At 69.6% G+C, this 44,326-nt stretch carries 40 protein-coding genes and 1 tRNA gene; 20 read left to right on the top strand and 21 right to left on the bottom strand.

Annotated features, from left to right (window positions below):
* Positions 1 to 39: 39 nt before the first annotated feature.
* Together FOY91_RS08740 and FOY91_RS08735 are read left to right on the top strand one after the other, a co-directional pair.
* A complete protein-coding gene (locus FOY91_RS08740; protein WP_145150151.1) occupies positions 40 to 477 on the top strand; it encodes a hypothetical protein in 438 nt (145 codons plus the stop codon).
* Positions 474 to 1,274, top strand: coding sequence for a DUF72 domain-containing protein (locus tag FOY91_RS08735; protein WP_145150148.1), 801 nt, complete (start codon positions 474 to 476; stop codon positions 1,272 to 1,274). The genes FOY91_RS08740 and FOY91_RS08735 overlap by 4 nt, the downstream gene beginning before the upstream one ends.
* Here the strand turns inward: FOY91_RS08735 and FOY91_RS08730 are convergent.
* From FOY91_RS08730 to FOY91_RS08715, 4 genes are read right to left on the bottom strand one after another with little or no spacing between them, the layout of a single operon-like run.
* Positions 1,271 to 2,278, bottom strand: coding sequence for a glycosyltransferase family 4 protein (locus tag FOY91_RS08730; RefSeq protein ID WP_145150146.1), 1,008 nt, complete (start codon positions 2,276 to 2,278; stop codon positions 1,271 to 1,273). The genes FOY91_RS08735 and FOY91_RS08730 overlap by 4 nt on opposite strands.
* A gap of 9 nt (positions 2,279 to 2,287) precedes the next feature.
* On the bottom strand, positions 2,288 to 3,901 hold the full coding sequence (locus FOY91_RS08725) for an alpha-amylase family glycosyl hydrolase (protein WP_145150144.1): 1,614 nt from the start codon (positions 3,899 to 3,901) through the stop codon (positions 2,288 to 2,290).
* Complete coding sequence (locus FOY91_RS08720; protein WP_145150162.1) at positions 3,898 to 5,019, bottom strand: glycoside hydrolase family 130 protein; 1,122 nt, start codon at positions 5,017 to 5,019, stop codon at positions 3,898 to 3,900. Before FOY91_RS08720 ends, FOY91_RS08725 begins: the two co-directional genes overlap by 4 nt.
* A gap of 49 nt (positions 5,020 to 5,068) precedes the next feature.
* Positions 5,069 to 5,620: an NADPH-dependent FMN reductase gene (locus tag FOY91_RS08715; protein ID WP_145150141.1), complete on the bottom strand. Its 552-nt coding sequence runs from the start codon at positions 5,618 to 5,620 to the stop codon at positions 5,069 to 5,071.
* A 110-nt stretch (positions 5,621 to 5,730) separates the two neighbouring features.
* Here FOY91_RS08715 and FOY91_RS08710 point away from each other — a divergent pair, with 110 nt between their 5' ends.
* The gene (locus FOY91_RS08710; protein ID WP_145150139.1) at positions 5,731 to 7,440 is read left to right on the top strand and encodes an alkaline phosphatase family protein; all 1,710 of its coding nucleotides are present in this window, start codon (positions 5,731 to 5,733) and stop codon (positions 7,438 to 7,440) included.
* A 398-nt stretch (positions 7,441 to 7,838) separates the two neighbouring features.
* On the opposite strand, the gene thiD is transcribed toward FOY91_RS08710, so the two are convergent.
* Genes thiD through FOY91_RS08695 form a run of 3 tightly spaced genes read right to left on the bottom strand, consistent with a single transcriptional unit; the run spans position 7,839 to position 11,941 of the window.
* Positions 7,839 to 8,735, bottom strand: a complete 897-nt coding sequence (thiD, locus tag FOY91_RS08705; protein WP_145150160.1) for a bifunctional hydroxymethylpyrimidine kinase/phosphomethylpyrimidine kinase — start codon at positions 8,733 to 8,735, stop codon at positions 7,839 to 7,841.
* Between the two features lie 2 nt (positions 8,736 to 8,737).
* Positions 8,738 to 10,075 (bottom strand): phosphoglucosamine mutase, encoded by a 1,338-nt coding sequence (gene glmM / locus FOY91_RS08700; RefSeq protein WP_145150137.1) that lies wholly within the window; start codon positions 10,073 to 10,075, stop codon positions 8,738 to 8,740.
* Positions 10,076 to 10,108: 33 nt separating this feature from the next.
* Complete coding sequence (locus tag FOY91_RS08695; RefSeq protein WP_145150135.1) at positions 10,109 to 11,941, bottom strand: peptide MFS transporter; 1,833 nt, start codon at positions 11,939 to 11,941, stop codon at positions 10,109 to 10,111.
* Positions 11,942 to 12,083: 142 nt separating this feature from the next.
* Here FOY91_RS08695 and FOY91_RS08690 point away from each other — a divergent pair, with 142 nt between their 5' ends.
* Genes FOY91_RS08690 through FOY91_RS08680 form a run of 3 tightly spaced genes read left to right on the top strand, consistent with a single transcriptional unit; the run spans position 12,084 to position 14,052 of the window.
* Positions 12,084 to 12,662 carry a nitroreductase family protein gene (locus FOY91_RS08690; RefSeq protein WP_145150133.1) on the top strand — a complete coding sequence of 193 codons (579 nt, stop codon included), beginning with the start codon at positions 12,084 to 12,086 and terminating at the stop codon, positions 12,660 to 12,662.
* A gap of 46 nt (positions 12,663 to 12,708) precedes the next feature.
* Positions 12,709 to 13,059: a GntR family transcriptional regulator gene (locus FOY91_RS08685; RefSeq protein ID WP_145150131.1), complete on the top strand. Its 351-nt coding sequence runs from the start codon at positions 12,709 to 12,711 to the stop codon at positions 13,057 to 13,059.
* Between the two features lie 42 nt (positions 13,060 to 13,101).
* The gene (locus FOY91_RS08680) at positions 13,102 to 14,052 is read left to right on the top strand and encodes an L-threonylcarbamoyladenylate synthase (protein ID WP_145150129.1); all 951 of its coding nucleotides are present in this window, start codon (positions 13,102 to 13,104) and stop codon (positions 14,050 to 14,052) included.
* Positions 14,053 to 14,137: 85 nt separating this feature from the next.
* On the opposite strand, the gene msrA is transcribed toward FOY91_RS08680, so the two are convergent.
* Positions 14,138 to 14,680, bottom strand: coding sequence for a peptide-methionine (S)-S-oxide reductase MsrA (msrA, locus tag FOY91_RS08675; RefSeq protein ID WP_145150127.1), 543 nt, complete (start codon positions 14,678 to 14,680; stop codon positions 14,138 to 14,140).
* Between the two features lie 122 nt (positions 14,681 to 14,802).
* On the opposite strand from msrA, the gene FOY91_RS08670 reads away from it, so the two are divergent.
* The 4 genes from FOY91_RS08670 to FOY91_RS08655 all read left to right on the top strand — a co-directional run bounded on the left by FOY91_RS08670 (position 14,803) and on the right by FOY91_RS08655 (position 22,554).
* A complete protein-coding gene (locus FOY91_RS08670; protein ID WP_145150125.1) occupies positions 14,803 to 15,558 on the top strand; it encodes a 3'-5' exonuclease in 756 nt (251 codons plus the stop codon).
* Positions 15,559 to 15,682: 124 nt separating this feature from the next.
* A complete protein-coding gene (locus tag FOY91_RS08665) occupies positions 15,683 to 16,456 on the top strand; it encodes an ImuA family protein (protein ID WP_238995312.1) in 774 nt (257 codons plus the stop codon).
* 1,420 nt (positions 16,457 to 17,876) lie between these two features.
* On the top strand, positions 17,877 to 19,241 hold the full coding sequence (locus FOY91_RS08660; protein WP_145150123.1) for a Y-family DNA polymerase: 1,365 nt from the start codon (positions 17,877 to 17,879) through the stop codon (positions 19,239 to 19,241).
* A gap of 49 nt (positions 19,242 to 19,290) precedes the next feature.
* Positions 19,291 to 22,554 (top strand): error-prone DNA polymerase, encoded by a 3,264-nt coding sequence (locus FOY91_RS08655; RefSeq protein ID WP_145150121.1) that lies wholly within the window; start codon positions 19,291 to 19,293, stop codon positions 22,552 to 22,554.
* Between the two features lie 81 nt (positions 22,555 to 22,635).
* On the opposite strand, the gene FOY91_RS08650 is transcribed toward FOY91_RS08655, so the two are convergent.
* The gene (locus FOY91_RS08650) at positions 22,636 to 24,729 is read right to left on the bottom strand and encodes a transglycosylase domain-containing protein (protein ID WP_238995311.1); all 2,094 of its coding nucleotides are present in this window, start codon (positions 24,727 to 24,729) and stop codon (positions 22,636 to 22,638) included.
* A gap of 147 nt (positions 24,730 to 24,876) precedes the next feature.
* Between FOY91_RS08650 and FOY91_RS08645 the strand changes: the two genes are divergently transcribed.
* The 3 genes from FOY91_RS08645 to FOY91_RS08635 all read left to right on the top strand — a co-directional run bounded on the left by FOY91_RS08645 (position 24,877) and on the right by FOY91_RS08635 (position 26,341).
* Complete coding sequence (locus FOY91_RS08645; RefSeq protein WP_145150117.1) at positions 24,877 to 25,827, top strand: DUF808 domain-containing protein; 951 nt, start codon at positions 24,877 to 24,879, stop codon at positions 25,825 to 25,827.
* A 52-nt stretch (positions 25,828 to 25,879) separates the two neighbouring features.
* Positions 25,880 to 25,956: transfer RNA gene (locus FOY91_RS08640), tRNA-Pro, on the top strand.
* A 118-nt stretch (positions 25,957 to 26,074) separates the two neighbouring features.
* Positions 26,075 to 26,341 (top strand): hypothetical protein, encoded by a 267-nt coding sequence (locus tag FOY91_RS08635; RefSeq protein WP_145150115.1) that lies wholly within the window; start codon positions 26,075 to 26,077, stop codon positions 26,339 to 26,341.
* Positions 26,342 to 26,391: 50 nt separating this feature from the next.
* Here the strand turns inward: FOY91_RS08635 and typA are convergent, their stop codons facing one another.
* Complete coding sequence (gene typA / locus FOY91_RS08630; RefSeq protein WP_145150113.1) at positions 26,392 to 28,233, bottom strand: translational GTPase TypA; 1,842 nt, start codon at positions 28,231 to 28,233, stop codon at positions 26,392 to 26,394.
* Between typA and FOY91_RS08625 the strand changes: the two genes are divergently transcribed.
* Both FOY91_RS08625 and FOY91_RS08620 read left to right on the top strand, forming a co-directional pair.
* Positions 28,208 to 28,966 (top strand): CHAP domain-containing protein, encoded by a 759-nt coding sequence (locus FOY91_RS08625; RefSeq protein ID WP_238995310.1) that lies wholly within the window; start codon positions 28,208 to 28,210, stop codon positions 28,964 to 28,966. The two genes, typA and FOY91_RS08625, sit on opposite strands and share 26 nt — an antisense overlap.
* Positions 28,967 to 29,058: 92 nt before the next feature.
* The gene (locus FOY91_RS08620) at positions 29,059 to 29,994 is read left to right on the top strand and encodes a right-handed parallel beta-helix repeat-containing protein (RefSeq protein ID WP_145150111.1); all 936 of its coding nucleotides are present in this window, start codon (positions 29,059 to 29,061) and stop codon (positions 29,992 to 29,994) included.
* A 16-nt stretch (positions 29,995 to 30,010) separates the two neighbouring features.
* Here the strand turns inward: FOY91_RS08620 and mltG are convergent, their stop codons facing one another.
* From mltG to FOY91_RS08605, 3 genes are all read right to left on the bottom strand, one after another.
* Positions 30,011 to 31,009, bottom strand: coding sequence for an endolytic transglycosylase MltG (gene mltG / locus FOY91_RS08615; protein WP_145150109.1), 999 nt, complete (start codon positions 31,007 to 31,009; stop codon positions 30,011 to 30,013).
* A 4-nt stretch (positions 31,010 to 31,013) separates the two neighbouring features.
* The gene (gene fabF, locus FOY91_RS08610; protein ID WP_145150107.1) at positions 31,014 to 32,270 is read right to left on the bottom strand and encodes a beta-ketoacyl-ACP synthase II; all 1,257 of its coding nucleotides are present in this window, start codon (positions 32,268 to 32,270) and stop codon (positions 31,014 to 31,016) included.
* A gap of 131 nt (positions 32,271 to 32,401) precedes the next feature.
* Complete coding sequence (locus FOY91_RS08605; protein WP_145150105.1) at positions 32,402 to 32,638, bottom strand: acyl carrier protein; 237 nt, start codon at positions 32,636 to 32,638, stop codon at positions 32,402 to 32,404.
* 133 nt (positions 32,639 to 32,771) lie between these two features.
* Between FOY91_RS08605 and FOY91_RS08600 the strand changes: the two genes are divergently transcribed.
* The gene (locus FOY91_RS08600; RefSeq protein WP_162527179.1) at positions 32,772 to 33,722 is read left to right on the top strand and encodes a phosphatase PAP2 family protein; all 951 of its coding nucleotides are present in this window, start codon (positions 32,772 to 32,774) and stop codon (positions 33,720 to 33,722) included.
* Between the two features lie 10 nt (positions 33,723 to 33,732).
* On the opposite strand, the gene fabG is transcribed toward FOY91_RS08600, so the two are convergent.
* Both fabG and fabD read right to left on the bottom strand, forming a co-directional pair.
* The gene (fabG, locus tag FOY91_RS08595; protein ID WP_145150101.1) at positions 33,733 to 34,470 is read right to left on the bottom strand and encodes a 3-oxoacyl-[acyl-carrier-protein] reductase; all 738 of its coding nucleotides are present in this window, start codon (positions 34,468 to 34,470) and stop codon (positions 33,733 to 33,735) included.
* Positions 34,471 to 34,617: 147 nt separating this feature from the next.
* Positions 34,618 to 35,553 carry an ACP S-malonyltransferase gene (gene fabD, locus FOY91_RS08590; RefSeq protein WP_145150099.1) on the bottom strand — a complete coding sequence of 312 codons (936 nt, stop codon included), beginning with the start codon at positions 35,551 to 35,553 and terminating at the stop codon, positions 34,618 to 34,620.
* A gap of 133 nt (positions 35,554 to 35,686) precedes the next feature.
* Here fabD and FOY91_RS08585 point away from each other — a divergent pair, with 133 nt between their 5' ends.
* Positions 35,687 to 37,651 (top strand): M61 family metallopeptidase, encoded by a 1,965-nt coding sequence (locus tag FOY91_RS08585; RefSeq protein WP_238995309.1) that lies wholly within the window; start codon positions 35,687 to 35,689, stop codon positions 37,649 to 37,651.
* 85 nt (positions 37,652 to 37,736) lie between these two features.
* Here FOY91_RS08585 and FOY91_RS08580 read toward each other — a convergent pair whose 3' ends face one another.
* Positions 37,737 to 38,009 carry a hypothetical protein gene (locus FOY91_RS08580; RefSeq protein WP_145150097.1) on the bottom strand — a complete coding sequence of 91 codons (273 nt, stop codon included), beginning with the start codon at positions 38,007 to 38,009 and terminating at the stop codon, positions 37,737 to 37,739.
* 158 nt (positions 38,010 to 38,167) lie between these two features.
* Here FOY91_RS08580 and rpsF point away from each other — a divergent pair, with 158 nt between their 5' ends.
* Genes rpsF through rplI form a run of 3 tightly spaced genes read left to right on the top strand, consistent with a single transcriptional unit; the run spans position 38,168 to position 39,487 of the window.
* Positions 38,168 to 38,638, top strand: coding sequence for a 30S ribosomal protein S6 (rpsF, locus tag FOY91_RS08575; RefSeq protein ID WP_145150095.1), 471 nt, complete (start codon positions 38,168 to 38,170; stop codon positions 38,636 to 38,638).
* Between the two features lie 15 nt (positions 38,639 to 38,653).
* Positions 38,654 to 38,878: a 30S ribosomal protein S18 gene (gene rpsR / locus FOY91_RS08570; RefSeq protein WP_025292255.1), complete on the top strand. Its 225-nt coding sequence runs from the start codon at positions 38,654 to 38,656 to the stop codon at positions 38,876 to 38,878.
* 12 nt (positions 38,879 to 38,890) lie between these two features.
* Positions 38,891 to 39,487, top strand: a complete 597-nt coding sequence (rplI, locus tag FOY91_RS08565) for a 50S ribosomal protein L9 (RefSeq protein WP_145150092.1) — start codon at positions 38,891 to 38,893, stop codon at positions 39,485 to 39,487.
* A 124-nt stretch (positions 39,488 to 39,611) separates the two neighbouring features.
* On the opposite strand, the gene dinB is transcribed toward rplI, so the two are convergent.
* The 5 genes from dinB to FOY91_RS08540 form a co-directional block, all read right to left on the bottom strand.
* Positions 39,612 to 40,712 carry a DNA polymerase IV gene (dinB, locus tag FOY91_RS08560; RefSeq protein ID WP_145150090.1) on the bottom strand — a complete coding sequence of 367 codons (1,101 nt, stop codon included), beginning with the start codon at positions 40,710 to 40,712 and terminating at the stop codon, positions 39,612 to 39,614.
* A gap of 46 nt (positions 40,713 to 40,758) precedes the next feature.
* Positions 40,759 to 41,994: a UbiH/UbiF/VisC/COQ6 family ubiquinone biosynthesis hydroxylase gene (locus tag FOY91_RS08555; RefSeq protein WP_145150088.1), complete on the bottom strand. Its 1,236-nt coding sequence runs from the start codon at positions 41,992 to 41,994 to the stop codon at positions 40,759 to 40,761.
* Between the two features lie 43 nt (positions 41,995 to 42,037).
* Positions 42,038 to 43,006, bottom strand: a complete 969-nt coding sequence (locus FOY91_RS08550; RefSeq protein ID WP_203234530.1) for a zinc transporter ZntB — start codon at positions 43,004 to 43,006, stop codon at positions 42,038 to 42,040.
* A complete protein-coding gene (locus FOY91_RS08545) occupies positions 43,003 to 43,722 on the bottom strand; it encodes a precorrin-2 dehydrogenase/sirohydrochlorin ferrochelatase family protein (protein WP_145150086.1) in 720 nt (239 codons plus the stop codon). Before FOY91_RS08545 ends, FOY91_RS08550 begins: the two co-directional genes overlap by 4 nt.
* Before the next feature lie 86 nt (positions 43,723 to 43,808).
* Positions 43,809 to 44,326 (bottom strand): UTP--glucose-1-phosphate uridylyltransferase (locus FOY91_RS08540; protein WP_275265945.1); only part of this gene is annotated, 518 nt, incomplete at its 5' end.

Here is a 44,326-nt window from a genome sequence, read left to right as displayed (position 1 = left end):
GCTTGACCTGCCCCCGCCCCGCCCGGTAGCGCCGTGGCCATGAACGACAGCAAGTCCCGCGCGCTGCTGACGACGGCATTGCACCCCTCATCCTCCCCCAACGAGCGGCTGATGGCGCTCGCCGCGTTCAACCGGATGATGGAGAAGGCCGGCCTGCACGCCAGCGACATCGCGATCGTCGATGTCTCGGGCAACGGTCCGCGCGGCGACGAGGGCATGGCGCAGGCCCGCGAGGCGGCGCGGCGCGAGGCGGAGATCGCGGCGTTGGCCCGGCGGGTGAAGGCGCAGGAAAAGGCGCTGCGGGAGGCGGGGCGCGAGGCGGTGGCACTGCGCAAGGCGATCACCGCACTGGAGGCCACACTGGCGCGACGCGAGGATGCGCGCGACGAGGACGCCTGCCAGATCGCCGCGCTGGAGGCCGATCTGGCCGCACGCGACCGGCGGATCGCAGCACTGGAAGTGGAGGGCGGGCGATGAGCGCAATCAGGGTCGGTATCGGCGGCTGGACCTACGAGCCGTGGCGCGGCACCTTCTATCCCGCCGATCTGCCCAAGACGAAGGAGATGGCCTTCGCGATCGCCCACATGACGGCGATCGAGATCAACGCCACCTATTACGGATCGCAGAAGCCCGCGACGTTCGCCCGGTGGGGCGAGGCGGCGCCCGATGGCTTCGTCTTCGCGGTGAAGGGATCACGCTACGTTACGGGGCGCAAGGTGCTCGCCGAGGCCGGGGAGTCGATCGCGAAGTTCGTCGGACAGGGCATCGTGGAACTGGGCGACCGGCTCGGCCCGATCCTGTGGCAATTCCTGCCTACCAAACGGTTCGACGCCGATGATTTTGCCGCCTTTCTTGCGCTGCTGCCCGCCGCGCACGGGGGCGTGCGGCTGCGACATGCGGTGCAGGTACGGCACGAGAGCTTCGTGGATCCCGTCTTCGTGGGGCTGGCACGGGCGGCGGGGGTCGCGATCGTGTTCGCGGACCATGCCGATTATCCCGCGCTCGCCGATCCGTCGGGCGATTTCATCTACGCTCGGCTGGAAGAAGCCCGCGAGGAGGAACCGACCGGCTATGACGCGGCGGCACTCGATCGCTGGGCCTCGGTGGCGCAGGCGTGGGCGGCAGGGTCCGCCCCGGCCGGCCTGCCCTATGCCACCGATCCCCCCGGCCACGCCGCGCCGCGCGATGTCTTCGTCTTCGTGATAAACGGGGCGAAGGTGCGCGCGCCGGCGGCCGCGATGGCCCTGCAGAAAATCCTCAAAACAGAGGCTTAGCCAAGTATCTCTTTATAAAGCGCGAGGTAGCGATCGGCCATCCGCTCGACGGTGAAGCGATCGAGCACCGCCTGACGGCACGCCGCACGGTCGATCTCGCCCAGTCGCGCGACCGCCGCCACCGCCTCGTCCACATTGTCGACGAGAAACCCCGTGACACCGTGATCGATCAGCTCCGGCATCGAACCGCGCCGCGTCGCGATCACTGGCGTGCCCGAGGCGAGCGCCTCGACCACGGACAGGCCGAACGGCTCGTCGAAGTTGATGAGGTGGAGCAGTGCCGCCGCCTGCCCCAGCGCGGCCACCCGATCCGCCCCACCCACCGGCCCGCGATAGACCACGCGATCCCCGTCGATCGCTGGGGCGACGCACCGCTCGTGATAGCCTTCGTCCTGCACGATACCGGCCATCATCAGGCGACGGTCGGTGCGCGCCGCTGTCTCGATCGCCTCGGCGGCGCCCTTGTCCGGGTGGATCCGGCCGAAGAACAGCAGGTCGTCGGTTCCTACGGGATCGAAGGCGAAATCCCCGGCCGGGATGCCGTGGTGGATGGTGGCGGCATAGCGCAGCGCCGGATGCCGATCTGAATCGCTGATCGCGACATAATGCACGCGATCCTGATAGGGTGCGTACATCGGCAGGATGCGGTCCGAGCCGAAGCCGTGGATCGTCGTCACCATCGGTGTGTCGACCAGCCCGGAGAAGGCGTGGGCGGGGAAATCAGCCTGGTTGTGGATCAGGTCGAACTCGCCGGCACGCTCGAACAGATGGGCGAGGTGGGCATATTCCCACACCTTCGCGTCGATCGACGGATCCTCGGAATAGGGGGCCGGCACAACCCCGGCCAGCGTGCCGGCGGTGATCGAATCCTGCGTGGCGAACAGCGTCACGTCCACCCCGCGCGCGACCAGTGCCTCGGTCAGCAGGCTCGTCACCAGCTCCCACGGGCCATAGTGGCGGGGGGGCGTGGGCCAGGAGATCGGCGCCAGCATCGCGATAAGCATGGGTATGTCCTATTTGTCGATCAGGATGACGCCCCCGTCGGGCGCCAGCAGCAGGGGCTGGCCGTCGCCCTCTTCCCCGCCGGTGCGCCAGTCGGGCACCGTGGACAGCAGCAGACGCGGCATCGCGATATGCTCGGGAAGGGCGACGCGACGCGCCTCGGCCGACAGGTTTAGCGCCACGATCAGCCGTGCGCCGCCGTCCTGCCGCTCATAGTAGAGAACGTCGTCCTCGCCCGAAACCCCTTCGATCGCGCCGGTCGCCAACGCCGGATGCGTGCGACGCAGCGTGAGCAACGCCCGGTACAGCGACAGCATCGAGGACGGATCGGCCGCCTGCACCGCTACGTTGCGGGTCGCGGCATCGGTATGCAGCGGCAGCCAGGGCACGCCGGTGGTAAAGCCGCCGTGGGGGCCGGCATCCCACGCCATCGGTGTCCGAACCGGATCGCGACCGAGGCCGAGGCCCGGTTCGCGCAGTTCGCGGGGATCGCGCACCGCATCGGCGGGGATAGTGACGTCCGCCAGCCCGATCTCGTCGCCATAATAGAGCGTCGGCGTACCCCGCAGGGTGAGCAGCAGCATCGCCGCGATGCGCGCCTGGGGATCGCCAAGCCGGGCGGCCACGCGGGGGCGGTCATGGTTGCCCAGCACCCAGTTGGGCCATCCGCCCGGTGGCAGGGACGTCTCGTAAGTCGTTATGCGCGCCGCCAGGCCATCCGCCCGCCACGGGGCATCGATCAGCTGGAAATTGAACGGCAGGTGCACGCCCGGCGCCGCCGCCGTGCCGTAATAGTCCATCAGTTTCGGGACGGGCAGATAGATCTCGCCGATCAGCAGCCGGTCGCGTCCGCTTTCGTGCCCCGTCGCGTCGGCGATGCGGCGCATGTCGGCGGCGATGGCATGGACCTCGGGCTGGTCGGTCGAGTGCGTCTGGAGGACGCGGTGCATCTCCCCCATGCCGTGGCGATAGTCAGGGTTCTCGGGATTATCGCGGAAGTCGGCCACCTTCACCATGTGCCACAGCACGTCGATACGGAAGCCATCCACCCCGCGATCGAACCAGAAGCGCAGCACGTCCATCATCGCCGCCGCCAGCGCCGGGTTGCGCCAGTTCAGGTCCGGCTGCTCCTTCAGGAAGGCGTGGCTGTAATACTGGCCGGTCGCCGCGTCATACTCCCACGCCGGACCGCCGAAATCGCTGATCCAGTTGTTCGGCGGGCCACCGTCCGCCGCCGGATCGCGCCAGATATACCAGTCCCGTTTCGGATTGTCGCGCGAGCCACGGCTTTCGGTGAACCACGGGTGCCGGTCCGAACTGTGGTTCGGCACCAGATCGAGCAGCACGCGCAGCCCCCGCGCATGGGCGGCGGCGAGCAGCGCGTCGAGGTCGGTCAACGTGCCGAAGCTCGGATCGACGTCGCAATAGTCTGCCACGTCGTAACCGAAGTCGGCCATAGGCGACGGAAATATCGGTGAAATCCACAGCGCATCCACGCCGAGGCTGACCAGATGATCGAGCCGGGCGGTGATGCCGCGCAGGTCGCCGATCCCGTCGCCGTCGCTGTCCTGATACGAACGCGGGTAGATCTGATAGAGGACCGCCCCCTGCCACCACGCCGTCATGCGAAGCGCGCCTTGGGGATGCGGGTGATGCGGCAGGCGAGATCGGCTTCGCCCGAGGCGACGATATAATCCGCCCCGCCATCGGCGATGCCGGTGGTGAACACCACCTCGGTCGGCAGATAGAGCTGGTGCGCGATGTCCGCCGTCAGCGTCGGGTCCGCCTCGATCAGTGGGTCTGCGTCCTCAAGCCGGAGGATGCGATGGGGTTCGTCGCGGTCGAGCAGTGCCCAGAAGGTGCGGTAGATCCCTACCGTCTCCCGCGTCTCCACCCCGTGATACAGCATCAGCCAGCCGGCGTCGGTCAGGATCGGTTGACTGCCGCCGCCCACTTTCATGTTGGCGGCAGAGCCGGCGCGGGGGCGGATGAAGGGGTGATCGTCCGGCTTCCAGTGCAGCGCATCGGGCGATCCGGCCAGATTGATCGAGGGGCCGCCGACGAACGGGCTGCCCGGCGGTGGCGCGAAATACAGCTCGCCCAGCGGTCGGGTAAGCGCCATGAAGCGGCCGGCCACCTTGCCCTCGAACAGGATCATGTCCTTGTTCTGGTGATCCAGCACGATACCGTGGCAAGTCCATGCCATCGCATCGGTCGAGGTGTATAGGATGGTCGAGTGACGCTCCGCCGACACGGCGCAGGCGGTCATGTACCACGTGTCGCCGATGCGGGTCATGCGGGCATCCTCGATGCCGTAATGCTGGTGCTCGGCGGCGGGCGCGATCGTGCGGTCGTAATGCACAGCCACCACCTCGCGACCCTCCGCATCCAGCTCCACCGGCAGCAGCCACGACAGCGAGGTAAGCGCCAGCAGCCGATGGCTGCCGCCGCGCACGTCAAACTGGCGCGGGTCGGTCATCGTCACGCGGTCGAGCGGGTGGGCGTCCACCACATAGCCGTCCGGCGTCCAGCGGATCGCGCGGGCGTGGCCGCGCGCCACCGGCTCGCGCAGCGCCTCGGCCACGCGCACCATCAGCAGCAGGTTGCCGTTGGGCAGGCGAGCAAGGCCGGGGTTGAACGCGCCGAGCACGTAGGTCTCGGCGCCCAGCGTGGCCCGCAGCGGCGAGCGCGCGAGGTCCACGTCGTCCGGTCGGAAGATCAGATAGTCCCGCCCGTCCGGCATCGGCATCGCTCCCTCGTTCGGCCCCCAACGCCGGCCGTCGCCCTCCGGTTCAGCGCGAACCGATGGACGCGACGAAATCGGCGAGGAAGCGGGTCAGCCGTGCGGTGATCGCCGCGTCGGTGAGGTTGCCCTCGCCATCGAACGCCTTGGTAGCGCCCGACACGATCAGCTTGCCGCCGTTCCACATGTCGGTGCCCAGCCAGCGCAGCGTGGGCAGCCAGCTCGTCTGTCCCAGCAAGGTGCCGCCGCCGCCGGGCGTCGCCCCGATCAACGCCACCGGTTTGCCGGCGAACACGCGCGCCTGATCTTCCGGCGGACGCGATGCCCAGTCGAGCGCGTTCTTGAACACGCCGGGGATGCCGTGATTATATTCCGGCGTGGCGATCAGCAGGCCGTCCGCCCCGGCGATCGCGTCCTTCAGCGCGGCCACGGCGGCGGGAATGCCCTCCGCCTCCTCGAGATCGCCATCGTAGAGCGGGATCCCGCGGATCGTCGCGATCTCCAGCACGGCGCCCTCGGGCATCGCCGCCGCCGCCGCGCGGAGCAGGCCGCTGTTATAGGAATGGCGCCGCAGGCTGCCGGAAAGGCCGATGATCTTCATGGCGCCCTTGTTGGCGATGCGGCGGTGCGGCGCAACCCCCCGGCGGCTTGGCGAAGCGTCGCGATCCTGTCACATCGGCGCGGTAGCGCGGGCCGATCTGGAGACATGACATGAAGCGCCTTTTCCCGGCAGCCTTGCTCGCCGCCCTGCCCGCCATTGCCCCCGCCGCGCCGCCGGCCGCGTCCGCAGCGCCGAAACTGATCGTCGCCATCTCGGTCGATCAGTTCAGCGCCAACCTGTTCGAGGCATGGCGCCCGCGCTTCACCGGCGGGCTGAAGCGGCTGTCGGGCGGCATCGCCTACCCCAGCGGCTACCAGAGCCATGCTGCGACCGAGACGTGCCCCGGCCATTCCACTCTGATGACCGGCCGCCACCCCAACAAGACCGGCATCGTCGGCAACACCATGCGCGACGAGGCGACCGGCAAGCCCGTCTACTGCCTGTCCGATACCGATGTGGTGCTGGCGCACGATGCCAAGGCGCCGCCGGTGGGGCCGAAGCGACTGATGGCCGATACGCTGGGCGAATGGCTGAAGGCGGCGTCCCCGCAAAGCCGCGTCGTCTCCGTCTCGGGCAAGGATCGTGGGGCGATCACGATGGCGGGGCACCGCCCGGACGGCGTGTTCTGGCTGTTCCCCGGCTACGGCTTCACCACCTATATCGCGCCCGGCGGCGATGCCACGGCCGCGCTGGCGCCGGTGGCGGCGTTGAACGCGGCCAACGCGAAGGTGTGGACGCAGAAGCCGAAATGGACCTACGCCCACCCCGAATGTCGCCCGCTGGCGAGCGAATGGACCGTGGGCGGCAAAACCTTCGCCTCGCGCCTGCCCCCGGCGAACTGGGGCGTCTCGGACAAGCCGGCCGATATCGTTCGCAACGTCACGGCCTCGCCGATCCCGGACGACCTGACGCTGGCGGCGGCGGCGACGCTGATCGATCATTACCGGCTGGGCCGCGGCCCCGCGACCGACCTGCTGACCGTCAGCTTTTCCGCCACTGACTTCATCGGCCACGCCTACGGCACGCGCGGGCCGGAGATGTGCGAGCAGATGTACCGGCTGGATGCCTCGATCGGCGCGCTGTTGAAGGCGATCGACAGGCTGGGCGTCCCCTATGTGGTCGCGCTGACGGCCGATCACGGCGGCTCCGACTTCGCCGAGCGGCTGGCGGCGAACGGTTATCCCGCCGCCCGCCTCGATCCCCCCGCCATGGTGGCGCGGGTGAACGCGAGGGTGATGGCCGAGACCGGCCTGAAGGCCGCCCCGCTGGAAGGCGGCGCCGACGAACTGTCCTTGACCCCCGGCGTGCCGACGGCCGATCGCCCGCGCGTGCTGGCGGCGGCACAGCGCGCGCTGGCAGCGGAGCCGGACATCGCCGGCGCCTTCACCCTCGACGAGCTGCTCGCCACGCCGATCCCCGCCGGCAAGCCCGCCGACGAGCTGAGTCTGCGGGAGCGTTTCGCCGAGAGCGCCTATCGCGGGCGATCGGGCGACCTGCTGATCGCGCCGAAGCCCTACCTGTCGTCGCCCGCACGGCCCGGCGCCTATGTCGCCGGGCACGGCAGCCCGTGGAACTACGATCGCCGCGTGCCGATCCTGTTCTGGTGGAAGGACGCCCCCGCCTACACCCGCTTCCTGCCGGTGGAGACGGTGGACATCGCCCCCACCCTCGCCGCCGTGCTGGGTGTCTCGCCGCCGGCCGATGTCGACGGCCGCTGCCTGCCGCTGGGCGGTCCGGGGTTCGGGGCGTGCCCTTCGCCTGTCGCCGCCCCTGCGGCGGCACCGGCAGCGCGGGGTGGCGCTGGGCCGGTCGCCCGCTGAGAGAGATGGCGGTCCATCAGATACGTCCGGGCAGGTGCGGAGAGTGGCGCGGCACGGATGCGCGGCGATAGCCTGCGACTGCTCGTCCCTTGGCGACGTTGAGCCTGTCCAAGTCGCCTCGGCCACGATCGGTCCGGCTCTCCACCCTTGTGCCGGGCGACGTCGAGACACGGAGCGTTCCGCTGTTGGCCCGCCCGTCGACTTCTCCCGGAGTATGAAAATGAAAACCCGAACGCCGCGTCAGGCTTGCGGAAGGAACGGGCGTGGATCACCGATGCCAGTCGACGTTGGCGGGGTCGATGCCTCGGGCTTTCCGACGCCGACGACGACAACCGGCCATTCACCGGACAGACGGTTTCCGTACGAGCCACCCCGCCTCGAGGCCGGCAGCGATCGGGTCAGTGCTCCGCCGACGCAGGCGACATGATGGCGGCATCGAACAGCACCCCGCCCAGCCCGTGCCCCATCGGTCCGTGCCCCGCGCCATAGCCGGGTGCCGCGATCAGTGCGGCGCGCACATAGGCACGTGCCCGCTCGATCGCGTCGGGCAGCGACAGACCAGCCCCGAGACCGGTGGCGATGCCGCTGGCCAGCGTGCAGCCGGTGCCGTGGTCGTGGATCGTGTCGATCCGTTCGGCCGACCAGCATCGTTCCTGCAAGCCATCGGCCTGCGAAAACAGCAGATCGAACAACATCGGCTCGGTCGCCCGCGAAGGGCGCACGCCCTCTTCATCCCACGGGATCGAGCCGCCCGGCAGCCGCGCGCCGGTGGCGAGGATCGCACCGGCCCCGCGCCCGATCAGCCAACCGGCCGCCTCGCCGATCTCCGCTTCGTTCGATACCGGCATGGTCGTCAGCGCGGCCAGTTCGTCCAGATTGGGCGTGGAGACGGTCGCGCGCGCCAGCAGCCGGCCGAATGCCGCGATGGTGCCCGCCTCGGCCAGCACCGATCCGCTCGTCGCGATCATCACCGGATCGAACACCACGGGCACCGCCGCCAGATCGGGTGCCGACAGGCGTTCGGCCACGGCTTCGGCCACCCCGGCGGAACCGATCATCCCGATCTTCACCGCATCCACACCGAGATCGGACACCACCGCGTCGATCTGCGCGATCACCGCCTCCACCGGCAGCGGCCATACGCCGGTGACGCCCAGGGTGCTCTGCGCGGTGATGGCGGTGACGGCGGTCATCGCGTGGCCGCCGAGCATCGTCACCGTCTTGATATCGGCCTGTATCCCCGCGCCACCGCCCGAGTCAGAGCCGGCGATGACGAGAACCCGGGGGACCGTCACCGTCACGCCGCCGCCTTCACCGCCGCGCAGATCTCGTCCACCACCTGCTCCACCAGCGCACGGTCCTCGCCTTCGGCCATCACGCGGATCAGCGGCTCGGTGCCGGATTTGCGGATCACCAGCCGGCCGGTGCCGTCCAGCTGCGTTTCCGCGCCCGCGATCACCGCCTTCACCTTTTCCTGATCGAGCGGCGCGCCGCCGGCGAAGCGCACGTTCTTCAGGATCTGCGGCAGAGGATCGAACACGTGCAGCAGCTCGCTCGCCCGCCGGCCGCTTTCCACCAGTTCGGCCAGCACCTGCAACGCGGCGACCAGCCCGTCGCCGGTGGTGCCGTGATCGGAGAGGATGATGTGGCCCGACTGTTCGCCGCCCACATTGTATCCGTCGCCGCGCATCGCCTCCACCACGTAGCGATCGCCGACCGACGTGCGGCGCAGGGCCAGCCCCTCGCCGGCGAGGAACCGCTCCAGCCCGAGGTTCGACATCACCGTCGCCACGATGCCGCCGCCGCGCAGCAGCCCGCGCCTGCCCCACGACGCACCGATCAGCCCCATCAGCTGGTCGCCGTCGACGATGCGGCCTTTTTCGTCGACCAGGATCAGCCGGTCGGCGTCGCCATCCAGCGCGATGCCGATGTCGGCGCGCACCTCGATCACCTTGGCCTGCAGCGCGGCCGGGTCGGTCGATCCGCAATGATCGTTGATGTTGGTGCCATTGGGCGACACGCCGAGCGAGATCACCTCCGCCCCCAGCTCCCACAGCGCGGCAGGCGCGACCTGATACGCGGCGCCGTGCGCGCAATCGATCACCACGCGCAGCCCGTCCAGCGTCAGATGCTCGGGGAAGGAGGATTTGACCGCGTGGATGTAGCGCCCGCGCGCATCCTCCACCCGGCGCGCGCGCCCGATGCCCTCGGCCGGTACCAGCGACGGGCCGGCTTCGATCAGCCCCTCGATCGCGGTCTCGTCCGCATCCGACAGCTTGTAGCCGTCCGGCCCGAACAGCTTGATGCCGTTATCGGAAAACGGGTTGTGGCTGGCCGAGATCATCACGCCCAGATCGGCCCGCATCGAGCGGGTGAGCATGGCGACGGCGGGCGTCGGCATCGGCCCCACCATCACCACGTCCATGCCGACCGAGGTGAAGCCGGCGACCAGCGCGGACTCCATCATGTAGCCGGACAGCCGCGTGTCCTTGCCGATCACGACGCGGTGGCGGTGCTGGCCGCGGGCGAAATGCGCGCCGGCCGCCTGCCCCACGCGCATCGCCATGCCCGCCGTCATCGGGCTTTCGTTGGTGCGCCCGCGGATGCCGTCGGTGCCGAAATACTTGCGTGCCATGCTTTGTGTCCGTGCGTGTGATGTCGGGTGGGGCTACAGCGTCTCGCGATCGACGCCATTGCGCGAGGCGGGCGCGCCGATGGCCGCCGCCTCGCCGATCGCGCGTTCGCCGGCCAGCGCGTGATCCGCCTCCGCCGCCTCCATGTGCATCCCGCGTTTCAGCCACGGCGACAGCGCCAGGATCACAACGCCGATGGCGACGCCCACCCAGCCGATCTTGGAGAAGATGTCCGCATAGGTCGCCAACTGCGCGCCGGGATCGACGACCACGCCGCCCACCGTCGCGCCCGAGGTGGCCTTGGCGATCAGCCCGGCCAGCGTGTGCGCCAACGCCGAGGACATGAACCACACGCCCATCATCAGCCCGACCACGCGCGGCACCGACAGCTTGGTGATCATCGACAGGCCCACCGGCGACAGACAGATCTCGCCCGTGGTGTGGAGCAGGTAGGCGAGCGTCAGCCAGACCAGCGGCACGCGGAAATCGGCCCCGGCGAAATGGGTGATGCCCACCACCAGCACGAGGAAGCCCAGCCCCACCTGTACCAGCCCCAGCCCGAACTTCACCGGCGTCGAAGGCTCCAGCCCGCGGCGGCCGAGCCATGTCCACAACCCGGCGAATATGGGCGCGAACAGCACGATGAAGGCGGGGTTGAAGAACTGCGTCTGCGCGGCGTTGATGCCGAAGCCGCCCGCCACCGTCAGGTCGGTATTGCGATCGGCATACAGCGTCAGCGACGATCCGGCCTGCTCGAACAATGTCCAGAACAGCACCGAGAAGATCGTCAGCACCAGCGCCACGATCATGCGCGACCGCTCCACCCCCTTCAACGCCACGACCGACCACACGATCATGCCGAGGAAGATCAGCGGCGCGCCGATGGTGAGCGCCTCCGTCACGATATCGTCGCGCTGGACGAGGAACCACGCCGGCATCAGCAGGATGAACCCGCCGACATAGATCAGCCATTCCAGATTGAGCGGCCCGGCCACCTTGCGCGCCAGGGCGGCGGGCGCCGGCGGCTCGGCATGGCCCATCAGGTATTTCTGGCCCCACAGGAAGGTGAGCAGGCCCAGCAACATGCCGAAGCCGGCGAGGCCGAAGCCGTAGCTCCAGCCGTATTTCACCGCCAGCCAGCCGCACAGGATGGTGGAAAGCAACGAGCCGACATTGATCCCCATGTAGAAGATCGTGAACGCGCCATCCCGCCGTGGATCGTCCTTGGCGTAGAGCGCGCCGACGATGGTGGAGATGTTCGCCTTCAGGAAGCCGACGCCGACGATGATGAGCGACAGCGAGAAGAACAGGATCTGCACGTACAGCGGATCCTGCACGGTGCGGAATTTATAGTCCGCCGTGGCCACACGATCGGGCAGGCCGGCGGCGGCCCCGCCGGTAATGCCGATGCTCTCCCCGCTGGACACGATCGGCAGGCGTGCGCCACCGGGCGCGATCAGCGCCAGCGCGCGGTCCGCGCCGCGCCCGTCGGCCGCCACCTCGTAGCTCCGGCCGCCGAAATCGACATATTGCTTGGATCCGGCGCCCTCGAACGCCATGCCGAAATGGCCCGCCACCAGCAGCAGCGCGCCGATCGTCACTGCCTTGCGGCTGCCCAGCCAGCGATCCGCCACCAGCCCGCCCAGCACCGGCGCCAGATACACCAGCGAGGCGTAAGCGGCGTACAGCCCCTGCGCCTCCTCATCGCCGAACAGGAAATGCTGGGTGAGGTACAGCACCAGCAGCGCGCGCATCCCGTAGAAGGAAAAACGCTCCCACATCTCGGTGAGGAACAGGATGGCGAGGCCGCGCGGGTGGCCGAACAGCTCGCCCGGCCGCCCCTCCCCGGCTGCGATGGTGGTGGCCATAGAAATGCGGCTCCGGACAAGAACGGGACGGCCGGCGGCGCCGGCATGATTGCCGCGCAGAGTAGCGGCTCACCCGCCGCTGGAAAGCAGATTGTTCGTGCAGCGGATTGGCGCCTGCGGGGCGCGCTGCTAATCCCGGGGCATGTTCAACGATCTCTCCTCGCCCCGCGCCTTTCTCGCCACCCGCCGGTCGGGCAAGCCGCGCGACATGGTGGCGCCCGGGCCGGACGCGGCGCAGCTGGCCGATATCCTCTCCATCGCCACCCGCACGCCCGATCACGGCAAGCTGGCGCCGTGGCGTTTCCTGACCATCCCGGACGACCGCCGCGACGCCTTCGCCGCGATGCTGCGCGACGCCTATCTGGAAGAAAAGCCGGAGGCCGGCAGGCTGGAGCTGGAGGCGATCGACCAGTTCGCCCGCCAGGCACCGACCCTGGTGGTGGTGATCTCGCGGCCCGCCCACGCCAGCCACATCCCGATCTGGGAGCAGGAGCTTTCGGCCGGCGCGGTGTGCATGAACCTGGGCCATGCCGCCCACGCCCACGGCTTCGTCGCGGGGTGGCTGACCGGCTGGGCGGCCTACTCGCCCGCCGTGTGCAAGGCGCTGGCGGCGGACGACGGGCGGATCGCCGGCTTCGTCTTCATCGGCACCCCCTCGCGCCCGCTGGACGAGCGCCCGCGCCCCGATATCGCCGCCGTCGTCCACCCTTGGGAGGGGTGAGCCGGCCGGGTTGACGCGCCATGCTGTCTTAGGACAGTATGACAGTGTGATCGGCCCGGACCGCCCCGTCTATCTCCGTCTGCGAGACATGATTTCCGCCGCGATTCTGGAAGGTCGCTATGGCGATGGCGATCCATTGCCCTCCGTCCGCAACTTTGCGGCGAGCTGCGGGGCGAACCCGTTGACGGTGGCCAAGGCCTATCAGAGCTTTCAGGACGACGGCCTCGTCGTCGTCCGGCGCGGCATCGGCATGTTCGTGGCGGAAGGCGCCACCGCCCGCTTGCGGGTGAGCGAGCGGCAGGTGTTCCTCGACGTGTACTGGCCGGAGATCGAACGCCACGTCCGCCGGCTCGGGCTGGATCCGGCCGACCTGCCCGGCATGATGGTGGTGGGCTGAGGCTTTCCCTGCTCCCGCCGACCGGCTAGCGGACGGGGCATAATGACCGACATCCTGCGCTGCGACGGCTTCGGCCACGCCGACCCCGCCATTACTCGTGCCGCCGCGCTGATCCGCGCCGGCCAGCCCGTCGCCATCGCCAGCGAGACGGTGTACGGGCTCGCCGCCGATGCGACCTGCGGGGAAGCGGTGGCGCGCATCTATGCCGCCAAGGGCCGCCCCTCGTTCAACCCGCTGATCGTGCATGTCCTCTCGGCCGGCGACGCCGCCGCGATCGCCCGCTTCGATGCCGCAGCCGACCGGCTGGCCGCCGCCTTCTGGCCGGGGCCGCTCACGCTGGTGCTGCCGCTTGCGGTGGGGTCGGGCATTGCGTCGCTGGTGTCGGCGGGCCTGCCCACCGTGGCGTTGCGCGTGCCGGCGCATCCGGCGCTGCGGGCGCTGCTGGCGGCGTGCGGGAAGCCGTTGGCGGCCCCCTCGGCCAATGCCAGCGGCACGATCAGCCCGACGACGGCGGCACACGTCGCCCGCTCACTCGACGGACGTATCCCGCTGATCGTCGATGCCGGGCCGACCACGCACGGGCTGGAATCGACCATCGTGAAGGTGGAGGCGGATCGCCTGGTGCTGCTGCGCCCCGGCCCGATCGGCACGGACGCGCTGGAACGGGTGAGCGGGCAGCCTGTCGCCTTGCCGGGCGAGGGCCGGATCGAAGCGCCGGGCCAGCTTGCCAGCCATTATGCCCCGCGACAGCCGCTCCGCCTGAACGCGACGACCGCCGGGGCCGGCGAATGGCTGATCGGCTTCGGCCCGGTCGCGGGCGATGCGACGCTCTCCGCAACGGGCGACCCTGTGGAGGCGGCGGCCCGCCTGTTCGCCGCGCTGCACGAGGCCGATGCTTCGGACCGGGCGCGGATCGCGGTGGCACCGGTGCCGGACACCGGCCTCGGCGCCGCGATCAACGACCGGTTGCGGCGGGCGGCGGCACCCAGGTGATCGGCTAGTCCCGGCTTGCCGCGACGAGATACGACGCCCGCATGACGAGTGTATTCATGCGGGCGCGGCCATCACGACCGGCCCTTTACGCCACCCCCGCCTTCAGCCTCGCCGCATAACTCTTGCGCAGCTTCTGCAGCTTGGGCGGGATCACCGCGAGGCAATAGGGGTTCCGCTGGCCCTCACCCTGCCAATATTCCTGATGATAGTCCTCGGCCGGATACCATTCCGCCAGCGGCTCCACCGTCGTCACGATCGGGCGCGGGTGCGCTGCCGCCGCGCGCTCGATCGCGGTGTGGGCGGCAGCCTCCTGCTCGGGCGAATGCGGGAAGATCGCCGAGCGATACTGCGTGCCGACATCGTTGCCCTGCCGTTTCAGCGTCGTCGGGTCGTGCGTGTGGAAGAAGATGTCGAGCAGCTCGTCATAGCCGATCACGTCCGCGTCGTAGGTGATGCGGATCGCCTCGGCATGACCGGTGCTGCCGCCGCACACCTGCTTGTAGGTGGGGTTGGCCACCTGCCCGCCGATATAGCCGCTCTCCACCTTCGACACGCCCTGAACGTCGTTGAACACCGCCTCGGTGCACCAGAAGCAGCCGCCGGCCAGCGTCGCGATTTCCTGCGCCATTCCAATCTCCTCAGTCTCGGTTGTCGAGATAGGGGGCGGGCGGCGGCTTTCAATCGAGGCACTGGCGGCAGGCATGCCCGGCACGGGCTGGCGCGGGCGGCGGGCGCCCCCATATCGCCTGTGTGACAGTGCCGTTCATCCGCGTCGTCGATCTCGAAACCACCGGCTCCCGCCCGCCGGCGCACGATGTGTGCGAGGTCGGCTGGCAGGATGTGGCGCTCTCCCCCGCCGGCCGGTGGGAGGTGACGGACGGGCGCGGCGCGCATTACGTCCACCCCGGCCGCGCGATCCCGCCGGTGACGCAGGCGATCCACCATATCCGCGACGAGGACGTAGCCGGCGCCCCCCGCTGGCGGGATATCGCGCCCTCGGTGCTGCGGCCCGATCCGCGCCCGATCGCGCTGGCCGCGCACCGTGCCGCCTTCGAGCAGCGGTTCTGTACATCCCCGTTGAGCGGCGGGGCGGACTGGATCTGCACGTGGAAATGCGCGCTGCGGCTGTGGCCGGACAGCCCGTCCTTTTCCAATCAGGTGCTGCGTTACTGGCGCAGACCCGCAGGGCTGGATCATGAGACCGGCCTGCCCGCCCACCGCGCCTTCCCCGATGCCTATGTGACGGCGCACCACCTGCGCGACATGCTGGCGCAGGCGAGCGTGGCGCAACTGCTCGCGTGGAGCGCCGCGCCCGGGCTGCTGCCGCGCGTGCCCGCCGGCCCCGATCGCGGCAGGCCGTGGCGCGAACTGGACGATGCCGCGCTCGCCCGGCTGGCCGCCGACCGTGACGAGGACATCCGCTACTCCGCCGATCACGAGCGCACCCGCCGGCACGGCCCGGCCGCCGCCCCGCCCGCGTCGCCGCGCCAGCCGAGCCTGCTGTAAGGGCTGAATCCGGGTCTTGTCGTCGGCGCCCGGCATGCCGGCTCATATCCTCGGATCGTCGCACACCGCTTGACGCGGCACGGGGATGTTGGGAACATAAGGGGAACAGAAGAGTCGTCCCGCCATGTCCGTTCCCCCGTCCGCCAATGCCGATCGCATCGCCGCCCTGCGCGAACAGGTGCGCGCGATCACCGCCACGCCCGCCGGCATGGGCCGCCCCGCCCTGCCGTTCGGCGTGCCCGAAATCGACCGGCGGCTGGCCGATCGTGGCCTCGCCACCACCGCCGTGCACGAGGTGGCGGGCGCCACCTGTGCCATCGCCGACGATGTCGCCGCCACGCTGTTCGTGGCCGGCGTCGCCGCCCGCGCGGGCGATGCGCGGGCCAACATGCTGTGGGCGTTCGGCCGGCGCGATCTGTTCGCCCCCGGGCTGGCGCAGGCCGGGCTGGGGCCGAACCGGCTGATCCACGCCGAGGCGGGCCGTGATCCGGACATATTGGCGGTGATGGAGGAAGGTCTGCGCCACGGCGGCCTGGGCGCCGTGATCGGCGAGGTGGGCCGCGCCGGCATGACGGCCACCCGCCGCCTGCAACTCGCCGCCGAGGAAGGCGGCACGATCGCGCTGCTGTTGCGGCGCTGGCGGCGCGGCGGTGCCGATCCGCTGGCCGAGCCGTCCGCCGCCGTCACCCGCTGGCGCATCGCCTCGCTCCCCTCCGCGCCGTTGCCGGTGGAGGGGATCGGGCGGTCGCGCTGGCGGCTCGATCTCGTCCGCCAGCGCGGCGGCGAGCCTTTTTCCTGCATCATGGGAGGATGCGATGCCGAGGGTCATCTCGCTCTACTTGCCGAACCTGACGGGGGATCGGTTGCGGCGGATGACGCGCGACGCGACGCGGCGTGAGCCTGCGACCGACGCCGCCCCTGCGCCGCCGCCCCTCCCCGATCCGCAGGACGACCCCGCCGCCTGCTCCGTCCCGCGCGGCGGCGGCTGGCGGCCGGGTGCGCGCTGGGCACGCGCGGGCGAGGGCGGCGCTGGTGCGAAGGACGTCGATGGAGGTATCGGCGCGGGTACGGGTCCGGGCACCGATCACGCAGGCGACGATCCCTGGCTCGCGCATCGCCGCCGCAAGGCGATGGCGCGCGCCGCGATCCGCGCCGAAATCGAGACGTTGCCGCGCCACCAGCAACCGCCGATGCGCGAACTCGGCCGCCGCAGCGAAGCCGCCGAGGTGCCGTTCCGTGGCCCGCGCTACGAACCACATCCGTTCCGCACCATGCCCCCCGACGATGGCGTGCGGGGGGATGGCGGCTTCATGCGCGTCCTTGCGCCCGGTACAGGCCGACCCGATCCTCGCCCCGCTGCCACGACACCGGCAGCGGGCGTCTTGCGGTGGGAATGCCATCGGAACGCTACCCTTGCGCCCTCCATCGGCGCGACGGGCTTTCAACCGGATGCCCCCCCGGGCCGGGGTCGGCATGGCGCACCCAATGCGTGTCGCCGGAATATGCCCCCGCTCCACGATGGCGGCTGCGCGATCAGTTCCCTGCCCTGCGTCTGCCCCACGAAATCATCCGCCGTGAAAAGCCCCAACGGCTCGGGTACGAGCGACGATCGTCCGGCTTGGGAAGCTGACAGCGGGCTTGCACGATGCCGGAATGGACCGCCGCTTTCCGGCCGGCCGCAGTTGGCTGGTATCGGACCCGCGTCTTTCGTTCGCCCCTCCGGGCCGTCCTGTGCGGTGGACCATGTCGGCACGGCGATGGCGGGCTGTCAGGTCGGCAAACCCGTGCCGGCCGCATGTGCCATGCCGCCATCGCCCGATCCGCTCTCTGCAACGGCCGGCTCCCCGGCCCGACAGCCTCGCCCATCGCACACGGCGGACGCGCTTTGCCTGATCGGCAGGATGCCTGTCGCCCTGACGACGCGCCACAAGAACGTATCGCCGTCTTTCCCCGACCCGGCGAAGCAAACCCACGCAGCGGACCATTCGGAAGGTGGAATGCCTCACCCGGCCACCTGCCGAGCGGAAATACCGCCGGCAGACAGGCCGCACATGGCAGCCCGCCTCGCCTGTTGTGCCTCCGCGCAAGGGCGATTGCGTGCCGGTCCGGCTGGCAGAACTCCCGCTTCACCGAGGATCGACCGCGATGGCGCGCAGATGGCCACCGCACCGATGGCCACGCCCTCCGCCCGTCCGGGGTCACCCCGCAGGACGAACCGTTTCGGCCCGACGGGAAAGACACCGCGACCGGCCGGCAGGACAGACGAAGCACAAGCCCGCCAGGCCGACCCGACACCGCGCCACGCTCCTCCGCAGACGATGATCGAACCATCGCCCGACGCGGCACTGCCGGACACCCACCCGCCGGACCCCGCCGGCGACATGGCGCTGCTTGACCGGCTGGCGCAGGTCGCGTTGCGGCGGTGGAGCCCCACCATCGCCATCACGACAGGGGCGACCGGGCCGGACGGGCTGTGGATCGATATCGGCGGCGTCGCGCATCTGTTCGGCGGCGAGCAGACAATGGCGCAGCGCATCCTGCGTTTCTGCCAGCGCGCCGGGTTCGAGGCCCGCCTTGCGGTAGCGGGCACGGCGGGGGCCGCGCATGCGCTGGCACGGTACGGTCCCGCCCGGCTGACCCTGTGCCCCCCCGGCGGCGAGGCCGAGGCGCTCGCTCCGCTGCCCCCGCCCGCGCTGCGGCTGGAGGCGGCGCAGGTGGATGCCGCGCGCCGGCTGGGGTTCGATACGATCGGCGCGCTGATCGCCTCGCCGCGCGGGCCGCTGGGCCGCCGTTTCGGCACGAGCCTGCTCGCCCGGCTGGATCAGGCGCTGGGCCGGCAAAGCGAGCCGATCGTGCCGATCGTACCGTTCCGGCCGCCCGCCACGCTGCTCCGCTTCGTCGAGCCGATCGCCACGGCAGAGGCGATCGCCACGGCGCTCGGCGAGGCGATGGCGCGGCTGACGGGCGAGCTTGCCGCACGCGGGCTGGGCGTGCGGGCGTTGCTGCTCGTCTGCCTGCGGGTGGATGGCGACGAGCAGCCGGTACGCGTCGGCACCGCCCGCGCCACGCGCGATGCCCCCCACCTGCTGCGCCTGCTGACGATGCGGATCGAGACGATCGAGCCGGGGTTCGGCATCGAGGCGATCCGCCTCACCGCCACCCGCACCGAGCCGCTGGGGGCGCGACTGATCGACGGCGGGCTGGACGGCGGCTGGGGCGACACGCCTCCCCCGCCCGATCTCGCCCCGCTGATCGATCGCATCGCCGGCCGCATCGGCGCGCGCCGGCTCTACCGCGTCGGCGCGGTGGAAAGCGACGTGCCCGAACGCAGCGTCCGCCCCGCCCCGCCACTGGGCACGGTGGCGGAATGGCCGACCGGCTGGGCGCGACCGGCACGTCTGCTCGCCCCGCCCGAGCGGTTGCAGCATGTTCTGGCCGAACTGCCCGATCATCCCCCGCGCCGCTTCGTCTGGCGCGGCGCGCACCACCGCGTAACGCGCGGCGACGGGCCGGAACGCATCCACGGCGAATGGTGGCGCCGGTCGGGCGAGGCGGATGCCGTGCGCGACTATTATCAGGTGGAGGACGAGGCAGGCGCCCGTTTCTGGCTCTATCGTCGCGGCGACGGCCTCGATCCGCGCACGGGCGACCTGAGCTGGCACCTGCACGGGGTGTTCGGGTGACGGCCGGCCGGGCGTGCGGCGTCGTGCGGTTTCCGGGCGGATGGCCGCCATGACGTACAGCGAACTTCAGGTCACCACCCACTTCAGCTTCCTGCGCGGGGTATCCTCGTGCGACGAACTGTTCGCCGCCGCCGCGCTGCTGGGGCTGCCGGCGCTGGGGCTGGTCGATCGCAATTCGGTGGCGGGGCTGGTGCGCGGGATGGTGGCGGCGCGGTCGACGGGGATGCGGATGGTCGCCGGCTGCAGGCTCGATCTGCTGGACGGCACCTCGCTGCTCGTCTGGCCGGAGGACCGCGCCGGGTGGAGCCGGCTCACCCGCCTGCTCACGATCGGCAAGGCGCGGGCCGACCGGCTGCGTGGCGAAAAGGGGCAATGCTTCCTCCACTGGGAGGATGTCGCGGGGTGGAGCGAGGGGCTGGTCGCGGCGCTGGTGCCGGACCTGCCCGATCGCGCCTGCGAGACCGCGCTGGCGCAACTGGCGGACATCTTCGGAAACCGCGCCCATCTCGCGCTCACCCACCGCCGCCGCCCCGGCGACATGCTGCGGCTGCACCGGCTGGAGGTGCTGGCCCGGCGTTTCGGTGTCGTGCCGCTGGCCACCGGCGACGTGCTCTATCACTCGCCCGACCGCCGGATGTTGCAGGATGTGGTGACGGCGATCCGCCACAAATGCACGATCGACGACCTCGGGTTCAGGCGGGAGCGCCATGCCGATCGCCACCTGAAGGGGCCGGGGGAGATGGCCCGCCGCTTCGCCCGCTGGCCGCAGGCGGTGACGGCCACCGCCGCGATCACCGAACGCTGCACCTTCTCGCTGACCGAGCTGGACTATCAGTATCCAGACGAGCTGGTGATGAGCGACCGGACCCCGCAGGCCGCGCTGGAAAAGTTGACGGCACGGGCGATGGCCACCCGCTTCCCTGATGTTCCCGATACTTACCACACACTCCTGAGACATGAGCTGAACCTCGTCGGCCGGCTTGGCTACGCGCCCTATTTTCTCACGGTGAATTCGATCGTCCAGTTCGCGCGCAGCCAGGGCATCCTGTGTCAGGGGCGCGGCAGTGCGGCCAATTCGATGATCTGCTTCGTGCTGGGCATCACCTCGATCGATCCGGTGAAGCACGAGCTGCTGTTCGAGCGGTTCATCTCGGGCGAGCGCAAGGAGCCGCCCGATATCGATGTCGATTTCGAGCATGAGCGGCGTGAGGAAGTGATCCAGTGGATCTACGAGACCTACGGGCACGATCATGCCGCGCTCACCGCCGTCGTCAGCCGTTTCCGCGCGCGGGGCAGCGTGCGCGAGGTGGGCAAGGCGCTGGGCCTGCCCGAGAGCCTTACCGGCGCGCTGGCCGGGCAGGTATGGGGCTGGTCCACCGAGGGGGTGGGCGAGCGTCATGTCGCGCAGTTGAACCTCGATGCGAGCGATCCGCGCCTCGCGCTGACGCTCGATCTGGCGCGCCAGCTGATCGGCACGCCGCGCCACCTGTCGCAGCACCCCGGCGGCTTCGTGCTGACCCGCGCACGGCTGGACGAACTGGTGCCGATCGAGCCGGCGGCGATGATCGACCGGCGGGTGATCGAGTGGGAGAAGGAGGACATCGAGGAACTGGGCTTCATGAAGGTCGACATCCTCGGCCTCGGGATGCTCGGCTGCATGCGGCGCGCGTTCGATCTTCTGTCGGATCACAAAGGGTTGCGGATCGATCTTGCCTCCCCGCAGATGCAGGAGGACTGCCCCGAGACCTTCGCGATGATCCAGCAGGCCGACACGCTCGGCGTCTTTCAGATCGAGAGCCGGGCGCAGATGAGCATGCTGCCGCGACTGAAGCCCAGGAAATTCTACGACATCGTCATCCAGGTGGCGATCGTGCGGCCGGGGCCGATCCAGGGCGACATGGTGCACCCCTACCTGCGCCGGCGCGAGGGCAAGGAGCAGCCGGAATATCCCAAGCCGGAACTGAAGGCGGTGCTGTGGCGCACCTACGGCGTACCGCTGTTCCAGGAACAAGCGATGAAGGTGGCGATCGTCGGCGCGGGCTTCACGCCGGCCGAGGCGGACCAGTTGCGCCGGGCGATGGCGACGTTCAAGTTCACCGGCGGGGTGGGCGAATTCCAGACCAAGATGATCGAAGGAATGGTGGCCAACGGCTACGCCCGCGATTTCGCCGAGCGCACCTTCCGCCAGATCGAGGGGTTCGGCAGCTACGGCTTTCCCGAAAGCCACGCCGCCAGTTTCGCCAAGATCGCCTACGCCTCGTCGTGGATGAAGTGCCATCACCCGGACGTGTTCTGCGCCGCGCTGCTCAATGCACAGCCGATGGGCTTCTACGCGCCGGCCCAGATCGTGCGCGACGCGCGCGACCACGGGGTTGACGTGCGGCCGGTGGATATCAACGCAAGCCGCTGGGATTGCACGATCGAGGAACAGTCCGGCCGCTGGCGGGCGGTGCGACTGGGCCTGCGGATGGTGCGCGGCCTCTCCAACCGGGACGGCGCGAAGATCGTGGCGGCGCGGGGCGACGTGCCGTTCGCCTCGCCGGAGGAGCTGTGGTTCAGGAGCGGTGTCTCCCCCGCCGCGATCGAGAAACTGGCGGATGCCGATGCGTTCGGCCGGATCGACCTGTCCCGCCGCGAGGCGCTGTGGAAGATCCGTGGCCTCGCCGCCGCCCCGCTGCCGCTGTTCGCCGCCGCCGATGCGCGCGAGCAGGCGGGCGAACCGGCGGTGGCGCTGCGCCCGATGACCGAGGGGCGCGAGGTGGTCGAGGATTATCGCGCGGTGCAACTGTCGCTGCGCGCGCACCCCCTCACCTTCCTGCGTGCCGATCTGGCGCGGCGGGGGATCGTGACGGCACGCGCGCTGGAGACGATCCGCGACGGGCGCTTCGTCGAGGTGGCGGGCATCATCCTCGTCCGCCAGAAGCCGGGCAGCGCCAAGGGCGTGCTGTTCCTGACGATCGAGGACGAAACCGGCATCGCCAACGGCATCCTCTGGCCCGATCGGTTCGAGGCGCAGCGCCACACCGTCCTGTCCTCGGCGATGATCGGGATGCGTGGGCGGGTGCAGCGCGAGGGGCAGGTGATCCACGTGATCGCCGACAGGATCGTGGACTACACCCCGCTGCTGCGCACGGTGGGCGAGATGGACTTCCCCCACCGCCCCGGGCCCGGCGACGGCGCCACCCACGGCGGCTCACCCGATCGCGGCGACAAGGGCTGGGCCCCCAAAGCGTATGACAGCTACCACCGCGCCTTCGCCGACGGGGCCGATCCGGAAGACGTGATCCGCCAGAAGACGCGGGACTTCCACTGAGCCGCCGCATCGCCGGCATCGTGGGACGGAACGCGCGTTTTGAATTTCGCAGGCCCGGTGGTGCCCGATTTTCTTCCCGACTCAGAACGGCGGCTCCTCCTCGGGCGGCGGCTCGTCGCCCCGACGCCGGTCGCGGTCGGGTTCGCGATCACGCTCGCGCGGCGGGGGTGGCGGCAGAATGTCGTCGAGATTGAAATTCTCGATCGCCGCCTGCGCCGCGCGCGCATCCTCGATCGCGGCGCGGGTGCGGGCCACCGCGTCGCCGAGATCCTCGCCGCCGATCTCGGGCAATATTTCCTCGATCGGGGTGCGATCCACCACCACCGGCGCGCGGGCCACCGCCGGGCGCGGCGCGGCGCCATGTTCGGACAGGCGGGCATGGCTCATGAAATCGCGCCACATCCGCGCCGGCAGGCCGCCGCCGGTCACCTTGTCCATCGGGCTGTTGTCGTCGTTGCCCACCCAGATGCCGGTCACCAGATCACCCGCGAAACCGATGAACACGGCATCGCGATGATCCTGCGTCGTGCCGGTCTTGCCGAACGTCGGCACGCCCAGATAGGCCGCCCGTCCGGTGCCGCGCGTGGCCGCAGCGCCCAGCAGGTCGAGCATCGCTGGCCACTCGCGTTTCCTGTCCAGCCGCCGCTGGCTGGACCACAGCCGTTCGCGCCAGCCCGGATCGGCCGCCGCCGGCAGGCCGCGCGGCCGCACCGGATAGGTGCCGCCCGCGATCCCGGCGTAGGCGCTCGTCATCTCCAGCAACGTGGCGGTGGAGGTGCCCAGCGCCAGCGCCGGGCTGTCCGCCAGCGGCGAGGTGATGCCCAGATCGCGCGCGGCGCGGATCACCCGGTCACGCCCCACCGCCTCCGACAGCCGCACCGCCGCCACGTTGCTCGATTCGGCAAAGGCCTGGCGCAGGTTGATCGTACCCTGATAACGCCGATCGTAATTCGCCGGGGACCACTTGCCGATCGTCAGCGGCGTGTCCTCGATGTCGCTGTCGGGCGTGTAGCCAGCGCGCATCGCGGCGAGATAGACGAAGGTCTTGAACGCCGAGCCGGGCTGGCGCCGTGCCTGCGTCGCGCGATTGAACGGGCTGCGGCGATAGTCGCGCCCGCCCACCATCGCCACCACCCGGCCATCGGGTCGCATCGCCACCAGCGCCGCCTGCGTCACGTGCAGCCTCGCGCCCTCCCCCGCCAGCCAGCGCGCGATCACCCGCTCCGCCTGTTTCTGCATCCCCGCATCCAGCGTGGTGGCGACGCGCGTCTCGCCATAATCCGCCTCGGCCGAATCGCGCGCGCTGGCCGAAACCCAGTCGGCGAAGTAGCCGCCGGTGGGCAGCGCCGCCGTATCGCCACGCCGCACCCGCGCCGGGCGCACGCGGGCGCGCGACGGCGAGATGATATCATTCTCCACCATCGCCGCCAGCACCAGCCGCGATCGCGCCTGCGCCGCCGCCAGCGCGCGCGTGGGGGCGAGCCGCGAGGGTGCCTTCACCATCCCCGCCAGCATCGCCGCCTGCGCCACCGACAACCGTTCGGGCGGCACGTCGAAATAATGGCGGGCGGCGGCGCGCAGGCCGTACACCCCGTCGCCGAAATAGATGCTGGAGAGGTAGCGTGAGAGGATCTCGTCCTTGGTCAGCCATGCCTCCAGCCAGAAGGCGATCAGCAGTTCGCGCGCCTTGCGACCCATGTTCTGGTCGGCCGAAAGGAACGCCGTCTTGGCGAGCTGCTGGGTGATCGTGCTGCCCCCCTGCACCACCCCGCCGGCGCGCAGGTTCGTCCACGCGGCGCGCAGGATGCCGCGCGGGTCGATCCCCCAATGGCTGTAGAAGCGCCTGTCCTCGATCGCGACGAACGCGCCGGGCACGTATTTCGGCAGATCGGAAGCGACCACCGGGCGTTCCTTCACCGCCCCGCGCCGCGCGATCGGCACGCCGTCGGCGCTCACCAGCAGCAGCGTGGGGTCGGCCAGCGGCTCCAGCGCACGGGAGAGCGGCGCGGTCCACGCCAGCCACAGGAAGGTGAGCAGCACCAGCACCACCGGCAGCACCACCTTCGGCCGTTGCCACAGGGGACGACGCGGACGCGATGCGGGGGGCGGCGCGGCCGGCGGCACGGCCCCGGGCGCCTCCACCGGGTCGATCGTCGATCCGCTCTCGTTGAACACGCTGTCGTCGCTCCGCTTCTGCCTGAACGGACCTCCATAGCGGGTTCCGGCTGAACGGGCACCAACGCCGCGTGGCTTCGTTCGGCTTGTATCGCCACCTCCTCCCGCTAGGAGCGTAGGCATCGAGGCAGTGGAAGGTTTTCGTACATGGCGTCAGGTCTGGTCGCGTTGCTTGACGATATCGCCGGCATCGCCAAGCTGGCGGCGGCCTCGCTGGATGACGTTTCGGCGGCGGCGGGCAAGGCAGGCGCCAAGGCGGCCGGCGTGGTGGTGGACGATGCGGCGGTGACGCCGAACTACGTCGTCGGCTTCTCGCCCGATCGCGAGCTGCCGATCATCTGGCGCATCGCGCTCGGCTCGGTCCGCAACAAGCTGCTGTTCCTGCTGCCGGGCGCATTGTTGCTCAGCGCGTTCGCCCCGTGGGGCGTCACGCCGCTGCTGATGCTGGGCGGCGCCTACCTCTGCTTCGAGGCGACCGAGAAGGTGATCGAGGCGGTTTCCGGCAAGCCCCACGCCGAAGCCGAAGCCGACGCCGCGGTGCAGGACCCGACCGTGCTTGAAGAGCAGAAGGTTTCCGGCGCGATCCGCACCGACCTGATCCTGTCCGGCGAGATCATGGCGATCGCGCTGGCCGACGTGGCCGATCGGCCGCTGCTGGTGCAGGCGGTGGCGCTGGCGTTGGTCGGTATCGTCATCACCGTCGCCGTCTATGGCGTGGTGGCGTTGATCGTGAAGATGGACGACATCGGCCTCCACCTCGCCCGACGCAGCACCGCCGCCGCACAGACGGTGGGGCGCGGGCTGGTGAAGGGCATGCCGGTGGTGATGAAGGCGCTCTCGATCATCGGCACGGCGGCGATGCTCTGGGTCGGCGGCGGCATCCTCGTCCACGGGCTGGAGCATTTCGCACTGACCCCGATCCCGGCGTGGATCCATCACGCCGGCGAGAGCGCGGCGCATGGGATGCCCGCGCTGGGCGGCATCGCGTCATGGCTGGTGTTCGCGATCGGCTCGGCCATCCTGGGCCTGATCGTGGGCGGCGCGATAGCGGGCGTGGTGCATCTGGTGCACGGCTGGCGAAAGCCCGCCGCCGCCTGAGGCAGCACAGGCTTGCGCTCGCGCCCGGACGCCCCTAAAGCCGCCCTCTGGCCGGGGAGTGGCGCAGGCTGGTAGCGCACCTGGTTTGGGACCAGGGGGTCGCAGGTTCGAATCCTGTCTCCCCGACCAGCTTTGCATGGACAAGTAGAACATGGTCTCGCCGGATCGTCCGCGACGCCTCCTTCATCACCAGCCAGTATTGCCCGGGCATGTGCGGCCCGGCACAGTCTCCACGTCAGTAGCCTGCATGGTCGACCGATCGCCCCTTGAGGAGATCGGTATCATGAAAGCACTCGCTGCCCTGCTGTCGGCCACGCTGGCCACCGGCCTGCTCGCCGCCCCCACGTCCGCCAGAATATGCCGCGATATTCACGGCAGGATCGTCAAATGCCGCCCCGTGGTGACATCGCCGCCGCCGGGCTGTCGCGATGCGCGCGGGCATCTAATGCCCTGCCCGGCGCATCCCGACGAAAGAGGCAAGGCGCGCAAAGCCGGCTCCGCGTCACGCCACTGATGCTAAAGAAAAGGCCGGCGGCTCCTCGGGAACCGCCGGCCTCAAGAGCCTTACGCCGCCTGCTTGGCGCGGCTGGCGCGCTTGCGCTCGTTCGGGTCGAGGTGGCGCTTGCGCAGGCGGATCGTCTTCGGCGTCACTTCCACCAGCTCGTCGTCGTCGATGTAGGCGATAGCCTGCTCCAGCGTCATCTTCTTCGGCGGGGTCAGGCGGATCGCATCGTCCTTGCCGCCCGAGGCGCGGAAGTTGGTGAGCTGCTTGGCCTTCATCGGATTGACCTCGAGGTCGTCCGTCTTGGCGTTCTCGCCGATCACCATGCCCTCGTACAGCGCCTCGCCGTGGCCGACGAACAGGATGCCGCGGCTTTCCAGCGGCCCCAGCGCATAGGAATTGGCCTCGCCCGCGCCGTTCGAGATCAGCACGCCGTTCTTGCGGCCCTCGATCGCGCCCTTGTGCGGCCCGTACTTTTCGAACAGCCGGTTCATGATCCCGGTGCCGCGCGTGTCGGACAGGAACTCGCCGTGATAGCCGATCATGCCGCGCGAGGGGGCGCTGAACGTAATGCGCGTCTTGCCACCGCCAGACGGGCGCATGTCGGTCATCTCGGCCTTGCGGATGTTCATCTTCTCGACGACCGTGCCCGAATATTCCTCGTCCACGTCGATGATGACGGTTTCGTACGGCTCGGTCCGCTTGCCGGCATCGTCCTCGCCGAATAGCACGCGCGGGCGGCTGATGCCCAGCTCGAAGCCCTCGCGGCGCATCGTCTCGATCAGCACGCCGAGCTGGAGCTCGCCGCGCCCGGCGACCTCGAAGCTGTCCTTGTCGGCGGACTCGGTCACCTTGATCGCCACGTTGCTCTCGGCTTCGCGGGTGAGGCGGTCGCGGATCATGCGGCTCGTCACCTTGCTGCCTTCACGGCCGGCCATCGGCGAATCGTTCACCGCAAACCGCATGGAGAGCGTGGGCGGATCGATCGGCTGGGCGTGCAGCGGCTCGCTGACCGAGGGGTCGCAGATCGTGTTCGACACGGTGGCGGTGGTGAGGCCGGCGATCGAGATGATGTCGCCCGCGTTCGCCTCGTCGGTCGGCACGCGCTCCAGCCCGCGGAAGGTCATGATCTTGGAGGCGCGGCCGGTCTCCACGATGGCGCCGTCGTTGTCGAGCGCGTGGATCGGCATGTTCGTCTTGATCGAGCCGGAGAAGACCAGGCCGGTGAGGATGCGGCCGAGGAAGTTGTCGCGATCGAGCAGCGTCACGAGGAACTTGAACGGGCCGTCCGGATCGGCGCTGGGCGGCGGCACATGATCGACGATCTTCTGGAACAGCGGCTTCAGCGTGCCCTCACGCAGGGTATAGTCGCCTTCGTTTGCATAACCGTTGCGGCCCGATGCGTAGAGCACCGGGAAGTCGAGCTGTTCGTCGTTCGCCTCGAGCGACACGAACAGGTCGAACACCTCGTCCAGCACTTCCTGAATGCGCTCGTCCGGGCGATCGACCTTGTTGACCACGACGATCGGCTTCAGCCCCAGCGCCAGCGCCTTGCCGGTGACGAACTTGGTCTGCGGCATCGCGCCTTCCGACGCATCGACCAGCAGGATCACGCCGTCGACCATCGACAGGATCCGCTCCACCTCGCCGCCGAAGTCGGCGTGGCCGGGGGTATCGACGATGTTGATCCGCGTCGCCTCGCCCTTCTCGTCGTGCCACTCGACCGAGGTGCACTTGGCGAGGATGGTGATGCCCCGCTCCTTTTCCAGGTCGTTCGAGTCCATCGCACGCTCTTCGATGCGCTGGTTGTCACGGAACGTACCGGACTGGCGGAAAAGCTGATCGACCAGGGTCGTCTTGCCGTGATCGACATGCGCGATGATCGCCACGTTGCGGAGGCTCATGGTCTGTATAGTCCTGAAGCTAAGGGAATTGGCCGCGCGCATAGCGGATATGCCGCTCTGCAACAAGCCTGACGGTCATCCGCTTCACCGGAGATCCATCGCAGAAACGCTTTTAGGGAGCGCAACGCATCCCCGCCTCGCCTCGCCGCAAAGACCGGCCGCATGGCTTCACAGCTTGACCAACCTGCCGTTACCCGCCGTGACACAAACGATCGGGGCGCAAATCCAGATGATGAAAACCACCCGGAACCTCGTTGGTTCCCTGCTTCTTGTCGCGGCCTGCTTCGGCAGCACCGGCGCGCAGGCGGCATCCTGGCAGTGCGCGCCGTTCGCGCGGATGATCTCGGGGATCCAGTTGTTCGGCGCGGCCGCAAGCTGGTGGAATCAGGCCGTGGGCAAGTACGGCCAGGGCAACGTGCCCAAGGCGGGCGCGGTGTTGGTGTTCAAGGCGATCGGCTCGATGCGCTCCGGCCATGTCGCCACCGTCAGCCAGATCGTCAGCGATCGCATCATCAAGGTGACGCACGCCAACTGGTCGATCATCAACGGCCATCGCGGGCAGGTGGAAAAGGACGTGACCGTGGTCGATGCGTCCGACGCGGGCGACTGGAGCAAGGTGCGGGTCTATTATGCGCCGCTGAAGGGGTTGGGCATGAAGGCCTATCCGGCGTTCGGTTTCATCTATGCCGACAAGACCGGGGCCACGCCGGCCGCTGCCGCGCTCGCGGGCTGATCCGGCCGTCCGGATTACGGTTAACCACCTATTGATCTCGACTCCCGGCGCGCATCGCCGCAGGTAATGGCCCCGCCCTCCGGAGCCGTGCCATGAAGATCATCCTCGCCCTCCTCGCCGCCACCACCCTGACCGGCCCGGTGCTGGCGCAGGGCCGCCCCGCCCCCTTCACCATCGAGGCGACGGGCAAGGGTTTCTACCGATTGGACGACGCCGTGCGCTCGATCGGCGATGGCGACGCGGTGATCCGCATCGCGTCGGGCACCTATCGCGACTGCGCGGTGCAGGAAGGTGGCCGCATCGCCTATCGCGCAATCGAGCCGGGCAAGGCCGTGTTCGACGGCACCACCTGCGAGGGCAAGGCGGCGCTGGTGCTGCGCGGGCGCGACGCCGTGGTCGACGGCCTCGTCTTCCAGAACATGCGCGTACCCGACGGCAACGGTGCCGGCATCCGGCTGGAGAAAGGCCCGTTGCTGGTGCGCAACGCGGTGTTCCGCAATTCCGAGGAAGGCATCCTCACCGCCGACGATCCCGCCTCGGCGATCACGATCGACAGGTCCAGCTTCTCCGGCCTCGGCCGCTGCGACCGCGGGCTGTCGTGCGCACATTCGGTGTACGTCAACGCCTACGGGTCGCTCACCGTCACCCGTTCCCGGTTCGAGCGCGGCCAGGGCGGGCATTATCTCAAGAGCCGGGCGCGCCGCATCGCCGTCAGCGATTCAAGTTTCGACGATACGCGCGGCCACACCAGCAACTACATGATCGACCTGTCGACCGGCGCCACCGGCACGATCGCAGGCAACACGTTCGTGCAGGGGGCGGACAAGGAGAACCACTCGGCCTTTATCACCGTCGCGCCAGAGGGCCGCGATGCACCGTCCGCCGGGCTGGCGGTGGTCGGCAACAAGGCCTCGCTCGCGCCGGGCATCACCTGGCCGACCGTGTTCGTGGCGGACTGGAGCCACGAGCCGCTCACGCTATCGGCCAACCAGCTCGGCAAGGGGATCAAGCCGTTCGAGACACGCTGACCGGCGGGCCGCGCCGCTACATCTCGCCCTTCGCGCGGCGCAACGCATAGTAGCGCTGCACGTTGGCGTTGTGCTGTGCCAGCGTCTCGGCGAACACATGGCCACCCTTGCCGTCCGCCACGAAATACAGCGCGCGGCTGTCGGCGGGATCGAGCACGGCCGCGATCGCGGCACGACCCGGGTTGCAGATCGGCCCCTCGGGCAGCCCGGCCTTGGCATAGGTATTGTAGCCGTTCACCGCCGCCAGTTCGGACTTGCGGATGCGGCGGCCGAGTGGCTTGCCCTTGGTGATCGGGTAGATCGTCGTGGGATCGGCCTGCAACCGCATGCCGGTGCGCAGGCGATTGGAATAGACCGCCGCCACCATCCGCCGCTCCGCCCCCAGCGCCGTCTCCTTTTCCACGATCGAGGCGAGGATCAGCGCCTCGCGCGGCGTCTTCACCGCGGTGGTGGGCTTGCGCGTCTTCCATTCGGCGGCCAGCGCCTCGTCCATCGCCGTGCGCATCCGCTTGACCACGGCGGCACGGCTGTCCTCGCGCTCGAAGCTGTAGCTGTCGGGCAGCACCGATCCTTCGGGCAGCGCGGGCACCGGCCCGGTCAGCAGCGGTTCGGCGGCGAGACGCTCGCCCACGAGGACCGCCGGCATCCCTTCCGGAATGGTGACGAACCGCTGGCGCGTGCGCCCGCCCTGAAGCAGCGCGAGGATATCGGCCTGGCTGGCATGTGCGGGGACCTCATATTCCCCCGCGCGGATCGACGCATCCGACCCGAACAGCCGTGCGAGGCGCAGGAAACGGCTGGTCGAGGTGATCGCGCCGGCCTTTTCCAGCCGTCGCGCGGCGGTGGTCAGCGTCGCGCCCTCGGGCACGCTGAAGCTGAACTCCTGCGCCGCCGGGCCGGGGCCGGCCCAGCCCCACCAGACGATGCCGGCCGACGCGGCGAGCAGCGCGACCACGGCTGCCAGCAGCAGTATGGCGAGCCGCCCGCCCCCGCCCCGCCGCCGGCCGCGCGCCATCGCCTCAGACCGCGCGCAGGATCAGGCTGGCGTTGGTGCCGCCGAAGCCGAACGAATTGTTCAGCACCGCACGCACCTGCCGCTTCTTCGCGACATGCGGCACGAGATCGACGCCGGTGCAGCTGTCGCTCGGATTGTCGAGGTTTAGCGTCGGCGGCACGATCTGGTCGCGCAGCGCGAGGATGCAGAAGATTGCCTCCACCGCGCCGGCGCCGCCCAGCAGATGCCCGATCGCCGACTTTGTCGACGACATGGAGACGTCGGCGATGGCATCGCCGAACAGGCGTCGCACCGCGCCCAGCTCAAGCTCGTCGCCCATCGGGGTCGAGGTGCCGTGGGCGTTGATGTAGTCGATGTCCTCCGGCTTCAGCCCGGCCTTCTTCAGCGCCATCTGCATCGAGCGGAAGGCGCCGGAGCCTTCCGGATGCGGCGCCGTCACGTGATAGGCATCGCCCGACAGGCCGTAGCCGATCACCTCGGCATAGATCTTCGCGCCGCGCGCCTTGGCGTGCTCATATTCCTCGAGCACCACCACGCCCGCGCCCTCGCCCATCACGAAGCCGTCGCGGTCCTTGTCGTAAGGGCGGCTGGCCTTTTCCGGTGCGTCGTTGCGGGTGGAGAGCGCCTTGGCCTGCGCGAATCCGGCGATGCCCAACGGGCAGATCGCCCCTTCCGCGCCGCCCGCCAGCATCACGTCCGCATCGTCCATCGCGATCATCCTCGCGGCATCGCCGATCGCGTGCGCGCCGGTGGAGCAGGCCGTGACGACCGCGTGATTCGGCCCCATCAGCCCGTATTTGATCGAAACCTGACCCGAGATCAGGTTGATGAGCCGGCCGTGGACGAAGTGCGGCGAAACCCGCGTCGGCCCCTTGTTCTCGCAGACCAGCGACTCGCTGGCGATGCCGGGAAGCCCGCCGATGCCCGAACCGATCGAAACGCCGGCGCGATAGCGTTCCTCCAGCGTCATGTCGGTCAGCCCGGCGTCCTCGATCGCCTGGCCGGCGGCATCGATGCCGAAGATGATGAACGGATCGACCTGGCGCTGCACCTTGTGATCGACCCGCTTGTTCGGATCGAAGCCATATTCGTGGTCAGCCGGCTTCACTTCGCAGGCGATGGTGCACTTCTGCCCCGTCGTGTCGAAGCGCGTGATCTGCCCCGCGCCGGACTTGCCGGCGAGGATGTTGGCCCACGCCGTCTCGACGTCGGCGCCAAGGGGCGTCACGAGCCCCAATCCGGTTACGACCACGCGGCGCATGGCTCTCTCCTGTCGATATCTCTGCTGGCAAACGAAAACGGCTTCCCGGCCCGATCAATCCCAGGCCGGGAAGCCGCTTCTATCTCGGCTGGTCCGCAAACCAGTCTCGCGCGGCCCGGCCGCCGGACCGATCAGCCCTTGTTGGCTTCGATGTAGCTGATCGCATCCTTGACGGTGGCGATCTTCTCGGCCGCGTCGTCAGGGATCTCGACGCCGAACTCTTCCTCGAAGGCCATCACCAGCTCGACGATATCGAGGCTGTCGGCGCCCAGATCGTCGATGAAGCTCGCGTCTTCGGTGACCTTTTCGGCCTCGACGCCGAGATGCTCGACAACGATCTTCTTAACGCGCTCGGCGGTCTCGCTCATGGTTGAGTCCTTCTTGTACTGCATTGCTTAGGTCGTGCCCCTAGCCACCCGCCGCGCCGGTGGCAAGCCCGCGCGGGCATCCCCGGAAGGGGGTTTCAGCGGTTGTTAGGAGAATGCTGTCAGGAGCGTCGCAATGCAAGCGTCCTCCCCGTCGCACCCCCGCTGGTCGGTCGATCCGCTGTGGGGCATCGTCCTCGCCGTGGCGGTGGCGCTGGCGATCGGGCTCGTGGCGGGCGGGTTTCGCCTGGCATGGGGCGGCATCGCGCCCTCGCTCGGCGTTTCGGCGGGGCTGGCCGGGCTGGCGCGCTTCTACACGGCGACGCGGCCCGATCCGCGGCTGGCCGCCGCCACCAACGGGCTGGCGCTGCTGATCGCCTTCACCGCGCTGGCGGCACCGCTCTCCTACGTCGTCGCCTCGGTCGACCTGCCGCTGGCCGATGCGATGCTGCTCCGCCGGGATCGCGCGCTGGGGTTCGACTGGGTCGCGCTGATCGCCTTCGTCAATGCGCGCCCTCTGCTCGCCGCCCTGCTCGGCCTCGCCTACCAGACGCTGCTGCCGCAGATCGCGGTCGCCATCGTCGCGCTGTCGTTCAGCGGGCGGACGGCGGCGCTGAGGCGGGTGATCGCGGCGATGATGATCGCCGGGATCGTTGCCATCGCGCTGTCGCCGCTGGTGCCGGCGGTGGGCAACTACGTGTTCCTGCATCTGCCGCCCGCCGCCTATGCGGGGATCGATCCGTCCGCCGGCTTCGTCCACCTCGCGGATTTCACCGCCGTCAGGAACGGCACGCTGCATGTGCTGACGGTGAACCGGCTGCAGGGGATCATCACCTTCCCCAGTTATCACGCGTCGCTCGGCGTGCTGCTCGGCTGGGCGTTCTGGCAGATGCCCCGGCTGCGCTGGCCGGGGCTGGCGCTGGAGACGGCGCTGATCGTCGCAACACCGGTGCACGGCGCGCATTATCTGGTGGACGTGCTGGCTGGCGGCGCGATCGCCGCCGCCTCGCTGGGGCTGGCGACCCGCTGGCTGGGTCGCGATGCGCCGGCCGGGGCGGGCGCGCGCTTCGCACCGGCGCTGGCGTAGGCGCCGGCGATCAGATCATCGCCATGCCGCCGTTCACATGCAGCGTCTGCCCGGTGACATAGCCCGCCTCGCGGCTCGCCAGATACACCACGCCGGCGGCGATATCGTCGCCCTCGCCCAGCTTGCCCGCCGGGATCCTCGTGGTCAGCGCCGCCTTCTGCGCCTCGGGCAGCGCATCCGTCATGGCGGACGAGATGAACCCCGGCGCCACGCAGTTGAGCGTGATGTTGCGGCTCGCCAGTTCCTGCGCCAGCGACTTCGACATGCCGATCAGCCCGGCCTTGGAGGCGGCATAGTTGGCCTGCCCCGGATTGCCGGTGATGCCCACCACCGACGTGATCGAGATGACCCGGCCGAACCGCTGCTTCATCATCGGTTTGGCCGCCGCACGGATCAGGCGGAAGGCGGCTTCGAGGTTGACCGAGATCACCTGATCCCACTCCTCGTCCTTCATCCGCATCACGATGTTGTCGCGCGTCACCCCGGCGTTATTGACGAGGATGTCCAGCCGGCCGAGCGCGGCCACCGCCTGCGGCACCAGCGCATCGACGGCGGCGGGATCGGACAGATCGCACGGCAGCGCGACGTGATCGCCGCCAAGGTCCGCCGCGAACGCCTCCAGCTTGGCCACGTTCGAGCCGGACACCGCCAGCCGCGCCCCCTGCGCCGCCAGCGCCCTGGCGATCGCCGAGCCGATGCCGCCCGATGCGCCGGTGACGAGCGCGGTCATGCCTGTGAGATCGAACATGGTGATTTTCCCCAGCCTCTTATCTATTCGTCCGCTTGTCCCGAGCGAAGTCGAAGGGCCGATCGAGCGAAGACGAGATCACCGGCGCAGGCGTCTCGACGTCGCTCGAAGAGGTGCCTCGACTTCGCTCGGCACAAGAAGGTCAGTCTACAAACTCTTCGCCAGCGCCTCGATGTCGGCCATCGTGATCGCGCTCGTCACGGTCGCGTCCGGCGCGGTGCGCTTCACCATCGGGCCGAGCACCTTGCCGCCGAACTCGACATAATCGGTCACGCCCGCCGCGAACATCGCCGCCACGCTCTCGCGCCAGCGGACCGTGCCGGTCACCTGCTGCACCAGCAGGCCGCGGATCGTGTCCGGGTCCGCCACGGGGGCGGCGGTGACGTTGGCATAGACTGGCACCAGCGGCGGGCGCAGGTCCGCGCCCGCCAGCGCGTCGGCCATCGCATCGGCGGCCGGCTGCATCAGCGCACAGTGAAACGGCGCGGAGACCGGCAGCAGCAGACCGCGCTTGATGCCATGTTCCTTCACCATCGCCACCGCCCGCTCGATCGCGGCGCGGTGGCCGGAGATCACCACCTGCGTGGGATCGTTGTCGTTGGCGACGGTGCAGACTTCACCTTCCGCCGCCGCATCCGCCAGCGCCTGCGCCTTGGCCACGTCCGCGCCGAGCAGCGCGGCCATCGCCCCCTCGCCCACCGGCACCGCCGCCTGCATCGCGCGCCCGCGCACCTTCAGCAGGCGGGCGGTTGTCGTCAGGTCCAGCGCCTGCGCCGCGCACAGCGCGCTATATTCGCCCAGGCTGTGGCCGGCGACGAAATCCACCTTCTCCGCCAGCCGCACGCCGCCCTCGCGCTCCAGCACGCGCAGCGTGGCAATGGCGTTGGCCATGATCGCGGGCTGGGCGTTCTCGGTCAGCGTCAGGTCGCTCTCCGGCCCCTCGGTCATCAGCCGGAACAGGTGCTGGCCGAGCGCGTCGTCCACCTCCTGGAATACCTCGCGAGCGATCGCGCTGGCCTCGGCGAGCGCCTTGCCCATGCCGACCGCCTGGCTGCCCTGACCGGGAAAGAGGAATGCGCGCATCATCGGCTCCGGCGTTCACGAACAAGGGCATGGGCGTTAGAAAGGCACGGGCGCGGATGCAAGCGCGCCGTCACGCCCCGCCCCGCCAACGGACGGATTGACGCCGCCGCGCGAAGCGGACACCCCTTGCGCCATGAACCGTATCGACGGAGTTTCCATGCGCCTCGTTTCCACCGCCGTCTCCACCGCCGTCCTGGCCACCCTCCTCGCCGCCGCGCCCGCCCTCGCCCAGCCGGTCGCTCAGAGCGCCCCGCAGCCGACCGCCCTGCCCGACGCCGTGCCGCCCGCACGGGACATCCCCTATCCCGGCACGATCCGCCTGACGGTGGACGCGACCGATACCGCACGCGGCATCTTTCGGGTGAAGGAGGCGATCCCGGTCGCCGCCGGCACGCGGGCGCTCACCCTGCTCTACCCCGAGTGGCTGCCGGGCCAGCACGCGCCACGCGGGCCGATCGACGATGTCGCCGGCCTCCGCTTCACCGCCGGCGGGCAGGTGCTGACGTGGAAGCGCGATCCGGTGAACGTCTATGCGCTGCACCTCGACCTGCCGGCGGGCGTGACGGAGGTGCTGGCCGAGTTCCAGTATCTCTCCCCCACCACCACCGCGCAGGGCCGCGTGGTGATGACGCCGGACATGCTGAACCTGCAATGGAACCTCGTCGCCTTCTACCCGGCGGGCTGGTTCACCCGGCAGATCCCGGTGGATGCCACCGCGATCCTGCCCGCCGGCTGGCGCTACGGCACCGCGCTGGAGCCGCGCGATCCGGCCGCGCTCGGCACGGTCGCTTTCAAGACGATCGACTTCGACACGCTGGTCGACTCGCCGATGTTCGCCGGCCGCCATTTCCGGCAGGAAACGCTCGCCCCCGGCGTCCGCCTCAACATCGTCGCCGACAGCCCCGAGGAGCTGGCCGCCACCCCCGACCAGATCGAGCGACACCGCGAGCTGGTGCGGCAGGCGGTGAAGCTGTTCGGTGCGCAGCATTACGACCATTATGATTTCCTGCTCGCGATCAGCGACCGGCTGGGCGGCATCGGGCTGGAGCATCACCGGTCGAGCGAGAACGGCGTGGTGCCCGGCTACTTCACCAAATGGGCGGACAATGCCGGCCGCCACAACCTGCTGCCGCACGAATATACCCATAGCTGGGACGGCAAGTACCGGCGCGGGGCGGACCTGTTCACACCCGATTTCTCGATGCCGATGCGCAATTCGCTGCTGTGGGTGTACGAGGGGCAGACGCAGTTCTGGGGCTATGTGCTGCAGGCGCGCTCGGGCATCGTGTCGAAGGAGGATACGCTGTCCGCCTACGCGATGATCGCCGCGCTGCACGAGAAGCGGCCCGGCCGGCAGTGGCGCCCGCTGGTCGACACCACCAACGATCCGATCATGTCGGCCCGCCGCCCGCAGCCGTGGCTCAGCTGGCAGCGATCGGAGGACTATTACAACGAGGGGCTGCTGGTGTGGCTCGACACGGATGCCAAGCTGCGCGAGCTGACCGGGGGCCGGAAGTCGATGGACGATTTCGCCCGCGCCTTCTTCGGCCCGGGCGACCGCGACTGGGGCGTCTCCACCTATGATTTCGCCACGGTGGCAAGCACGCTGAACGGCATCGCGCCCTATGACTGGGCCGGTTTCCTGAAAAAGCGGGTGGACGCGGTGGCCCCGCAGGCACCGCTCGGCTGGCTCGCCACCAGCGGCTACCGGCTGGCCTATACGGCCGAGCCGACCGCCTACTGGCTGTCCGAGGAGAAGGCGCGCAAGATCACCGACCTCAGCTATTCGCTGGGCATGGTGATCGACAAGGACGCGCAGGTCACGCAGGTGATCTGGGACGGTCCGGCCTTCGCGGCGGGCATCACCAGCGGCACCACGCTGCTGGCAGTCGGCGGCCACGCTCTCGACGCCGACGACCTCAAGCGCGCGATCACCGACGCCAAGACATCGGGCAAGCCGATCGAACTGCTGGTGAAGAAGGGCGATCGCTTCCAGACCGTCTCGATCGCGTATCGCGGCGGGCTGCAATATCCCCGGCTGGAAAAGGTGGCGAAGGGCGAGGCGGCGCTGGACCGGCTGCTCGCCCCCCGCCGATAGCCTATTGCGCGCGCCACGCCGGCATCGCCAGCAGCTTTGCCGGCGGTGTCGGCGTGACGATGTTATACTCTCCGGGGTCGTCCTTCTACGGCACGGCCTTCAACCCGGCCAGCCCGATCCGTACCAACTTTTCGCGCTGGGGGTCGGGCCGGTCCAGCTCCACGATCAGCGCGGGCGCCTTGCCGTCCGGGCCGATCACGGCATGTTCCACATCGCCGATGTCGTTGCCCGCCGCATCCACCAGACCGGCGTCCTCAAGCTGCTCGACGGTGAGGCCAAGCCCCGCCCCCTGCGCCTGCGCGGCCACCGGTGTCAGCGCCGCCAGCGTCCCTACCGCCACGATCGTCATCCGCCTCATCCGTCGTCCTCCATTGTTACGCGGCGACAACCGCCGCCCGCGCCGGATGGTTGCGCTTGCCATAGGCGACGATATCCGCCATTGGCCGCCGTTCAAGAAGGCCGGAGGGGCGACCGCATGGGGCGGCGTCAGCGATCGGCATACGGAAGGACGTGAGCATGGCTCTATACGAGCATGTGTTTCTCGCGCGTCAGGATCTGGCCCAGGCCCAGATCGATGCGCTGGCGGAAACCGCCACCAAGATCGTGGAAGAAGGCAACGGCAAGGTCGTGAAGACCGAAACGTGGGGCCTGCGTGGCCTGGCCTATCGCATCCAGAAGAACCGCAAGGCGCATTACGTGATGCTCGAGATCGACGCGCCGGCAGGCGTCGTCGCCGAGCTGGAGCGTCAGCTGGGCATCAACGAGGACGTGATCCGCTACATGACCGTCCGCGTCGACGCGCACGAGGCCGGCCCGTCGGCGATGATGCGCCGCAACGAGCGTGGCGAGCGTGATCGCGGCGATCGTCGTGGTCCGGGCGGCGGCCGTGGTGGCGATCGCGGTGATCGCGGCCCGCGCGAGGACCGTGGTCCCCGTGAAGATCGTGGCCCGCGCGAGGATCGTCCCCGCGACGACCGCGCGGCCTGAAGGAGCTAGAGACACATGGCACGCCCATTCTTCCGCCGTCGCAAGAGCTGCCCCTTCTCCGCGAAGGACGCGCCCCGGATCGATTATAAGGACGTCCGTCTGCTGCAGGGCTTCGTGTCCGAGCGGGGCAAGATCGTCCCCAGCCGTATCACCGCCGTTTCGGCCAAGAAGCAGCGCGAACTCGCCCAGGCGATCAAGCGCGCCCGTCATATCGGGCTGCTTCCGTACATCGTTAAGTAAGGAGCGCAGATCATGGACGTGATCCTGCTCGAGCGCGTCGAGAAGCTCGGCGCCATCGGTGATGTCGTTTCTGTCAAGAACGGCTTCGCCCGCAACTACCTGCTGCCGAACAAGAAGGCGCTGCGCGCCAACGCGGCGAACAAGAAGGTCTTCGAGGCGAACCGCGCCACGATCGAGGCCGAGAACGCCAACCGCAAGGGCGAGGCGGAACTCGCCTCGAAGGACATCGACGGCAAGAGCATCACGCTCATCCGTCAGGCGTCCAACGTCGGTGCGCTGTACGGCTCGGTGTCGACCCGCGATCTCGTCGAGGCGTTGGAAGCGGACGACACGAAGGTTCTCAAGAACCAGATCGTGCTCGATCGCCCGATCAAGAACATCGGCCTGCACGAGGTGAAGATCCAGCTTCACCCCGAGGTTTCGGTGTCGATCAAGGTGAACGTCGCCCGTTCGCCGGAAGAGGCCGAGCTTCAGGCACAGGGCGTCGATGTCGCTGCCTCGATGTTCGAGCGTGAGGAATCGGGCTTCACTGAGGACTATGATCCGAACGCGGAGCCGGGCGAGTCCGCGCTGGTGCGCGACGAGCCGGAAGAGCAGCAGCAGGGCTGAACCCTTCTGCTTAGGCAAGACAAAAGGCCGTCCGGTGAAAGCCGGGCGGCCTTTTGCCGTTCCGCCGGATGTGCCGTTCCGCCGGATGTTCCGCTCATCGCCGGCCTGCGCCGCCTCCCGTGCGTTACAGCGCCAGGCCCAGTTGCCCCCCGGCCGGAACGTCCGCCCCCTCGAAGCCCGAGAGCGTCAGACCGATCAGCCGCACCCCCAGCGGCAACGGCATCAGGGCGGAGAGCAGTGCGGCCCCCGCCCCGGCGAACTCCGCACGGCTGGCGACCGGCGCGGCGAAGCTGCGCGCGCGGGTGATCTGGCGGAAGTCGGCGAACTTCACCTTCAGCGTCACCGTACGCCCGCGCAAACCTGCCCGCTCCACCCGCGTCCACGCCGCATCGATTGCGATATCCAGCTTGGCCAGCAGGTCGGGCAGGTCGATCAGGTCCGTCTCGAACGTGCGCTCCGCCCCGACCGACTTGTGCGCGCGGTTGGGCCGCACCGGGCGATCGTCCTGCCCCCGCGCCGCGCCGTGATAATAGCCTGCCGACTTGCCGAATTCCGCCTGGAGCCAGGCCAGTGGCCGCGCGCGCAGGTCCGCGCCGGTCTCGATCCCCAGCCGTGCCATCTTGGCTGCCGTGACCGGGCCGATGCCGTGGAAGCGCGACACCGGCAGCGTGGCGACGAAGTCCGGCCCGCGTTTCGGCGGGATCACGCAGATTCCGTCCGGCTTGTTCTGGTCCGAGGCGATCTTGGCGATGAACTTGTTGTACGAGACGCCGGCCGAAGCGGTCAGCCCGGTGCGCTCGCGGATCGCGGCGCGGATGGCCTGCGCGATCGCCGTGGCGGAGCCGTGCGCGCCGACCGTGTCGGTCACGTCGAGATAGGCCTCGTCCAGCGACAGCGGCTCGATCAGCTCGGTATATTCGGCGAACACGTCGCGGATCTGGGCGGAGACGGCCTTGTACACGTCGAACCGCGGCTTCACGAACAACAGGTCCGGGCAGCGCCGCTTCGCCGTGACCGACGCCATCGCCGAGCGCACGCCGAATGCCCGCGCCTCATAGCTTGCCGCCGCCACCACCCCGCGCATCGACCCGCCGCCCACCGCCACGGGCTTGCCCCGCAACGCCGGATCGTCGCGCTGCTCGACCGAGGCGTAGAAGGCGTCCATGTCGACGTGGATGATCCGCCGCACCGGCGCCGCGCCGTCGCTGTCCTGCCCGTCAGCCATCGTGCCACCATAGAACAAAGCGGGACCGAATGGCAGGGGAAACCGGCTAGACGGCGATGCCCTGCAACAACTTGGGCAGCGTCCCCGTCTCGCCGCGCGCCTCGGCCATGAAGCGGTCCTTCAGCGGGGAAAGTCGCTGCACCGCCCCCAACCCGAAGCGCCGCGCCGCCGCCGCCGTGCGCCCGCGCAGGCCGAACAGCCGGTTCAGGCTGTCCGTCGCCGCCGCCACCATGAAGGTATCGAGCGCCCGCCAGCGTTCGTATCGTGCCAGCCCCTGCGCATCGCCCGGATCGAGGCCGAGGCGCTTCGCCTCGACCAGCACTTCCACCAGCGCCGCCACGTCGCGGAAGCCGAGGTTCAGCCCCTGCCCCGCGATCGGGTGGATGCCGTGCGCCGCATCGCCCACCAGCGCCAGCCGTTCGCCGGTAATGCGCGCGGCGTGGTGGAACCCGAGCGGATAGGTGGTACGCGGCGAGGCGAGCGTGATCGCGCCCAGCAGCCCGCCCATCTTCTTCTCCGCTTCCGCCGCGAAGCCGCGATCGCCGAGCGCGAGCATCCCCTCCGCATCCTTGCCGGCCACCGTCCACACGATCGCCGAGCGGTGCCGCCCTTCGGCATCGTCCACCAGCGGCAGGATGGCGAACGGCCCGGCAGGGTAGAAGATCTCGTGCGCGATGCCGTCGTGCGGATGCTCGTGGCGGACCGACGCGATGATCGCGGCATGGTCGTACTGCCAGGTCGCCACGTTGATTCCGGCGGCGGCGCGGGTGGGCGAGTTGCGACCCTCGGCCGCCACCAGCAATGCGCCTGCCACGGTGCGCCCATCCTCCAGCATCACCCGCACGCCGTCCGCATCGCGGGTCACCTGCGCGGGGGTCGCGGGGGTGAACAGGGTGACGTTGGGGGCTGCCTCCGCCGCCTCGCGCAGGGCGCGGCGCAGGCGGCGGTTCTCGAACATGATGCCGACCGCGCCGTCCTCCGGCGCGGGATCGAACACCAGCCCGCCGGGCGCGAGGCCGTCGGTCACGCGGATCGCGGCGATCGGGCAGCCCTGCCCTTCCAGCCGTGCCGCCACGCCGATCGCACCGAGCATCCGCCACGCGGCACTCGCCACCGCAGAAGCGCGGCCGTCGAAACCGGGAGCGAGCGTGGTGGCGGGCGAGGCGGGGTCGATCACCGCGCTCGTCAGGCCGTGCGCGTCGAGCGCGATAGCAAGCGTGATGCCGACGAGTCCGCCGCCGAGGATGACGACGTCGTGGAGGCTGTCCGGGGTGTTTTCCATGCGGACAGTCATGCCGCGCCCGCGCCCGCGCCGCAACCGCCGGCTATTTGCGCAGCCAGTGCGCGCGGATGAAATAGGCGCTGATGAGCGCGGTCAGCCCGAGACAGATAAGCACCAGCCATTCGAACCCGTGGGGATCGTTGGCGAACGGGATGCCGCCCACGTTCATCCCGAACAGCCCGGTGAGAAAGGTGAGCGGCAGGAACACCAACGCCACGATCGACAGCAGCAGCGATCGTGTCTCGATCAGTTCGGAGCGCAGGTCGCTCAGTTGCTCGTGCAGCAGCGCCGATCGCTCACGCACCGATTCCAGTTCCTCGGCCATGCGGGCGAACCGATCCGCCGCCTCGCGCAGGTGGAGCCGGTCGTCGTCCTCCAGCCAGCCGGCGTCGAGCTGTGCCATCCGCTCCAGCGCCTGCCGCTGCGGCACAACGAACCGGCGGTAGCTGATCGCCAGGCTGCGCGCCTTGCCGATCGCGCGGCGATTGAGCCACGCCTGGTCGGCATCGAGCGAGGCCTCGCATTCGTCGATCGTATCGCCCAGCGCCACCACCTCGGGATCGAGCGCGTGAGTGATCTCCACCGCCAGCGACGAGACGAGGTCGCCCGGATCGCGGATCGCGCCGCTGTCCATCCGGGCGTGCACGGGGGCGAGTGCCGCGAGCGTGCGGTAGCTGACCGAGATGACCCGCCCCTGCTCCGCCCACAATCGGATCGAGACGAGCGGATCGGGGTCGTCCTCCGGCGTATCGCCCAGCCCGCGCAGGTTGATGAGCGCGCCCTGTTCGATCGGCTCGCAGCGCGGGCGGGTTTCGACAGCGGTCAGCGCCACCACAACGGGAGCGGAGAGGCCTGCGTCCGTCTCCAGCCAGCGGCGCTGCTCCTCGTCGCGCCCGTCGATATGGCACCAGACGAAGGCGGCATCGGCGGCGGGGGCGCCACGCACCGTATTGCCCGCGCCGTCGAGCGCACAGCACCAGCTTTTCGCAAGCGCCTCGGCGGGGGCCGTCACCGGTCGCTCCAGCCGAGATCGATCGTCAGCCCGGGCGCGCCGCCCACCGGATGCTGCGCGGCGATCCGCACCGCATCGGCGCGCGCGCGGTCGAGGATGGCGGCGGGCACGTCAGGCCGGTGATAGATCCGGTCGCACTGGCCCAGCAGCCGCGCCTCGCGCAGCGACAGGTCGTCCGGGTCGGGCGAACGCAGCAGGATCACGACCAGCCCTGCCGGTGCCGCCTGGTCGGGCGCCGCAAGCCAGCCGGCGACGGCGTCGCCCGCCAGCGGCGTGACCGGATCGAGCGGCCCGCCCCCTGCCAGCGCCATGTCGATCGCGCGACGGCGCTGGTCGGCGGCGGGCCAGCGCCGGCGGATGTCGCCGCGCGCCGCGTACAGCGCATCCGCCAGCCGGCCGAGCGTGGCAGGCAGCATCGCCTCGATCCGCTGGCGCAGCACCTTGGCGAGGCCGGCCGACGCACCACCTGTGCCGATCGCGATCAGCACCGGATCGCGGTCGACGATCGCCGGCAGGGTAAAGTCGCACAGATCGGGTCGATCGACCGCGTTGACGAGGACGCCCCGCGCCCGCAGCCTCGCCACCGCCTCGTCCGGTTCATCGAGCGCGACGATGGCGAGCGACGCCGCCGCATCCTCCCCCACCACCAGCGCGCCGGCGCGGGTGAGCAACCGGCGCTTGGCGTCCGCCGCCTCGCCTTCGCCCAGCAGTATCACCGGGCGGCCGTTCAGGCGGACGAAAAGAGGCAGGCTGTGCGTGGTCGGCTCCCGATATCAAACTTCCTCGATACGAGGAAATAACCTTACAGCCCCGCGATGAACGCCCGCACTTCACCGGCGATGTCGGGCCGTTCCAGCGCCAGCGCGATGTTCGCCTGGATGAAGCCGGCCTTGTCGCCGCAATCGTGACGCATCCCGTCGAAGGTCTGCGCGTGGAACGGCTGGACGCCGATCAGCTTGGCCATCGCGTCGGTCAGCTGGATCTCGTTGCCAGCACCGCGCTCGCCCTTGCCGAGCAGGTCCATCACCTCAGGCTGGAGGATGTAGCGGCCGACGGCGGCCAGCCGTGACGGCGCCTTGCCCTTGGGCTTCTCGATCAGCCCCTTCACCTCGGTCACGGCGCCCTCGATCAGCCCCGGATCGACGATGCCGAAGCGATCGGTATGCGCTTCCGGCACCTCCAGCACGGCGATCACGTTGCCGCCCTTGGCCTCGTAAGTTTTGGTCATCTGCGCCAGGCACGGCGAGGCCGGGTTCCACAGCAGCTCGTCGGGCAGCAGCACCGCGAACGGCTCGTCGCCGATCAGGTCGCGCGCGCACC

The sequence above is a fragment of the Alterirhizorhabdus solaris genome, from assembly GCF_007785815.1.
Lineage (GTDB): Bacteria > Pseudomonadota > Alphaproteobacteria > Sphingomonadales > Sphingomonadaceae > Alterirhizorhabdus > Alterirhizorhabdus solaris.
Note: the sequence above shows the minus strand (reverse complement) of the source record. Positions and strands in the feature narration are given on the sequence as shown.

Bases quoted from the DNA above. Each gene is read 5' to 3' on its own strand.
- FOY91_RS08735 (WP_145150148.1), top strand. From the start codon at position 474: ATGAGCGCAATCAGGGTCGGTATCGGCGGCTGGACCTACGAGCCGTGG.
- fabF (WP_145150107.1), bottom strand. From the start codon at position 32,270: ATGCGCCGCGTGGTCGTAACCGGATTGGGGCTCGTGACGCCCCTTGGC.
- glmM (WP_145150137.1), bottom strand. From the start codon at position 10,075: ATGGCACGCAAGTATTTCGGCACCGACGGCATCCGCGGGCGCACCAAC.
- FOY91_RS08720 (WP_145150162.1), bottom strand. From the start codon at position 5,019: ATGCCGGACGGGCGGGACTATCTGATCTTCCGACCGGACGACGTGGAC.
- FOY91_RS08600 (WP_162527179.1), top strand. From the start codon at position 32,772: ATGCAAGCGTCCTCCCCGTCGCACCCCCGCTGGTCGGTCGATCCGCTG.
- FOY91_RS08690 (WP_145150133.1), top strand. From the start codon at position 12,084: ATGTTCAACGATCTCTCCTCGCCCCGCGCCTTTCTCGCCACCCGCCGG.
- FOY91_RS08555 (WP_145150088.1), bottom strand. From the start codon at position 41,994: ATGGAAAACACCCCGGACAGCCTCCACGACGTCGTCATCCTCGGCGGC.
- FOY91_RS08620 (WP_145150111.1), top strand. From the start codon at position 29,059: ATGAAGATCATCCTCGCCCTCCTCGCCGCCACCACCCTGACCGGCCCG.
- rplI (WP_145150092.1), top strand. From the start codon at position 38,891: ATGGACGTGATCCTGCTCGAGCGCGTCGAGAAGCTCGGCGCCATCGGT.
- FOY91_RS08710 (WP_145150139.1), top strand. From the start codon at position 5,731: ATGAAGCGCCTTTTCCCGGCAGCCTTGCTCGCCGCCCTGCCCGCCATT.
- FOY91_RS08605 (WP_145150105.1), bottom strand. From the start codon at position 32,638: ATGAGCGAGACCGCCGAGCGCGTTAAGAAGATCGTTGTCGAGCATCTC.
- FOY91_RS08715 (WP_145150141.1), bottom strand. From the start codon at position 5,620: ATGAAGATCATCGGCCTTTCCGGCAGCCTGCGGCGCCATTCCTATAAC.
- FOY91_RS08680 (WP_145150129.1), top strand. From the start codon at position 13,102: ATGACCGACATCCTGCGCTGCGACGGCTTCGGCCACGCCGACCCCGCC.
- rpsR (WP_025292255.1), top strand. From the start codon at position 38,654: ATGGCACGCCCATTCTTCCGCCGTCGCAAGAGCTGCCCCTTCTCCGCG.
- dinB (WP_145150090.1), bottom strand. From the start codon at position 40,712: ATGGCTGACGGGCAGGACAGCGACGGCGCGGCGCCGGTGCGGCGGATC.
- FOY91_RS08695 (WP_145150135.1), bottom strand. From the start codon at position 11,941: ATGGCCACCACCATCGCAGCCGGGGAGGGGCGGCCGGGCGAGCTGTTC.
- FOY91_RS08625 (WP_238995310.1), top strand. From the start codon at position 28,208: ATGATCGCCACGTTGCGGAGGCTCATGGTCTGTATAGTCCTGAAGCTA.
- FOY91_RS08665 (WP_238995312.1), top strand. From the start codon at position 15,683: ATGTCCGTTCCCCCGTCCGCCAATGCCGATCGCATCGCCGCCCTGCGC.
- FOY91_RS08660 (WP_145150123.1), top strand. From the start codon at position 17,877: ATGATCGAACCATCGCCCGACGCGGCACTGCCGGACACCCACCCGCCG.
- FOY91_RS08645 (WP_145150117.1), top strand. From the start codon at position 24,877: ATGGCGTCAGGTCTGGTCGCGTTGCTTGACGATATCGCCGGCATCGCC.
- FOY91_RS08635 (WP_145150115.1), top strand. From the start codon at position 26,075: ATGGTCGACCGATCGCCCCTTGAGGAGATCGGTATCATGAAAGCACTC.
- FOY91_RS08580 (WP_145150097.1), bottom strand. From the start codon at position 38,009: ATGAGGCGGATGACGATCGTGGCGGTAGGGACGCTGGCGGCGCTGACA.
- mltG (WP_145150109.1), bottom strand. From the start codon at position 31,009: ATGGCGCGCGGCCGGCGGCGGGGCGGGGGCGGGCGGCTCGCCATACTG.
- FOY91_RS08655 (WP_145150121.1), top strand. From the start codon at position 19,291: ATGACGTACAGCGAACTTCAGGTCACCACCCACTTCAGCTTCCTGCGC.
- FOY91_RS08725 (WP_145150144.1), bottom strand. From the start codon at position 3,901: ATGACGGCGTGGTGGCAGGGGGCGGTCCTCTATCAGATCTACCCGCGT.
- FOY91_RS08740 (WP_145150151.1), top strand. From the start codon at position 40: ATGAACGACAGCAAGTCCCGCGCGCTGCTGACGACGGCATTGCACCCC.
- FOY91_RS08585 (WP_238995309.1), top strand. From the start codon at position 35,687: ATGAACCGTATCGACGGAGTTTCCATGCGCCTCGTTTCCACCGCCGTC.
- rpsF (WP_145150095.1), top strand. From the start codon at position 38,168: ATGGCTCTATACGAGCATGTGTTTCTCGCGCGTCAGGATCTGGCCCAG.
- typA (WP_145150113.1), bottom strand. From the start codon at position 28,233: ATGAGCCTCCGCAACGTGGCGATCATCGCGCATGTCGATCACGGCAAG.
- fabD (WP_145150099.1), bottom strand. From the start codon at position 35,553: ATGCGCGCATTCCTCTTTCCCGGTCAGGGCAGCCAGGCGGTCGGCATG.
- fabG (WP_145150101.1), bottom strand. From the start codon at position 34,470: ATGTTCGATCTCACAGGCATGACCGCGCTCGTCACCGGCGCATCGGGC.
- msrA (WP_145150127.1), bottom strand. From the start codon at position 14,680: ATGGCGCAGGAAATCGCGACGCTGGCCGGCGGCTGCTTCTGGTGCACC.
- FOY91_RS08730 (WP_145150146.1), bottom strand. From the start codon at position 2,278: ATGCTTATCGCGATGCTGGCGCCGATCTCCTGGCCCACGCCCCCCCGC.